We start from the raw sequence: 57,671 nt of genomic DNA, 5'->3' as shown, positions 1-57,671 counted from the left end.
ACCGCCGCGCTCCTGGCCGTCGCCTATGTCGCGGTCATCGCGGCCCGCCTCAGCGTGCCGGCCTGGATGCCGATCTGGCTGTTCGTACTGCTCATGGTGATGCTGCGCAGCTCACTCGCCGGGTTCGGCCACTACGCGATCCACCGGGCGCAGAAGGGCGCCACGAAGGTCCTGGTCAACGCGTTCGACATCAACTACGTCGCACTGTCCTTCGTCACGGCCGACGGGCACGCCCTGCTGCATCACCCGCACACGCAGAGCGAGGTGGACATCAAGAAGAACGTGTTCACCATGATGATGGACATCCCGCGCTGGTACCGGATCCCGATCCACACGCTGCACAAGTTCGGCCATACCGCGACCGGCATGACGATGCGGCTCTTCGAGATCGTCAAGCTCACCCGGCAGGTCGGCGTGGCCGACATGTACGGCTCGCTGCGCGGCGCACTGCCCCACTTCATCGGCGCCTTCGCGATGCGCGCGCTGCTGATCGGCGAGTTTCTGCTGTTCCTGTTCCTGGGCGACATCTGGGCGTGGGTCGCGCAGTTCGTCGCCGTGCTGTGGGTGAGCACCTTCCTGGTGGTCGCGAGCCACGACTTCGAGACCGACGTCGACGACCTGCCCGAGGTGGAGACCGAGGACTGGGCGATCAACCAGCTCAACCAGGCCTACGACCTCAAGATCTCGGGCAACCGGTACGTGGACTGCTTCCTCTCGGCCGGGCTGTCCAGCCACCGCGTGCATCACGTGCTGCCCTACCAGCGCAGCGGCTACGCCAACATCGCGACCGAGGAGCTGATGGCGGAGGAGGCCGCGAAGTTCGGCGTCGAGTGGCTCCCCCGTCGCAGCTTCTTCTTCGACCGCCTGCCCGACCAGGTCAGCACCTTCCTGGGGCAGAAGGCGCGACCCGCCCAGGAGCAGGGCCACGGCTTCCTCCGCGAACACTTCTCGCCACAGGCCCTCAAGACCTCGGGTTCGTACGTCGTCGCGGGCTTCACCGGTATCGGCACCGTCTGATCCGGCTCCCGCCGCCCACATCTTCCAGCTCAAGGAGATCACCATGAACACGCAGGAACAGCGCATCGCCCCGGAACTCCCCGGGACCAGTGTCTGGCGCGGCGCCCCGCCGGCGCCGCCCACCTCGGTCGCGGTGATCGAGTCCCTCGCGACGGGCTCTCCCTCACAGGTCTACGACCAGGCCGAGTCCGCGGACCGCGTCGCCTCCCGGTTCGACGACCCGCGGCAGGCGGAGCGCATCCGCCGGGTGTACGCGAAGACGCAGGTGGCCGAGCGACATCTCGCGCTCGACCCGCTCACCGAGGAGTTCGCGGCGTTCAGCGCGCGCCCCGACACGATCCGCGAGCGGATGGACCTGTTCTTCGAGCACGCCGCGCCGCTCGCGATCGACACCGCCCGCCGCGCGCTGGGCACCGTCGACCCGGCGGACGTGGGCCAGCTGGTGTTCGTCACCAGCACCGGCTTCCTCGCCCCGGGCGTCGATGTCGCCGTGATCCGCGCGCTCGGCCTCTCGCCGGGTACCAGCCGCGTGGTGATCAACTTCATGGGCTGCGCCGCGGCGATGAACGCGCTGCGCGTGTCCACCGACTACGTCCGCGCCCACCCGGACCGCAAGTCGCTGATGATCTGCCTCGAGCTCAGCTCGGTGAACGCCGTCTTCTCCGGCGACCCCAACGACGTGGTGATCTCCAGCCTCTTCGCCGACGGCTGCGGCGCCGCGCTGATCGGCGCGAGCGAGGTCGGGCACCCGCTGCCCGCCGGGAACATCGTCGTGCGCGACACCTTCAGCCACCTGCTCGACGGTGCCGAGGACGGGATCGTCCTCGGGGTCAACGCCGACGGCATCACCTGCGAGCTGGCGGAGTCCCTCCCCCAGTACATCGTCGACGGGGTCGCCCCGGTGATCGACGGGGTGCTGCAGCGCAACGGCCTCGACCGGAACGCCGTCGCACACTGGGCGATCCACCCGGGCGGCCCGAAGATCATCGAGTCCGCCGCGACCGCGCTGGGCCTGCCCGAAGAGGCCTCGCGCCTGAGCTGGGACGTGCTCGCCGGCCACGGGAACATGCTCAGCGTCTCGCTGCTGTTCGTCCTGGAGCGGCTGCTCGCGCGGGTCGCGTCCGACGGGGCCGACGGCGCACCGTCGACCGGGATGGCCTTCTCGTTCGCACCGGGCGTGACCGTGGAGGGGTTCCTGTTCGACGTCGTGACCACCGGCGAATGAGCGCGCCGTGAAGCTCCTGAAATTCCTCATCTCGATCTCCCCGGCGGCGATCGCCGCGGCGGTCGCCGCGGGCCTCGTCGCCGGCGCGGCCAACGCCTACCTGTTGACGCTGATCAACGGGCTGGTCGCGCCGGGCCCGATGCCGACGGTGACGGTCACCCAGTTCGTGGTGACCGCCGTCGTGGTGGTGGTCGCCGGCGTCGCGTCGCAGCTGATCCTGCTGCACCTGGCGCAGGCCGCCGTGTACCGGCTGCGGGCGCGGCTCTCGCAGCGCGTGCTCGCGGCGCCGCTCGAGCACATCGAGCGGCTCGGCGATCACCGCCTGCTGGCGACGCTCACCGAGGACGTGCGCTCTCTGTCGATGGCCGTGTCCGGTATCCCCGGGCTGTGCATCGACCTCGCGACGATCATCGGTGCGCTCACCTACCTGGCCACCGTGTCGGGCGCGCTGTTCGCGGTGTCCGTCGCGGGCACGCTCATCGGCATCGCGTGCGTGGAGACGGTGCTGCGCCGGGTCCGGGAGACCTATCGCCGGGCCCGCGAGCTCGACGACGCCCTGATCGGTTCGTTCCAGGAGGTCACGCACGGCATCAAGGAACTCAAGCTGCACCGCGGCCGCCGCACGGACTTCCTGGACCGGAAGCTGCTCGGCACCGCTGAGGACCTGCGCGGCAAGCACGTCGCCGCCGGAACGCGGTTCGCCGGCGGCCAGGCGCTCGGTCAGGTGCTGCAGCTGGGCACCATGGTGCTGATCCTGTTCGTGCTCGCCAGGGCGCTGGAGCTGCCGCGGGAGACGATGATCGGCTACGTGCTGGTCACGACCTTCCTGTCGATGCCCATGCAGAGCCTCATGCACCGCATCCCCGATCTGCTCCGCGGTGATGTGGCGCTGGCCAAGATCCGCGGCCTCGACCTGTCGCTGGAGACCGCTCGCGACGAGTCGGCCCTCCCGTACGACGGCCGTCCCCTGGCCGAGGGCAGCGTCGAACTGCGCGGCGTGGGATACGAGTACCTGCCCGAGCCCCCGCAGCACGGACCCGGCCAGCACCCGCCGCACGGCGGCCCCGGTGGCCCCGGTGGCCCCGGTGGTCCGCCGCCGCACCCCGGCCCCGGTATGCCGCCGCCGCCAGGAGCGCCCGGCGCGCCGCACGGCTTCCGGCTCGGCCCCATCGACCTGACGCTGCGTCCCGGCCAGGTGACCTTCGTCGTCGGCGGCAACGGCAGCGGCAAGTCGACGCTCGCCAAGTTGCTGTCGGGGCTCTACGCGCCGCGGATCGGCGAGATCCGGATCGGTGGTGAAGTGGTCGGTCCGCACAACACCGAGTGGTTCCGGCAGCACACCACCGCGGTCTTCTCCGACTTCCATCTGTTCGACGACTACCTGGGCCTCGCCGCGGACGACCTCGACGACCGCGTCCGCTGCCTCCTGCACGACCTGGAGCTGGCCCACGCGGTCACGGTGCAGGACGGGAAGCTCTCGACGCTCGCCCTGTCGACGGGGCAGCGCAAGCGGCTCGCTCTGCTCACCGCGCTGCTGGAGGACCGGCCCGTCTACCTGTTCGACGAATGGGCGGCCGACCAGGACCCCCGGTTCCGTGCGGTCTTCTACGACCGCATCGTCCCCGACCTGCGGCAGCGCGGGAAGACGGTGGTGGTCATCACCCACGACGACCGGTACTTCGATCGCGCCGATCAGCTCGTGAAACTCGACTACGGTCAGGTGGTCACGCCGTCGCCGACGGGGATACTGCGCGGAGTAACATGATGCGCGTACTGCTTACGACTGCCATTTGAGGGGTTTGATAGCCATGGCCGATACCGCCCGCACGTCCGTCGCCGGCCTCGAAGTCGCGACGGTCCTCTACGACTTCATCAACAATGAGGCCCTTCCGGGCACGGGCGTAGACCAGGACGCGTTCTGGACCGGTGCCGCGCAGCTGATCGGCGACCTGGTCCCGAAGAACCGGGCGCTGCTCGCCACGCGCGACGAGCTGCAGGCGAAGATCGACGCCTACCACGCCGCCGCTCCCGGCGAGATCACCGACTTCCCCGCGTACAAGCAGTTCCTCGCCGACATCGGCTACCTCGTCCCGGTCCCCGAGGACCGCGAGATCACCACGGCGAACGTGGACACCGAGATCACCTCCACCGCCGGCCCCCAGCTGGTGGTCCCGATCCTCAACGCGCGCTTCGCGATCAACGCCGCGAACGCCCGCTGGGGCTCGCTGTACGACGCCCTCTACGGCACCGACGCCATCTCCGAGGCCGACGGCGCGGAGAAGACGAAGGGCTACAACAAGGTCCGCGGCGACAAGGTCATCGCCTTCGCCAAGAACTTCCTCGACCAGGCCGTGCCGCTCGAGTCGGGCTCCTGGACCGCGGTCTCCTCGCTCGCGATCGCCGACGGTGCGCTGGTCCTCAACGGCGGCGACCTCGCGCTCGCGGACCCGACGGTGTTCGCCGGCTACACCGGCGAGGCGGGCGCACCGTCGGGCGTGCTGCTGCGCCACAACGGCCTGCACCTCGAGATCCAGATCGACGCGTCGTCGCCGATCGGGCAGACCGATCCGGCCGGCATCAAGGACGTCCTCGTCGAGTCCGCGGTGACCACGATCATGGACTTCGAGGACTCGGTCGCGGCCGTCGACGCGGACGACAAGGTCGTCGGGTACCGCAACTGGCTGGGCCTGAACAAGGGTGACCTGGCCGAGGAGGTCACCAAGGGCGGCAAGACCTTCACCCGCACGCTGAACCCGGACCGCAAGTACACCGCCGCCGACGGCTCGGAGCTGGTGCTGCACGGCCGCTCGCTGCTGTTCGTCCGCAACGTGGGCCACCTCATGACCACGGACGCGATCCTGCTGGACGGCCAGGAGATCGGCGAGGGCATCCTCGACGGCATCGTCACCTCGCTCATCGCGATCCACGGCCTGTCCGGCGAGATCCGCAACTCCCGCACCGGCTCGGTGTACATCGTCAAGCCGAAGATGCACGGCCCGGAGGAGGTCGCCTTCGCCGCGGAGATCTTCGCGCGTGTCGAGCAGATCCTGGGCCTGCCCGCGCTCACCCTCAAGGTGGGCATCATGGACGAGGAGCGCCGGACCTCGGTGAACCTCAAGGCCGCGATCGCCGCCGCCAACGACCGCGTGGTGTTCATCAACACCGGCTTCCTGGACCGCACCGGCGACGAGATCCACACGTCGATGGTCGCCGGCCCGTTCGTCCGCAAGGGTCAGCTCAAGGCGCAGACCTGGTACCCGGCGTACGAGGACAGCAATGTCGACATCGGCCTGCACGCTGGCCTGCAGCACAAGGCGCAGGTCGGCAAGGGCATGTGGGCCATGCCCGACCTGATGGCCGCGATGCTCGAGCAGAAGATCGCGCAGCCGAAGGCCGGCGCCACCACCGCGTGGGTGCCCTCGCCCACCGCCGCCACCCTGCACGCCCTGCACTACCATCTGGTGGACGTGTTCGAGGTGCAGAACGAGATCGCCAAGCGCGATCCGGCGTCGGTCGACGACATCCTCTCCATCCCGCTCGCGAAGAACGCGAACTGGTCGGACGAGGAGAAGCGCGAGGAGCTCGACGAGAGCGCGCAGTCGATCCTCGGCTACGTCGTCCGCTGGATCGACGCGGGCGTCGGCTGCTCGAAGGTCCCCGACATCCACGATGTCGCGCTGATGGAGGACCGCGCCACGCTGCGCATCTCCTCGCAGCTGCTCGCGAACTGGGTGCGCCACGGCGTGGTCACCGAGGACGAGGTCGTCGAGGCGTTCAAGCGCATGGCGCCGGTCGTCGACAAGCAGAACGCGGGCGACCCGACCTATCGCCCGCTGGCGCCCGACTTCGACACCAACATCGCCTTCCAGGCGGCGAAGGACCTGGTGCTGCTGGGCGGCACGCAGCCGAACGGCTACACCGAGCCGATCCTGCACGCGCGCCGTCGCGAGTTCAAGGCCGCGAACAGCTGAGCCCCGACACCGCTGGAACCTCCGACGCCGGGCCGGGCGTGATCGAGATCGATCGCGACCGGCCCGGCGCCGTCATCGTCCTCGTCGACGGGACGCCGCAGAGTTACATCGACACCGTCGACCCGACGAACCTGGTCTTCGAGTACGTCCGGAGGATCGGGCACGTCGCCGACCTGGTGCGGCCGGCCGGCGCGCCGATCACCGCCGTGCACCTGGGCGGCGGCGGTTTCACGCTGCCCCGCTACATCGCCGCGACCCGGCCGGGCTCACGGCAGCAGGTTCTCGAGATCGACCGCGCGCTCATCGATGCGGTCCGGGCCGCGGCGCCTCTGCCCAAACGCGAGCAGATCAAGATCCGCTGCGCCGACGCCGCACTCGCCGCCACGGTCCTGCCGCCGGGCATGCTCGGCACCGTCGACCTCCTGGTCCTGGACGTCTTCGCCGGTGCTCGCACCCCGGCAGCACTGACGACCACGGAGTTCTTCGCGTCCCTGACTCCCCTGCTCGCGCCCGGCGGCACCGTCGCGATCAACATCGCCGACGGTCCGCCCCTCCCGTTCGCCCGGTCCGTCGCGGCGACGGTGGCGGCGGTGTTCGGCGAGGTCGCGATCGCGGCCGAGCCGGGCGTGCTCAAGGGGCGCCGGTTCGGGAACCTGGTCGTGGTGGCCGGCACCGTGCCCGACGGCTTGCGCCGCAGGCTCGCCGGTGATCCCTTCCCAGGAACCCTGCTGATGGACGACGAGGTGGCCCGGTTCATGGGCGGCGCGAAGCCCTTCACCAGCGCGAACGCGCAGGAGTCCCCGATGCCGCCGCGCGGCGTCTTCGGGTAGGTTGCTCTCGATGGGATCACATCGTTCTGGAGCAGGCTCCCGCGGCATCGCGCGCTGGTTGATCGCCGCGGTCGTCGCGGTCGTCGTCGTGGCCGCGGTCGCCGGGGCCATGGTCTGGCTGTCCGGGCGTTCGGAGCAGGAGGGCCGCAACGCCGCGTCCACCTGCGTGCGCGGCGATCTCGCGGTGCACGTCGCTGCCGCGCCCGCACTGGTCGAATCCCTGCGCCGCGTGGCGGACGCCTTCAACTCCTCCGGGACCGTGTCGGCGGACTACTGCGCGAAGATCGACGTGGGGGGCATAGACTCGCCGGTCGCCCTCGCAGCACTGTCGGGCACCTGGGACCCGAAGCTGGGCGCGGCACCGTCGCTGTGGATACCGGAGAGCACGGTCTGGACGGCACGCCTGGCGGCGGCGAAGCCCGCGGAGGTGTCCGGGCAGCCGACCTCGATCGCCTCGTCTCCGGTGGTGCTGGCGGTGCGGGGCTCGGCACGCCCGGCCTTCGCCGACATTCGCTGGCTCGACCTGCCCGGCAAGCAGCGCGACCTACGGGTCGCGCTGCCCACGCAGGCCGATTCGGACGGCACCTATCTCGCGGCGCAGTCCGTGGCGGCGGCGGTCGCCCGCACGGGCGGCGCTGCGCTGTCCGACGATGCCGCCAAGAGCCCGGTGGTGGCCGGGTCGCTGTCGCGGTGGGCGGCGGACGCCCCGAAGTCCACCGGCGCGGTCGCCGCGCTCGAGGCGCTGACCAAGCCCGGCGACGCCATCCGCGCCGTGCCCGTCACGGAGCAGCAGCTCGCCGCCTTCGCCCGCGGCCGGAGCGACGCGATGCCGGTGGCCGTGTACCCCGCCGGCCCGACGGCATCGGCCACCTACCCGGCCGCCGTTCTCGACCGCGACGACACCACCGATGCGCACGACCGCGCAGCCGCCGACTTCGTCGCCTATCTCACCGCGGGCGATCACGCGAAGCCGCTGGCGGAGGCCGGTTTCCGGGTGTCAGGACAGCCCACCCCGGAGAAGACCGCTTCGGTCGAGTTCGGCACCGTCGAACCGCTGGCCTCCCCGTCGAACGCCGCGACGATCGCGCTCGCCGACGCCCTGAACCGCCGGTAAGGGCGCGCCCCGAGCGATCGGCTTCGTCCTCGAGACCGACGATCCGCGCTTCGACAGTCGCACCCCCGCCGCGATCGTGGTCGTCGTGGGCGCGGACTCGATGGTCGGGTGACGCGACGACGGTAGTCGATTCACCGCGCCACCACTGCACGGTCCGGCCGAAGTCGCTACGGTTATCGAGGACACAGACGCAGGCGTCGCGGTGAAGCAGGCGGCGAAGACGGTCCGCGGAAGAATCCAACGGAAGGTTGCATCATGGCGCTTCTCGACAAGATCAAGGAACTTCTCGGCAAGAACCCCGACCAGGTCAACACGGTGATCGACAAGGCGGGCACCGCGGCGAAGAGCAAGTTCGCCGGCCACGATGCCCAGATCGACATGGCCACCAACAAGATCAAGGACGTCACCGGTGGCAACACGCCGCCCGCCGGCGACGAGCCCGCGCCCGGTACGCCGCCGCAGGGCTGACTCCAGCGCGTGAGTGCGGTCGGTTTCCCCCGGAATCCGTGGGAAACCGACCGCACTCGGCGGCCCCGGTTCATCGATACCGGTTGGTCGATCGAATACCGTGCGAGGAAGAGGGCCCTACTCCGCGAACGCCTCGATCGGCGGGCAGGAGCAGACCAGGTGACGGTCGCCGTACACGCCGTCGATGCGCCGCACTGACGGCCACACCTTGGCGCGCGCCCCGCCGGACGGCAGGCCCTGCGGGTACACGGCCGTCTCACGCGAGTACGGGTGGTCCCACTCGGTCACGAGGCACTCCGCGGTGTGCGGGGCGCCGCGCAGCGGGTTGTCGTCCACGGGCCACTCCCCCGACGCGACCCGCGAGATCTCCGCCCGGATCGCGATCATCGCGTCACAGAACTCGTCGATCTCGCCGAGCGACTCGCTCTCGGTGGGCTCGACCATGAGCGTGCCCGCGACGGGGAAGCTCATCGTCGGGGCGTGGAAGCCGTAGTCCGCGAGGCGCTTGGCCACGTCGTCGATGGAGACGCCGGTCTCCTTGGTGATGCCGCGCACGTCGAGGATGCACTCGTGCGCCACCCGGCCGTTCTCGCCCGTGTACAGCACGGGGAACGAGTCGTTCAGGCGGGCGGCGATGTAGTTCGCCGAGGCGATCGCGGTCAGCGTGGCCTCCCGCAGCCCGGACGCGCCCATCATGCGGATGTACGCCCAGGTGATCGGCAGGATCGACGCGCTGCCGAAGGGCGCGGCGGAGATGGTCGGGCCGGTGCCCAGCGAGGGCTCCAGCGGGTGCCCCGGAAGGAAGGGCGCGAGGTGGCTGCGGACGCCGATCGGGCCGACGCCGGGGCCGCCGCCGCCGTGCGGGATGCAGAAGGTCTTGTGCAGGTTCAGGTGCGAGACATCGCCGCCGAACTTGCCGGGCCGCGCCAGCCCGACCAGAGCGTTCATGTTGGCACCGTCGACGTAGACCTGACCGCCGGCCTCGTGCACGGCCGCACAGATCTCCCGCACCTCGTGCTCGTACACCCCGTGCGTGGAGGGGTAGGTGATCATGATCGCGGCCAGCTCGTCGGCGTGCTTGGCGATCTTCTCCTTGAGGTCCGCGGTGTCCACGTCGCCCGTGTCGCGCGACGCGACGACCACCACGCGCAGCCCCGCCATCACGGCCGACGCCGCGTTCGTGCCGTGCGCCGAGCTCGGAATCAGGCAGACGGTGCGGTGCGCATCGCCGCGCGAGAGGTGGTAGTTGCGGATCGCCAGCAGGCCGGCGTACTCGCCCTGCGAGCCGGCGTTCGGCTGCAGCGAGACCTTGTCGTAGCCGGTGATCGCGACGAGCCACTCCTCGAGCTGCGCGATGAGCGCGCGGATCCCCTCGGTGTCCGCGGCGGGCGCGAACGGGTGCAGCCGCGAGAACTCGGGCCAGGTGATGGACTCCATCTCGGCCGTCGCGTTGAGCTTCATCGTGCACGAGCCCAGCGGGATCATCGAGCGGTCCAGCGCGATGTCCTTGTCGGCGAGCTTGCGCAGGTAGCGCAGCATCGCCGTCTCGGTGCGGTAGGCGTGGAAGGCCGGGTGCGTCAGGAACTCGGACGTGCGGTTCTCGATGTCCGACGGTGCCGCATCGACCGGCTGCGTGTCGAACGCCGCGAGCACGGCCGCCACGTCGGCGGAGGTGCTCGTCTCGTCGAAGGCGACGGAGACGTGGTCGTCGTCGACGCGCCACAGGTTGTAGCCGGCGGCCTTGGCGGCGGCGAGCACGGCGTCCGCGCGACCGGGCACGTTCACGAGCACGGTGTCGAAGAACGCGTCATGGACGACGGCGGAGCCCAGCGCCGCGGCCAGCGACGAGGCCCGCGCGTGCACGCGCAGCGCAATGGCCTTGAGCCCCTCGGGGCCGTGGTAGGAGGCGTACATCGCGGCGAGCACGGCAAGCAGCACCTGCGCGGTGCAGATGTTGCTCGTGGCCTTCTCGCGGCGGATGTGCTGCTCGCGGGTCTGCAGGGCGAGGCGGTAGGCGAGGTTGCCGTCGGCATCGACGGACACGCCGACGAGCCGGCCGGGGATCTGCCGGGCGTGCTTCTCGTGGACCGCGAGGTAGCCGGCGTGCGGTCCGCCGAAGCCCAGCGGCACGCCGAAGCGCTGCGTGGTGCCGAAGCAGGCGTCGGCGCCCTGCTCGCCGGGCGGCGTCAGCAGGGTCATCGCCAGCAGGTCGGCACCGACGGCGACCAGCGCGCCGCGCTCGTGCGCGGCGTCGATCACGGCCTTCACGTCGGGGATGCGGCCCGAGGCGCCCGGGGTCTGCAGGATGACGCCGAAGAACTCACCGTCGGGCAGGCTCTCCGACAGGTCCACGACGACCACCTCGATGCCCAGCGGCTCCGCCCGGGTCTCGATCACCGCCAGGGTCTGCGGGAACACGTCACGGTCCACCAGGACGCGATTGCTCTTGGACTTCGCCGCCCGGCGCAGCAGCGTCATCGCCTCCGCAGCGGCGGTCGCCTCGTCGAGCATGGAGCTGTTGGCGATCTCCATGCCGGTGAGGTCGGAGACCATGGTCTGGAAGTTGAGCAGCGCCTCGAGGCGGCCCTGGCTGATCTCGGGCTGGTACGGCGTGTACGCGGTGTACCAGGCGGGGTTCTCGATGATGTTGCGCAGCAACACCGGCGGCGTCAGCGTGTCGTAGTAGCCGAGGCCGATCATGGTGCGGTCCACGGTGTTGCGGTCCGCGAGGGCGCGCAGCTCGGCGAGCGTCTCGTGCTCGTCGATCGCCGCGGGCAGGGCGCCGAGGCCGTTGTCGCCCTCCGGGTCGAGGATGGCCGACGGGACCGCGGCGCGGGCCAGATCGTCGAGGCTGTCGACACCGATGACGCGCAGAATCTGGTCGAGCTCACTCGCGTCGGGGCCGATGTGGCGCGCGGGGAAGTTGCTCGCGGATGCGTTGTCGGACACTGGGGACCTCCGGGGCGGTGTGCCCTCTCCCTCAGTCGCCGGCGGCTCCAGAGGCGCCCAACCCGCGTGGTCCTGGTGCCTGAGAGATTGACGGAGAGGTGCTGCTCCTTCGGCGCCCGTTGGGCCCGTGCTCGACGGTGCCCGCTGGGCTCTCCCACGCGGTGTTGCGGCGCACGGCGATTCTAACGCATTTCAACAGAACGTCCGTACGGTGAGGTCGGACGAGAGCGGCGCCCTACCCGGTGGCGCGGGCGCGGTTGCGGCGACGGGAGGCCAGCTCGTCCTCGGGGGCGGCTTCGGCGGCCACGCCGTCGGCACGCTCGCCGGGGAAGTCGGCGATGGTGCCGGTCAGCTCGCGCATCGCGCCGGAGACGGCGATGCCGAACACGCCCTGGCCGTGCTGCAGCAGATCCACGACCTCCTCGGCGCTCGTGCACTCGTAGACGGTGGTGCCGTCGGAGAAGAGGGTGATCCGGGCCAGGTCCTCCACGCCGCGCTGGCGGAGGTGATCGACGGCGACGCGGATGTTCTGCAGGGAGATACCGGTGTCGAGGAGGCGCTTGACGATCTTGAGGACCAGGACGTCCTTGAAGGAGTACAGCCGCTGCGTGCCCGAGCCGCCCGCGCTGCGGATGGACGGCACGACCAGCGACGTGCGGGCCCAGTAGTCGAGCTGGCGGTAGGTGATGCCGGCGATCTGGCAGGCACTGGGGCCGCGGTAGCCGAGCAGCTCATCGGGGATCGTGTCGTTCGGGAACAGGCCGGGCGCGATGTCGTCCAGCGAGCCCTGGGTGCCCACGGCGGAATCCGCCTGCGGCGCGTTCTGCCCCGTGCCGTCCTGATCGGTCACTGCCGTCTCCCTCGTGAGGTCCGTGCGCACTCCTGAGAGTACGCCTGCCGCGTGGAGGCCGTCGGTGTAATTCCCTCGGTGCCATTCGCGGTGTTCGGCGTGAACGCTATGGCGCGAAGGGCGCCGAATCAACGCGACACACCGACACCCTCAAGTTGAAGTTGAGGTCGAGATCGAATCGTGACCAAACCGGTCAGGACTCCCCCGGTGCCTTGAAGTCGTCGGCGGAGATCGAATCGAGGAACTCCTTGAACGCCTCGACCTCCTCGTCGGCGGGCGCCTCCTCCGCGGATTCGCCTGTCTCCGAATCGGTCTCCTCGTCGGGCAGGAGCAGCCCGGCCTCGGCGAGCACCTCCTCCTCGGCGAAGATCGGCACCTCGAGGCGGACCGCCATCGCGACGGAGTCCGACGGGCGGGCGGAAACGGTCTGGTCACCGTCGAGCACCAGATCCGCGAAGAACGTGCCCTCCTGCAGGCCCGTGATGCGCACCTCGGTGACGGAGCGGCCCAGGGTCTCGAGCAGGTCGACGATCAGATCGTGCGTCAGCGGGCGCCGCGGCTCGACACCCTGCAGCTTGATCGCGATCGCCGTGGCCTCACCCTGCCCGATCCAGATGGGCAGGTACCGGGGGCCGGAGACCTCACGCAGAAGCAGCACCGGATCGTTCTGCGGCGGGTCCATCCGGATGCCCGCGACGGTCATCTCGATCATGCCTTCAGCTTACCGGCGCACCGGTCGTCAGCGAACGGCGTCCTTGACCGCGGCCTTGACCAATTGCGTGTGGAAGGTCACCGACAGGGCGGCCAACTCGCGCACCAGCTCGGCGGCGCGCTCCGCGGCCCCCGCGTCGCCTCCCCGGGCGATCGGGTTGGCGATCTGGGCGATGAGGCCGGCCTCGCGGTCGGCGGAGGTCTTGAAGGCGCGCAGGTGCCGCGCCTCGAGCCCGTACTCGGCGAGCGCCTTGGCGGCCTGCACGAGCGCGACCGCGTCCTCGTCGAAGAAGCCCGCCTTACCGGAGGTGAGCAGCGCGGAGCGCTCCAGCTCGCGGAGGAAGGCCTCGTCGGCGCCGGACCGCGCGAGCAGGTCGGCGCGGCTGATCCTGGTCTGCCGGCGCGCGGAGAAGTCGGTGGCGGGCGCCGTCTTCGAGGACACCGCCGCGAGCACCCGGGGCGCACGCGGGGCGGGGCCCTCGACGGCCTCGCCCCGATCGTGCGCGTCCAGCTGCTCCTTGATGATCTTCAGCGGCAGGTAGTAATCGCGCTGCGCGGTGAGCACGTACTTGAGCCGCTCGCAGTCCTTCGGTGAGAACCGCCGGTACCCCGACGGGGACCGGTCCGGCGTGACCAACCCCTCCGACTCGAGGAATCGGATCTTGGAGATGGTCACGTCCGGAAACTCGTCACGAAGACGTTCGAGGACCGCCCCGATCGACATCGCGCTCGGGGCGGATTCCTGACGTGGTGCCGTCACAGAGTTCAGCCGGCCGCCGGGACGAAGAACACCAGCCGGAACTTGCCGATCTGGACCTCGTCACCATTCGCCAGGGGCGAGGCGTCCACCGGCTCGCGGTTGACGTAGGTGCCGTTGAGGCTGCCCACGTCGACGACGGTGAAGCCGCCCTCGACGGAACGGAACTCCGCGTGGCGGCGCGACACGGTCACGTCGTCCAGGAAGATGTCGCTGTCGGGGTGGCGGCCGGCCGAGGTGGTCTCCTGGTCCAGCAGGAAGCGGGAACCCGCGTTCGGGCCGCGCTTGACCACGAGCAGTGCCGCGCCGGCCGGGAGGTTCTCGAGGCCCGAGACGGGCGCATCGTTCTCGGGGCCGCCGGAGGCGTCCATCTCGCGGATGATGTCGGCGCGGAACACCGAAGTGGTCTCAACGGGGGCCGAGTCGTTGCCCTGGTCGTTCTCGCTCACATCGCTCCTTCGTCAGTGATTACTGCACAGGTCTTGTCGTTCACGGAACCGGGTGGACCTGTCGTCCACGGTACCGCGCCCGCCGGCTCGAGGGCGGCCGGATTCAACGGCTCTAAAGCCGTTCTAAGGAAAAACGTCGATCGCGGGACAACCGTCCCGCGGGTGTGTCAGGCCTCGCTCGTGAGCGCCTTGTAGGCGTCCGCGTCGAGCAGCTCGCCGAGCGCGGTCTCCAGGTCCTCAGGGGACGGGGCCTCGATCTCGGCGATCCAGCCCTCGCCGTACGGATCCGAGTTGATCAGGTCGGGGCTGGAGTCCAGCTCGCCGTTGATGGCGACGACGGTGCCGGCCAGCGGTGCGTAGATGTCGGAGACGCTCTTGGTCGACTCCACCTCGGCGAACGAGTCGCCCGAGGCGACCTCGGCATCGTCCTCCGGCAGCTGCACGAACACCACGTCACCCAGCTGGTCCTGCGCGAAGTCGGTGATCCCGATCCGCACCACGGTGTCGCTCTTCTTCAACAGCCACTCGTGATCGGGGGTGTACAGCAGTTCTCCGGGAAAGCTGGCGCTCAACGTGAGAATCCTTTCGCGAGGGCGGCGCGGGTTGCGCAGCGCTTACAACTTAGTGCGCGCCATACGGATCGAGCAACACGCCCCCGGCTAGCGGACGCGGGGCAACCGGCGTACCACGAGGACCGTCTGGCACCAGTAGAGCACCAGGGTCCACCAGTACATGCCCAGGCCCCAGAGCAGGAACGCCCACCCGAGCGGGTGCATGACGGCACCGAGCGCGTTGTCGAAGGTGCCGGCGAGCAGCATCGGCAGCGCGTACATCAGCGCCATGGTCGCGGCCTTACCGAGGTAGAGCGTCGGCAGCGCGGTCAGCCCCCGGCTGCGCAGCAGCGGGACGGTTCCGGCCAGGATCACCTCGCGGCCGATGACGAGCCCGATCACCCACCAGGGCAGGATCTCCCGCACACCGAAGGCGATGGGAATCGCGATCATGTACAGCCGGTCGGCGGCGGGGTCGAGCAGCTCACCGAGCCGCGTCTGCTGGTTGAGCAGCCGCGCCAGCTTGCCGTCGAGCCAGTCGGTGAAGCCCGAGACCATGAGCACCACCAGCGCCCACGCATCGCTGTGCTGCACCAGGAGCAGCCACAGGAACAGCGGCACGCCCAGCAGGCGCAGCACGCTGAGCGCGTTCGGGACGTTGACGGGGCTGCTCGCGCTCCCGCGGTCCGACGGTGCGCCCTCGCCCCCGGGTTCGGTGCTCCCGGACGTGTTCACGTGTGGCTCAGATCATCCCGAACATGTTCGCCATGCCCTTCGTGGCGAACGGGTTGTCGTGGACCATGTAGGTCCAGGTGAGGGTGTTCCGATCGAGATCGGCGCCGACGAGGTCGATGCCGTCCGCGGTGATGTCGGCCTCCCGCAGGGTTTCCCGGGCGCGGCCCAGGGCATCGTCGGGCAGCTTGCGGAACTCCTCGATCACGAGCCGATGGAACTCGTCGAGCGGCGACTGCCGACCCAGCGCGCGCAGGTGGATCGTGGTCTGCACCTCGGAGACGAAGGCCAGATGCTCGGCCCACGTGCGGTCGAGATGGAACAGGAAGGCCTCGCGCGCAGCCTGCTCGAGCACCTCGTCGGACACGCCCGCCTCGCGCAGCTCCCCGAGTCGCTCCGGCTCGAGCTCCGCGAAATCGACCAGCGGCCGGTCGGTGGTCAGCAGGGTGTGGCGACGGGCCATCACCAGGTCGCGCTGCTGGTTGACCAGCTGGTTGTAGCGCCACGTGTTGGCGTGCGTCTCGAGCATCCCGCCCTCCGCGACGCGCTGCGCCGAGTCGAGCATGTCGGCCGCCTTGCCGCGGGGGAACTCCCCGGTGTCCGGGTCGGCGCCACCGGGGGAACGCTTCAGCGGCAGATGTCGCTCGACGATCGGATCCTCGACCGAGGCGAAGATGACCGAGGTGCCCGGATCGCCCTGCCGGCCGGCGCGGCCGCGCAGCTGCTGGTCCAGGCGCTCGGTGTCGTGCAGGCCGGTGCCGACGACGGCGAGGCCGCCGAGCTCCGCGACCTCGTCGTGTTCGGGGCTCTCGTCGCCCGCGTCGTGGCCGCCGAGCTTGATGTCGGTGCCGCGGCCCGCCATCTGGGTGGAGACGGTCACGGCGCCCTTGGTGCCGGCGTCGGCGATGATCCGGGCCTCGTCGGCGTCGTTCTTGGCATTGAGGACCGTCGCGACCACGCCCGAGATCTTGAGCATGTGCGCGAGCTCCTCGGACTCCGCCACGTCGTGCGTGCCGATGAGCACCGGCTGCCCGGTCTCGTGCACCTCACGCACGTATTCGACGATCGCGGCGACCTTGTTGCCCTTGTTGTCGAAGACGCGCATCGGCTGATCGACGCGCACCGTCGGCGTGTTCGGCGGGATCTGCGAGACGCCCAGATCGTAGAACTGGCGCAGCTGCTCGCCCGCGGCGATCGCCGTGCCGGTCATGCCGCACACCAGCGCGTAGCGCTGCAGCAGCGCCTGCACCGTGATCGTGTCGATCACCTCGCCGGAGTCGGTCTGCGAGAGCCCCTCCTTCGCCTCCACCGCGGCCTGCAGACCGTCGGGCCAGCGCTGCAGCTCGGCGACGCGACCGCGCGAGGAGTTGATCAGCTTCACCTGACCGTCGCGCACGATGTAGTGCACGTCCCGCTCGACGAGCGAATAGGCGTGCAGCGCGATGTTCACCTGCGGGAGGGTCGACGCCACATGCGCGTCGGAGTACAGATCGATGCCCCCGAGCTCCGTCTCGACCAACTGCGCGCCCTCCTCGGTGAGGAAGGCCGACTTGCCGTCCGAGTCGATCTCGTAGTGCTTGCCCTGGCGCAGCCGGGCCACGACCTCCATGATCGCCGCCTGCGGCACGTCGCCCTTCACCGAACCCGCGAGGACCAGCGGGATGAGGGCCTCGTCCACGAGCACGGAATCCGCCTCGTCGACGATGGCCACGTCCGGCTTCGGCGAGAGCAGATCCTCGGCGCGGGTCGCGAGCTGATCGCGCAACACGTCGAAGCCGATCTCGTTGACCGAGCCGTAGACGACGTCCCGGGAGTAGGCCTCGCGGCGCTCGGCCCGGGTGGAGGATTCCGCGACATAACCGACCGTGACGTCGAGCAGGTCGAAGAACGGCTTCATCCACTCCGCGTCGCGCCGAGCGAGGTAGTCGTTCGGGGAGATGACGTGGACGCTACGACCGGCGAGCGCCATGCCGGCCGCCGCGACGGCGCCGGCGAGGGTCTTGCCCTCGCCGGTCGCCATCTCGATCACGTCGCCCTCGAGAAGCCGGTCGGCACCCTGCAGCTGGACGTCGAAGGGACGCAGGCCCAGGGCCCGGTCGGCGCCCTCGCGCGCGATCGCGATGAACTTCGCGCGGTCCTCGGACTTCTCGTCGTAGACGTCCAACGCCAGGGCGGCGTCCGGGAACTCCTCGTCGGAGAGGCCCTGCGCCCACTCGTCGAAGTCCGCGGACCGCTCGATCAGCGCGACGGACCGGGACTGGTTCCGCGTACTCTGCGCGCCGAGCACCTTCCACACCTTGCTGCTGAACCTGCCCACGTGACCTCCGCACTCGACGCTCGACCGCTTGCGCAGTCGAGACTACCGGTGCCGGTCCGTCCGGTTCAGAGCGCCGCGAAGTACGCCGTGGAGAACGCCACCGATCCGATGGACACGCGGTACATGTCGCGGTTCACGTTCTCCAGGGTGTCGCGGGCGCTGTGGTAGTTCGGGTCGTAGATGTCCCCGACGGTGCCGCCCCACTGCCGCTGCTGGTCCTCGGTCTTCTTGCCGTCGGCGCCGGTGTCCATGCCGCCGGACGCGATGCCCACCTCCTTGAAGGGCCCGTAGTCCGAGCGGCCGTCGAAGGCCGAGGCCTCGACGTGGACGTTCCGCCACGCGAAGTAGTTCCGGAAGACCTGTTCGATGACGCCGGAGCCGGCCGGGCCCGCGCCGCCCTCGAGCTTGGAGGAACCGTCACCGTCGAAGGTGAAGTAGCCGCCGTTGGGCGAGCCGAGCATGTCGAAGTTGAGGTAGCGCTTGATCTTCGACGCCTCGTCCGGGCTCAGGGAGGTCACGTAGTGCTCGGAACCGACGAGGCCCTCCTCCTCGGCGCCCCACAGGGCGAACCGGACCTTGTTCTTGACGTCGGCGTTCACGCCGAGCTTGACGGCGGTCTCCAGCACGGCTGCCGAGCCCGAGCCGTTGTCGTTGATGCCGGGGCCCTCGGGGACACCGTCGAGGTGCGCACCGACCATCTGGACGTTGCCGGCGTCGCCCTTCGCGGTCTCCGCGAGGACGTTCCAGGTCTTGGCCTTCTCGGTCTTCGCGTCGACGGTCAGGACGAGCTCCTGCCCGTCGACGATCGCCGCGTTCTGCGCGACCCCCACGACGGGGATGGAGGCACCGTCGTCGAGGCCGAGCGTGCCGCCCTTCCAGTCGCCGTCGGCGTTGTTGGTGATGATGAGGGCTTTCGCCCCCGTCGCCGCGGCGGCCTTGTACTTCTCACCGAACTGGCACTTCCCGCGCTGCACCACGGCGATGGACCCGGGCGTGACCTTCTGCAGGTCCTCCGCGGTGCAGCCGAGGTTGCCGGTGACGACGGCCTTGGCGGTGAGGGTGCCGTCGGTGGCGCCCGAGTACTGCAGGGCCGCCGCCTTCACCGGCGCCCCCGCGGACTGGACCTCGACCTTGGTGGCGCTCCAGCTGGCCTGGGTGAACTCCTGCCGGACCGGGTTGTAGCCCGCGTCCCGGAGCACCTTCTCCGCGTACTCGACGCTCTGCTCGTAGCCGGGCGTCCCCAACGCGCGGTTACCGCCGTTGCGGTTCGCGATGTCCTGGAAGGCCTCGAGGTGCTTGACCGCACCGTCGAGGGTCACGGCGTCTGCGAGCGCCTTGGCCTTCTCGGTGGCGCCGGCGTCGTCGGCCGTGCCCGCGGGGGCCTGGCGGGCGCTGCTCGGTGCCGCCTTCGACGTGTTCGCACCGCTCGCGGCGCTCGTCGACGCGGCATCGTCGCCGGAGGTGCCGCACCCGGCGGCCACGAGACTCACGGCGGCCAGTGCGGACACGACCCGGACAGTGGTGGATTTCCTTCGCTTGTGCAACATGACCCCATTACACACACATGGGCGGAGGATTGCGGCGTGAACACGCACACTTATCCGGTCGAGGTCGAGTGGTCGGCGCCGGGCGGGACCGCCGACTACCGCACCTATCCGCGCGAGCACCTGCTCAGCTCCGCGGCGACGACGTCGATCGCCGCGTCCGCCGACCCGCACTTCCTCGGCGATCCCGCGCTGTGGAACCCGGAGCAGCTGCTCGTGGCGGCGGCCGCGAACTGTCACATGCTCTCCTACCTCGCACTGTGCGCGCTGCGCGGCGTCACGATCGTCGAATACACCGACACCGCGGTCGGCACGATGGTCGAAACCTCCGGTGCCGGAGGCCGGTTCACCGAGATCCGGCTCGCTCCGCGGGTGGTGCTGGCGCCCGGCGCCGATGCGGACCTGGCGCTCGCGCTGCACCACGAGGCGGGCGAGCAGTGCTACATCGCCGCCAGCCTGAGCTGCCCCGTGACGCACTCCCCGCGGATCGTGACCGGGTAGCGATACCGTCCCGGGTATGGCCGAGACACGATCCACCGCCAACGACCCCGCCGGGGCCGAGCTCGCACGTCGTCTCGCCGCCGCCGGAATCGCCGTCGAGACCTCTGCGCTGCGCCGCGCGCAGTACGCGTACGACGCGTCCAACTACCGGGTCGAACCCGTCGCGGTGGCGTTCCCGCGCACCGTCGACGATGTGGTCGCGGCGGTCCGCGCGTGCGCGGAGCTCCGGGTCCCCGTCATCGGGCGGGGCGGCGGAACGTCGATGGCGGGTAACGCGATCGGCGCCGGACTCGTGCTCGACTTCTCCCGGCACATGAACCGGATCCACACGATCGACGAGGCCGGCGGCGTCGCCGACGTCGACCCCGGCGTCGTCCTCTCCGTCCTGACCCGCACCGTCGAGGAGCGGACGGGCGGCCGGAGAACCTTCGCGCCGGACCCCTCGTCGCGGACCCGGGCGACGGTGGGTGGCGCGGCCGGCAACGACGCCTGCGGCAACCACTCGGTGCGGTACGGGCGGATGTCCGATCACGTGCTCGAGCTCGACCTGGTCACCGCCGACGGTGCGCGGCTCACCGCGGGCCCCGGCGGGCTGCGCGCGACCGACCCGTCCGACGGGCACGCCGCGACGCGCGCCGAGGCGCTGAACGAGCGGCTCAGGGCCCTCGCCGCCGAGAACCTCGCGCGATTCCGGCTGGAGCTGAGCACGATCCCCCGCCAGGTGTCCGGGTACCACCTCGATCATCTGCTGCCGGAGCGCGGATTCGACGTCGCCCGCGCGCTGGTCGGCTCGGAGGGCACCTGTGTGGTCGTCGTCCGCGCCAGGGTCCGCCTCGTACCGCGCCCGGCGAGCGCGCTGCTGGTCTGCCTGGGCTACCGGGACGTCGTGGAGGCGGCGCGCGACATCGAGACGATCCTCGCCTTCTCCCCCGCGGCGGTGGAGGGCGTCGACGACGCCATCGTCACGACGATGCGCACCCGCCGTGGGGCCGATTCGGTCGCCGCGCTGCCCGAGGGCGCCGCCTGGCTCTACGTGGATCTCGACGGCGACGACTCGGGCACCGTCGCCGCGCGGGCGCAGGAACTCCTCGCCGAGCTGCGCGCAGCAGGGCGGCTGGTGGACGGCCGCACGGTGCCCGACCCGGCCGAGCGGGCGTCGCTCTGGCGGGTCCGGGAGGAGGGCGCCGGGCTGTCCTCGCGCCTGGCGTCGGGGCAGGAGTCGTGGCCGGGATGGGAGGACTCCGCGGTGGCCCCCGAGCGGCTCGCCGACTACCTCGCCGACTTCCGCGATCTGCTCGCCGAGCACGGCCTCGACGGCGTGATGTACGGGCACTTCGGCGCGGGCTGCATGCACATCCGGATCACCTACGACCTGCGCTCGGACGAGGGACGGGCGGTGTTCCGCCGGTTCACCGCCGCCGCCGCGGAACTCGTGGTGCGGCACGGTGGTTCGCTGTCCGGCGAGCACGGCGACGGCCGCGCCCGGTCCGAGTTCCTGCCGGTGATGTACTCGCCGGCGATGCTCGCCGCGTTCACCGCCTTCCGTCGGATCTTCGACCCCACGGGCCTGCTCAACCCGTCGTCGATCACCGATCCGGCGCCGATCGACGCGGACCTCGCGCTGGCGGGCGTGCCGGACCGCGGTTGGCCCACCCGCTTCGCGCTGTCCGACCCGTGGGCGGCGAGCCTGCAGCGGTGCATCGGCGTCGGCAAGTGCCGCTCGGACGCGGGCGGGGTGATGTGCCCGAGCTACCGCGTCACCGGCGACGAGACCGACTCCACCCGCGGGCGCGCGCGGGTGTTGCAGGAGATGGTGCGCGGCGCACCGTCGGTCGATCGGGGCTGGCGGTCGGAGGAGGCGCGCGAAGCCCTGGACCTGTGCCTGTCCTGCAAGGCGTGCTCGACCGACTGCCCGACCGGCGTCGACATGGCGACCTACAAGGCGGAGTTCCTCTCCCACTACTACGCGGGGCGACTGCGGCCGCTCTCGCACTACTCGATGGGTCGGCTTCCGTTGTGGCTGAAGCTGACCGGATTCGCCGCGCCCGTGGTCAACGCGGCGCTGCGCACGCCCTTCGCCCGGGTCGCGCGCAGGCTCGGCGGCGTCGCCCCGGACCGGCGGTTGCCGCGGTTCGCCTCCCGCCGGGAGTGGCGGCGCGCGGTGCGTGCGGCGCTCGCCGCGCGGCCCGTGCCGCCCGACGGTCCGCGCGTGGTCCTGTTCGCCGACACCTTCACGCGGGGCCTGCGCCCCGGGGCCGCCGGCGCGACTGCGCGGGTCCTCGTGGACGCGGGCCGGCGTGTGGACTGCACGGCCGCCGCCTGCTGCGGCCTGACCTGGATCTCCACCGGCCAGCTGGACACCGCGCGCACGCTCCTCGCCCGCGCGGCGGACGCGCTCGACGACGGCACCGACGACCCGATCGTCGTCGTGGAGCCGAGTTGCGCTGCCGCGCTGCGCAAGGACCTGCCGGAGCTCGTTCCCACCGACCGCGCCCGCCGCGTCGCCGCGCGCGTGCACACCGTCGCCTCCTACACCGACGCGATGCTCGCTACCGGATGGCGCCCCGTGCCCGCCGCGCCGCTGCCGGACGAGGTGGTGCTGCAGACGCACTGCCACGAGTACGCCGTCTTCGGCGCCGGTGCCCACCACCGGGTGCTCGCCGCCGCCGGCACGACGCCGCGCGACGCGACCGGATGCTGCGGCGTCGCGGGCAACTTCGGGTTCGAACGCGAGCACTTCGCGGTCAGCATGCAGGTGGCGGAGCAGGCCCTCGCGCCGGCCCTGCGCGCCGCGCCCGACGGTGCCGTCGTCGTCACCGACGGCTTCTCCTGCGCCATGCAGGTCACGCAGCTCGGGCTGTCGGGGCCGGGCTCGCACCTCGCGGAACTGCTCGATCCGGGCCCGCCCGGGGTCAGGTCGCGTCGAGGTGCTCGAGGATCAGCGTCGTGATCGCCTCGGGCGCCTGCTCAGGCGCCCAGTGCGAGACGTCCTCGAGCATTTCGAACCGGTACGGCCCGGTGCAATGCTCGCGCGTCCCGAAGGCCGCGACATCGCCGAACGCGGCGTCCTCGGTGGACCAGACGTAGAGCGCGGGGGTCTCGACGGGGCCGATCGCCGCGGGCGGGCGCCCGGCTCGGTACCAGTTCAGTGCCGCCGTCATCGCGCCCGGTTCCTGCAGGCGCTGCACGTACTCGTCGACGGCGTCGCGGGGCACGTCCCGCCCGAACACCTGCCGCAGCGCCCGGGCGTCGTCGGCGAGCATGGCCTTCTCGGTTGCGGGCGTGTTGCGCCACTCGGTCATGTACCGCGAACGGTTCGCCTGGTCCTCGTCGGTCCGCATGGCCGCAGCCAGGGCCGCCGGGTGCGGCGTGGAGACAACGGTGAGAGAGCGCAACCGGTCCGGATGTTCGGCCGCGGTCCACCAGGCGACGGCGCCGCCCCAGTCGTGGCCCACCAGGTCGAACCGCTCCCAGGCCAGAGCATCGGCGATCGCGATCACGTCGGCGATGAGCGAGGTGATGCCGTACTCCGCGGGGCGCTCGGGCCGCACGTCCGGCGAGTAGCCGCGCTGGTCGGGTGCGACGGCACGGAATCCGCGCTCCCCCAGCGCCGCGACCGAAAAGCGCCATTCGATCGACGCCTCGGGGAATCCGTGCAGGAGGAGCACGGGGCGGCCGTCCTCCGGACCGGCGGCGATGGCGTCGAAGGAGCCCGCGGCGGTGGGAATGCTCAGGTGTTCGGTCACGGATCTCACGCTAGGCCACGCGCGTGTCGGTGGAGCGTGCGACAGTGACGCCATGACCGAACTCAGCACCCTGTCCCCCGCCGAGCGGCACCGCGCCGTCGCCGCGACCTTCGCCGGCGTCGCCGACGCGATCACCGACTGGGACGCTCAGACACCCGTCCCCGAGTGGAAGGCAGGGGAGGTCGTGGGCCACCTCGTCGAGTGGCTTCCCGGCTTCCTCGCGATGACCGGCGTGGAGCTGCCGGGTGCGCCGTCCGACGCGGCGGTGCCCGCCGCGGCCTTCGGACAGCTCACGGAGGCGGTGCAGGCCCTGCTCGACGCACCGGACGCCTCGCGGATCGTGACCACACAGATGTTCGGCGACCGGCCGCTCGACGGGCTGATTGACCAGTTCTACACCGCGGACGTGTTCATGCACACGTGGGATCTGGCCCGCTCCAACGGGATCACCCCCGACCTGGACCCGGCGTTCGCGAAGACCCTGCACGGCGGTTTGGAGTCGATGGGCCCGATGCTGCAGCAGTCGGGTCAGTTCGGTGCTCCGATCCCGGTGCCGGACGGCACTGACGAGGCGACCGCCCTCATGGCCTTCATCGGCCGGGACCCGGCGTTCGGCGCCTGATCAGCGCGCCTGGATCTGCAGGCCGGACACCATAGTGTTCCGGGCGGCACGGTACGCGGGTGCGTCGCCGCGCGAGGTCATCAGCGTCAGGGTCACGGTGTGCACGCCCGCACTGGACGGGACGCCGACCGCGACGAGGGTCGCAGGGTGCGGCTTCGGCTCCGCACTGCTGGTGAAGTCGTAATCGACGGTGGCGCTGGGGAAACCGCACACCGTGCCGGTGCGCACCGACTTCGTCCCGAAGGAGGAGCGGATCGCCCCGACCGCCCGGTCGACCGCCGCCTTCGCGTTCGCGCTGTCGCTCTTGTCGACGGTGACGACGGCAACGGGCGCGAACTCATCCGCGATGAGCGAACGGTTGACCAGCGCGAGCCTAATGTCGCGGCCGGCGGTGTCGAAGCGCTCCCACCCGGCGGGCTTGGGCAGCTGAACGATCGGCTCCGTCGCCGCGCGGGAGGGCACGGTGACGAGCTGCGCGGTGCTCACCGCACAGCCCGGCGCCGCCGAGGCCGCAGGAGCGAGCAGCGTGCCGGCCGTCGCGCTCACCGTGAGCGCGAGGCCCACCGTACCGGCGATCGTCGCGATCTTGAAGCGAGCATTCAGATCAGTCATATACGGACGGTAGCACCCCGCTTCGCGATGATCAATATCGCCCGTTCGGCACCGGTCGCCGGGCAGCGGTCACCTCAGCGCGGGGTGCAGATCACGACAGGGATGTCGCGATCGGTGCGCTTCTGATAGCCGTCGTAGCCGCGGTAGGACTTGACGATCTGCGGCCACAGGTCCGCCTTCTCCTCCGTGGTGGCCGCCTTCGCCGTCCACGGCGTGGTCACCTCGTCGACGGTGATCTCGACGTCCGGGTTCGCAGCCAGGTTCTTGAACCAATCCGGGTTATCGGAGTGCCCGCCCTTGGAGGCCACGACGACGACCCGGTCGGCCGAGAACAGCGGTGCCGTGAGCATCGTCGAGCGACGCCGGCCGGACGAGCGGCCGATCGTGTGCAGCTCCAGCGTCTGCATGCCCAGCACGCGCTTCGGGAACCGCCCGCCGGTGACGGCGAGCAGGGCTCGGTGCCCGTTCTCCAGCCCCCACGCGCCCATCTCGGTGACCTTGTCGGAAAGACTCATGCCGTCATTGTGCCGGGTCGTGCGGCCCGGCGCTCGTGTGTGCTCGAGCGCGTCGTCGCCCATGTCGGGACACACCATCCGGATCGCCGCGCGCCGGTGGCTCGGTCAGGCCTGCCGCAGTCGATGAGCGGCGCCACCGGTCAACCCCGGCGAGACGTGAGGGTGCAGCGCGATCGAGTGGTCGTAGTACTCGTCGGTCATCGGCAGGTACGGGATCGGTTCCTCGGCCCCGACGGTGCCGAGCCGTTCCGCCAGTTCCTCGCCGAGCCGCCGGACACCGTCGGCATCGACGCCGTGCACGTCGGTGACGAGGTGCGGCACGAGCGTCTGCATCCCCGTGTACCAGAACGTGCCGTGCAGAAGTGGCCAGAAGACGTCCTCGACGTCGCCACTGATCCCGCGCGGCGAGATGGAGCCGGGCCTGTCGCCCGCGGTGACGACGGCCAGAGCGCGGCGCCCGGCGAGGCCGCCGTCGCCGTACTTGCGGTTGCGCCCCGTGGCGGGATCGGGCACGTCGTAGGCGAAACCGCGCTCGAAGACCCGATCGATCCAGCCCTTGAGCATCGCGGGCGGGCCGTACCACCACAGCGGGAACTGCAGCACCACGAGGTCAGCGGCGACGAGTCGCCGCTGAGCGTCCCGCACGTCGGCACCGCCCTCCTCGACGAGGACCGGATCGAAGCGCTCGGCGTAGAGGTCCGCGACGTCGACGGACCAGCCGTCCCGCCGCAGCCGTTCGACGCCCGCGTCCCGCAGTGCCGCATTCAGCGACTCCGCCCGCGGATGCGCGTAGACCCAGTGTGCGTGCTTGTGCGCGTCATCGCCCATGTCCGGAGCAACCATCCGGATCGCCGACCGATTCCATCGACCGCGGAAATAGAAGAGTCCCGAGACACCGTGTGTCTCGGGACTTCTCGGTCGGGCTGACAGGATTTGAACCTGCGACCACTTGACCCCCAGTCAAGTGCGCTACCAAGCTGCGCCACAGCCCGTGGCCCGCTCATGCGTGCTGTCAGAGAGTACCCTATGCGTCACTCGGACAAGAAATCGCCAGCACTGCACCCCCGACGGCCCGTGAATCCGCGCTACAGTCGACCGCATGAGGCGTGGACTACTCGTGCTGGCGGCGGTCGTGGCGTCCGTCGCCGTCGCGACGCCCGCTCTCGCGGAACCCGCCATCGATGCGGACCGGTACCGCACCGACGGCGGCGACTACGCCTTCGCCTACCGCTACGACGGCAGCAAGCGCATGTGCACCGTCTCCGCCGATCCCACGACCGTCCGGTGCGGCGTGTCGGCCCCCGCGGGCACGAGGATCACCGTCAAGGGACGCAGCGTACGGCCCGAGGCGATCGAGATCACCGCGCGCGGCTGGCGCTATCTGGAGCGGATGACCTCGCAGGACCGCCCCCGCACCCTGCCCGAGGGGGCGCGGCTGTCCGTGCACAGCGCTTCCTGCACATCGCTGCGCGACGGCGGCCTCGAGTGCTCCATCGACTCCGTCGGGTTCAAGCAGGACGACGGCCGCTTCTCCACGCGGGGCACGAAGACGGGCTAGGCCACCAGCTTCGCGCGCAGCCGCCCGACGACACCGTCGTCCAGGCCCAGGCCGTCGCGCACGTATCCGTCGAACCCGCCGTACTGCGTCGCCGCCTCGGCGAAGGCGGCCTCGAGCGCCTCGGGGAACACGCCGGCGAGTACCCGCGCGGCCGCGCCGATCTCCGGGCCGCGTTCGGCCGCCGCCGCGTTCGCGATCTTGTCGATGGTCGCCGCGGAGTAGTGGTTCGTGAGGAGGTAGTCGGCCATCACGTCGTCCGCGGACATCCCGATCAGTCGCTGCACGATCGCCGCGGCCCAACCCGTCCGGTCCTTGCCCGCGGTGCAGTGGAAGACCTGCGCGCCGGGATCGTCGGAGATCGCTCGCACCAGACCGGCGAACTGGACCCGGGCGTTGGCCTCGGTGACGAACATCCGGTAGACATCGGTCAGCATGCCCCGGGCACCGTCGGCATCCTTGAGCGACTTGGGGTCCAGGGCACCGAGCTCGACCTCGTCGCCGATCACGTTGAACCGGACGTACCGCGCACCGTCGGGCACCACGTCGGGTTTCGGCGTGACCTCGACCGTCATCCGCAGGTCGAACACTCCCGTCAGGCCCGCCGCCGCGAGCCTCCCAGCGTCGATCGACGCGGCGTCGAGGGCATTGGAGCGGTACAGCACCCCTCGCCGCATGCGTCCACCCTCGGCCGCGTATCCGTGCGGTCCTGCAACATCGCGGAAATTGTCCACACACCGAGCGTAATCGAACAGTCGGACCGGGCGGTCAGTGCCGCTCGTACGGGATCTTCTCCCCCGCCGTCACCGCGAAGGGAAGTCGGTTGCCCGCCGGCGGCAGGGGGCAGGTGGCGAAGTCGATGAACGCGCACGGCAGGTTCACCGCGCGGTTCAGGTCGACGGTCACCGGCCCGCCCCGGAGGACCTCGCCCGCGTCCAGCGGGATCGACACGCTGCGGTTCGCGGCATAGGTCGACACCCCCGAGGTCTCGTCGGTGAACAGCACCTGCAGCCCGCCGGCCTTGCCGTTGAAGGCGATCAGGCGGTGCTCGACGCCCCCGTGCTCGAGCACCACCTCGCCCGGGGCCAGGTAGACGTGCTCGAGCCCCTCCGCGACCGCCCCGACGGTGATCGACCGCGGTGCGGCGTAGGGCTCGAACCGACCGGTCAGCACCCACGCGGGGTCCGGTTCGAACGCCGGCACCCCGCGAAAGCCCTGCACGGTCGCGGCGCTCGGGTCGCGCACGCGGATCAGATACCCGTCGCCGCGGTGCACCACCTCGATCTCGACATCGCCGGCGCGCACCAGCTCACCGGCGGCGACGGGGCCCGTTTCGAACCGGCGCGTGCCCTGGACCGCGAGGTCGTCGCCGGGCTCCGCGGTCACGTACGCGGCGACGCCGTCGTGGTGCCAGCGGCCCGGGATCCCCTCGAACCGCTCGGGCTCGCGGCCGAGCCGTTCGAGCCGCGTGATGGAGAGCCAGCCGGTCGGCGCCGCGAGCTCGCGCTCGCGGTGCTCATGCCAGGCGTTCCATGCCTGCGCGTACTCCGGTGTCGCGGTAGTGGCGGTCATCGTTGCTCCTCGGATCGTCGAACTTCCCCTGGGTCCAACGCGACTGGCCCGTACCCTCATCGCATTCCGCGCACCCTGCGCGCAGACCTGGCGTCGCGACTCGCGGCGGTATCCGCAGTGCGAGCGCGATCAGCGCATCGACCGGCACCTCTACCGGCACCTCGACGCGGGCGGCGAGCCGCGCACCGTCGGCCCCGCGGACCAGCAGTTGCCGCATCCGCGCCCCGGCGAGCCGGGCGCCGGGCCACGCGACGTCGGCGAGCTCGGCGTGCGCGGGCACCGCACCGTCGACCTCGCACAGGACGACGGGGCCCGAGCGCACCAGCCGCGCGATCCGCACGACCACCACGGGGTGGCCCGACGGTCCGCCGTCCGCCAGCAGCGACGCCGGGGTGCCGGCTATGAGCACCTCGTCGCCGTCCATGGCGGTGCCGTCGGGCCAGATCGTGGGGTCGAAGGACCGGGCGACGCCGGCGCGGGCGAGTGAGGGCAGAACCTCCATCAGAGTCACGCCTACCGGTCTACGCGGGCCGCGGCGCGGGCGGAAGGTCCGGCGCCGTCAAGGTCGCGCTAAGAGGGTCAGACGCCGTCCTCGGCGCAGGGCAGCACACCCGCCTTGACCGCGGCCTGCACTGCGGCGTAGTCCTTCTCATTCTGATCGGCATAGGCTCCCGCGAACTGCGCGATGGCCTCGTCGAACTCCGTGGACTTGCCGAGGTACGCAGATGCCGCCTCGCCGCCCGGAGACTGGGCGTGCGCCCGGGCGAGCACGACCGCGCAACCCTGGCAGTACTGCGCGAACTGCTGGACGGTGAGCAGTTCCGGCGCGATCGAGCCCTTCATGTCGCGGAACTGGCGCCAGTAGAAGTCGTATCCGCCGATCGTCGGCGTGTAACCGAGGAAGGAATCGGACTGCGCCTGGAGCTGCTGCTGCCCGGCGATCGCGCGCCAGGCCTGCGCCCCGCTCGACGGTGCCCGGGGCGGCATCACCGCGGGTCCGAGCTTGCCGTAGGTCTGCAGGACCGACTGGGTCGCTTCCTTGACCTGGAGGAAGAGCGTCTCAGTGGTGCCGCCCGGGGTGTCCCGGCCGAGGAGCACGATGAAGCAGCGGGTACCGACGCTACCCACGCCGACCACCCGCAGCGCCCAGTCGAGCACCCGGAACTGGCCCAGCAGTGCGGCGGCGTCGGGCCGGAGGGTGTCGAGGTAACTGCCGAAAACGCCGTCGAAGCCCTCGATCAGCTTGGCCGGAGCGGGAACCAGCGTGGGCGGGTCCGCGACGATGTGCAGCTCGCCGTCCTCCCGGGTCGCCGTGATCTTCTCCACCATCCGGGCCGAGGTGCGCTTGCGGGCCTTCTTCGCCGTCTGCTCGATCAGTTCCTGCAGCGGTTTGTCGCCGGCCGCTTGGGCGGTGAGCGCGTCCACGTCGACCGACGCGTAGTAGCGGTCGAGCGCGGTCATCCCCGTCAGCCGGGCGAGCGTCGTCCGGTAGGCGCCGACGGCGCCCACGACGGCGTCGCTCCCCTGCGCCTCGGTCTGCCCGTTGTCGCGCGCCGCGATCATGATGCTGGCCGCGAGGCGTTTGACGTCCCACTCCCACGGAGCATTGCCCGCCTCGTCGAAGTCGTTGACATCGAACAACTGCCGACGCTCCGGCGAGGCGAACAGGCCGAAGTTCGAGATGTGCGCATCGCCGCAGCTCATCACCGTGACCCCGGTGTTCGGCTGATCGGAGAGGTCGTGCGCCATGAGTGCGGCGCCACCGCGGAAGAACGCGAACGGCGAGTGCACCATGCGCGCGATCCGCACCGGGACCAGCTCCTGAATCCGCTTGCTGTTCTGCTCCCGGATGATCGCAACCGGATCGCGATCGTCCGGGGTGAACGCCGACTGCGACGCTCGAGAGACCGTCTTGCGCAGATCCTTGCCATTCGCCGCACGTGCCGTCATGGTCAACGATCGTAGTCGCGTGGAGCCCGGTCGAGGGCGCGGTCCGCGCCGTCCGTCCGCCGACGCTCCACCGAATAAGGACACCCTAAGAATCGAGGCGTACGGTGGAGGACGTGACTCATGCTGAAACCGATAACCGCACCGCACCCGCCCGCCGCCAGCGCCCCGTCCACGAGCTCACGATCGTACGCACCGAGCCCGTCGGGAGCCACCTCGTCCGCGTCCACGCCGAGGGCGAGGCCCTCGCGACCTTCGGCGATCCGGACCTGCCCGGTCTGGCCGCCACCGACTCCTACGTCAAGATCCAATTCGGCGACGCCACCCGCACGTACACCGTCCGCTCCTTCGACCGCGCTGCACGGCGCATCGCGATCGACTTCGTCGTACACGGCGATGAGGGGCTGGCCGGGCCGTGGGCACAGCGCGCGCAGCCCGGCGACACGATGCGCCTGATGGGCCCGGGCGGCGCCTACTCCCCCGACCACGACGCCGCCTGGCACCTGCTCACCGGCGACCTGTCGGCCGTGCCGGCGATCGCGGCGGCGCTGGAGGCCCTGCCGGACGATGCCCGCGGCGCCACGATCATCGAGATCGAGGCCGACGGCGACCGCGTCGATCTGCGCGCGCCCGCGGGCGTGGACGTGCGCTGGACGGTCAATCCCGACGTGGCCGACACCGAGTTCCTCGCCCGGCAGGTCGCCGTCGCCGATTGGCCGACCGACCGGACGAGCGCGCACGTCTTCGCGCACGGCGAGCGCGAATCGATCAAGGCGATCCGCAAGGTCCTGCGCGAGCTCGAAGTGCCGCGCGAGCGCATCTCGATCTCGGGATACTGGGCCCGCGGGCGCGCCGAGGACGCCTTCCAGGCGGAGAAACGCCAGCCCATCGGCCAGATCGACTGATCCGCGGGCTACCCTGGCTCGGTGCCGAGCCCGCTGCATCGTCTGTCATCCGCGATATCCACCCCGCGCCGCCGGGTCGCCGCAGCTGCGGCCCTGCTGGCGATCGCGACGGCGCTCGGATTGGCACTGAACACCTGGCACGGGTTCCTCGACCTCCTCGTCTACCGGCTGGGGGCGCGCACCTGGCTCGACGGCGGCGCCCTGTACGGGCAGCTGCCGCCCATCGGTGACATCGCGCTCCCGTTCACCTACCCGCCGCTCGCCGCGATCGCCTTCGCCCCGCTCGCGATGCTCCCCGAGGGAGCCGCCGGGGCCGTGATGTTCGCGCTGTCGCTGGGCGCCATCGGGCTCACGCTGTGGCTGGTGCTCGCCCGCGTGCGGCCCGCGATGGACCGGGGCACCCGGCTGGCGATCGTGCTCGCCGGGACGGCGCTCGCCGAGTACCTGGAACCCGTGCGCGAGACGCTCGGCTTCGGCCAGGTCAACGCGCTGCTCATGGCCGCGATCGCCGCCGACGTGCTGACCCGGAACCCGCGCTGGCCGCGCGGACTGCTGATCGGCATCGCGATCTCCATCAAGCTGACGCCGGCCGGCTTCCTGCTCCTGTTCCTGCTGCACCGCGACTGGCGCGCGCTCGCGACCAGCATCGCCGGGGCCGCCGGCTCGGTCGCGCTGGCGTGGGCCGTGATGCCCGACGAGTCGCGCCAGTACTGGTTCCACACCCTCAAGGAGACCAGTCGGATCGGACCGCCGTACTTCGCCGGCAACCAGTCGATCAAGGGCCTGGTGTTCCGCCTCGGGTTCGACAAGGGGATCTCGACGGCCCTGTGGCTGGCACTGTCGCTGGTCGCCGTGGCACTGGCCGCCGTGTGGATGCACCGCCTGCTCTCCGACGGCGCGCTGCCCGTCGCCCTGATGGTCAACGCCGCTGCGGTGCTGCTGATCTCGCCGGTGAGCTGGTCGCATCATTGGGTCTGGGTGGCACCGGCACTGCTGCTCGGCGTCCTCGCCATCGCCGACGGTGCGCGGGGGCCCGCGTTGGGCCGAACCGTCGCCCTGGGTGCCGTGTTGTTCTACGTCGGACCGCACTGGCTGCTGCCGAGCCGCTCCGACCGCGAGTTGGCATGGGCGTGGTGGCAACAGATCATCGGCAGCGCGTACGTGCTGTTCACCGTCGCCGTCCTCGCCGCAGGCGTCTGGAGTGTGTGCCGTCACACCGACGACACCCCGGTGACAGTCAGCACAAAAGCACGTCGCGGAGCGGGGATTTCAGACAACACCGGATAATTTGTCTACCCGTGGACCTCAATCCGGTGCCGGGCTTCTCCCCGTCCTCCGCCCAACTGCGGCGACGCGGAATCGCCTTCACCGCGTGCATCGCACTCATCGCGGTCGCGGTGTGGGGCGTGCAAGCCCTCCGGCCGGATGACGCATTCACCTTCACCCTGCGCACGCCGACGGTGGCCGCCGGGATCACCGAGGGCGCGAAGGTCCGGATCCAGGGTGTCGAGGTCGGCACCGTCACCTCCGTCACCGCCCTCGGCAACGCGCAGCAGGGTGTCACCCTGCGGCTCGACGGGCCGCAGGGCCGCAGCCTGACCAACAACGTCGAGGCGGCGTTCTCCGCCGGCAACCTGTTCGGCGTCTCCGAGGTGATCCTCACCCCGCACGACGGCGGCGGGGCCCTGCGCGACGGTGCCCAGCTGGCCCCGACCAAGCAGATCACGGACAGCACCGTCTCGAACATGATCGCGACGATCGGCGATGTCAACAACGACGCGCTGCGGCCGCGGATGGGCCAGATCCTGATGAACGTCGACGCATCCTCGAAGGCGATGCTGCCACTGCTCACAGCGCTGGGAAGCGTGGCGCAGGCGATGCAGGACACCCAGCGGCTCTCGACCGCGTCGACCTTCCCCACCGCGGTGGCGGCGATCAAGGCCGCGGATCCCGCCATCGGCGCGATGATCCCCACCTTCCGCTCGACGCTCGACTTCAAGCCCCTGCACAACGGCGACTCGAAGCGCGTCATGGCGATGCTCGACCAGATCAACAACGAGCGCTACGGACTCACCGCCGCCCTCGAAGCCATCCTCACCCCCGACGCCATCCAGGGCCTCAAGACCGCGTCGCCGATGCTGGTGAGCCTGATGCGGCCGATCCTCGCGGCGTTCCCGGGTGGCAGCGCCACCGGCGTGGGCATCCAGCTCGGAACGCTCATGGACGATGTCCGCAAGGCGATGCCGAACACCCCGAACGGCCCCGTGCTCAATCTGCGCCTGTCCGTGGAACTCCCGGCCATCGCCGCAGTGCTCCCTCCCGGCACCGATGTCCCGCCCGCTCCCGCCAAGCCCGCACCGGCCGCGCCCGCGGCGCCGGCGAAGCCCGCCCCGTCGACGACAACCCCCGCCACTCCCCGCTGACCCCGGCACACAGCCGACCGTCGCCGCCCCAGCTGCAGCGACGGCGGGCCACGTCGTCCCCCACGCGCCACCGTCGTCCCCCGCGCGGCGCCGAACCGCGCCTCCTGCGTTCATTCCCCCATCGGACGCCGCGCTTCTCGTGTGGGCTCCGCCGTCCCCCACGCGACGCCGAATCCCCCACCAGACGCCACTTCCCCCTCCCTGAACGCCGACTCCCCCACGGCGCGCCGTGCGGGCCTGGCCGTCCCCCACTCGGCACCGGCCACGACCTGGACGCGCGGCCACATTGTTCTAAACAGTTGACACATTGTAGCGGTTCGTGATCAACTCCTTGTATCAAACACCCGATACAAGGAGTCAAAATGCGTCGCTCCCTCATCGCCGTCGCGGCGGCCATCACAGTCCCGGCGTCCACCGCAGCATGCAGCACCAACACGACCGTGACGACAGGCGAGAGCGCAACCGCGAGTGGATCACTTCCGGCGTGCGAGGGATCGGCCACGTCGGAGCACGGCCTCGGTGAAGCCGTGCAGGCTTCTGCCGCCCAGCTCTCCACGATCCGGCCGCGCTTCAGCACCGGTCTGGGCACGGTCACGGACAATGCAGGCCGACTCACGGTGTCTCTACGTTTGTGTTCTCCCGGTGCCACACCGGACCAGACCCGGGATGCGGCGACCGCAGTCGCCAAGTCAATCGCCGCGAGTAGCGTACTGAGCTCAGCCGTTGACGAGATCCACGTCGAGAACCCCGATTCGTCGATCCGCCTGGTCACGAAACCCTTTGACGCCGCCCGGTTCAGGTCAGGCGCCAGTCTCGCCGACAGTCGCACGCTGTGGCACACCGATACGCAGGAGCGCTGATCAGGTGGCTCCTCTACTGATCCTCGCCGTCCCCGCATTCCTGGTCGTCACGACCATTGTGATCATCAGGCTCATCGTCACTCTCTCCCGAACGCAAGGTGTACTTCCGCCGACCGACGAATCACGCCGCGCCTCACGGTGGAGTGCGAGTGCCCTGGCAATCTCCTTCGGAGTCGCGATTCTCGCCACGACCTGGGTCTTCGCCACCGATCGACTCGGGCGGGGCGTGCTACTCGCCGGTCCGGTGTTCCTCACGGTCCTCCAGCTCGGTGTCCTGGCCACCACGGTGATCATCGGTACCGCCGTCAGATCGAACAGTGGCACTCGAGTCGCGTCACTGGGCACCCGCCGCGCGTACGACAGCGCACCCCGACTTCTTGCCACGATGACCGGCGCCGGCGCCGTCCTCGCGGTCACGATCGGAGTGATCGCCTGTCGAACAGCCTCTGTCGACAGCGGATCCGGCGAGTTCAGAGCCTTCGAATACACCACTGCCGAGGGAAGTCGAAGCACGTACAGCCCGTTCGCAGGGGCCTTCTATTCAGGACCGCTCGTGCTGACTCTGATGACATCGGTCGTCATCGCCGCTTTGACACTCGTGGGGGCACAGAGATGGGGTGCATTGGACCAGCCCGGAGCTGATCGCGCTCTCCGGATGAGCATCTCCACGCGAGCTGTCGCAGCAACCGCAATGATCACCTCTCTCCTCCTCGTGATCCTCGGACTCTCTCTGAGCCAGGCGGCTTTCCGTGTCGCGTCCGCGCCGGACGATTCCGGCTGGTGGGCGATCGGGCGGGTCTGCTTCCCTGCGGCTGTGCTGGCGGGCGCACTTCTCGGTACATGGGCTCTCGTTGCGTTCTTGCTTCCCACGCTGGGTCGGCGAGGCGCGGCATGACCGGCCCAGCCATCGTGGTGCGCGCGGACGATCCGTTGCCCCCGTACGAGCAGATCCGTCGGCAGATCGCCGGGGTCATCGCATCGGGCGGCCTCCACCCGGGAGACCGGCTGCCCCCGCTGCGGCAGCTGGCCCGGGATCTGGACGTGGCGGTGGGCACCGTCGGGCGGGCGTACCGCGACCTGGAGGCGCAGGGCTGGGTGGAGTCCCGGCGCGGACGCGGGACGCATGTGCTCACGCCGCCCACGGCCACCGTCGCGCCGCCGACGGAGTCCCTGGAGCGCTTGGCCCGGGACTACCTCGCTGCTGCGATGGAGCTGGGCTTCACGCAACAACAGGCGATCGACGCCGTCCACCGCTGACCGTCGTGTCCTAATCGGACAGAATCCGAGAGCGAGCGGAAAGACGAGGTCAGGCCAACGCGCGATCGCGAGTGGGACGGACACGCAGGAGCAGCAGCAGCCCCAGTGCCAGCACCACGATGATGCCGCCGATACCGGCGCGGTCGGTGCCGAAGGCCCACACGAACAGGCCGAACAGTGCCGGGCCGAGGAAGGACGCGGCGCGCCCGGTGGTCTGGTAGAGCCCGAACATCTGTCCCTCCCGCCCGGGCACCGTCATCCGCGCCAGCATCGACCGGGCGGAGGACTGCGCCGGGCCCACGAACACAGTGAGCATCAGGCCGAAGATCCAGAACATCGTCTCACCGCGGACGAACAACAGCACCGTCCCCGCGACCAGCATGCCGACGAGGCACGCGACGATCACCGGCTTCGGGCCGATCCGGTCGTCGAACCGCCCGGCGATCACCGCGCCGAGCGCGGCCACCACGTTCGCCGCCACACCGAAGAGCAGCACCGTCGACGCGCTCATCCCGTAGACGGAGTGCGCGAGCACCGCGCCGAAGGTGAAGGTCGCCGCAAGACCGTCGCGGAACACCGCCGACGACACCAGGAACCACACCACGTTGCGGTCCTCGCGCCACAGCGATCCGATCGTCGCGAAGAGCTCGCGGTACGCGCCCACGATCCCCCGACGGTGCGCCGTCCCGTCGGGCGGGAGTTCGGGGACGACGAACAGGACCGGCAGTGCGCACACGCCGAACCAGACCGCCGCGAACACCGCCACCAGTCGGATGTTCAGCCCGCCCTCGGTGGAAAGGTCGAGGAAGCCGCGCGTCGGGCCATCACCGGCGATGAAGCCGAAGTTGCAGAGCAGCAACAGCACGATGCCGCCGAAATACCCACAGGCCCAGCCGATTCCGGAGACGCGTCCGATGGTCTCGGGGGTCGAAACCTGCCGCAGCATCGCGTAGTAGGGCACGTTCGCCAGCTCGAAGGCGACGGTGCCCACGGCCAGCAGAAGCAGGCCCAGCCACAGGTACTGGTTCTCGTCGCGCACGAAGAAGCAGCCGGCGGTGCACACCGTGACCACGGCGCTCCACACCGCGAGCGAGAATCTCCGCCGTCCCGCCGCATCGGACCGACCGCCGAGCACGGGCGCGAGCACCGCCACGAACAGGCCGGCCGCGGCCATCGCCCACGACAACCAGCTGGTGGCGCTGATCGGCCCCGGCAGATCCTTCCCGACCGTGCCGGTGAGGTACACGGTGAAGATGAACGTGGTCATCACCGCGTTGAACGCGGCGCTCCCCCAGTCCCAGGTGCACCACGCCACCACCTGGCGGCGCGGCACGGGTGCGGTCGGTACCTCCACCCCGGCGGTCACGGTGCTACTTCTTCGCGCGCTTCTCGCGCACCCGGACGTTCACCCGCACGGGCGACCCCTCGAAGCCGAACTCCTCCCGGAGGCGACGCTCGAGGAACCGGCGGTACCCCGCCTCGAGGAAGCCCGAGCTGAACAGCACGAAGGTCGGCGGGCGGGTGGCCGCCTGCGTCGCGAACAGCACCTTGGGCAGCTTGCCGCCGCGCAGGGGCGGCGGGGTCGCGGCCATGACCTCGCGCAGCCAGTTGTTCAGGCGGCCCGTCGGGATGCGCTTGTCCCACGATTCCAGCGAGGTCTCGATCGCCGGGACCAGCTTCTGCAGCGCGCGGCCGGTCTGCGCGGAGATGTTGACGCGCAGCGCCCACGGGATCTGCACGAGTTCCCGGTCGATCTCCTTCTCCAGCTGGTAGCGCCGGTCCTCGTCGACCAGGTCCCACTTGTTGTAGGCGATCACCAGCGCGCGGCCGGACTCGATCACCATCGACAGCACCCGCAGGTCCTGCTCGGTGATCGGCTGCGAGGCGTCGATGAGCACGATCGCGACCTCGGCGGCCTCGATCGCGCCCTTGGTGCGCAGCGACGCGTAGAACTCGTGGCCGCTGGCCTGGTTGACCTTCTTGCGCAGGCCCGCGGTGTCGATGACCTTCCACGTCTTGCCGCCGAGCTCGACGAGCGAGTCCACGGGGTCGACGGTGGTGCCCGCGACGTTGTCGACGACCGAGCGGTTCTCGCCCGTGAGCTTGTTGAGCAGCGAGCTCTTGCCCACGTTCGGCTTGCCGATCAACGCGATGCGGCGCGGTCCGGTGCCACCGGTGCCCTCGCGGGGCGTCTCGGGCAGGGCCTCGAGGATCACGTCGAGCAGGTCACCGGTACCGCGGCCGTGCGCCGCGGAGATCGTGTGCGGCTCACCGAGACCCATCGACCACAGCGATGCGGCCTCGGCCTCGGTGCGCTGATCGTCGACCTTGTTCGCGGCGAGGATGACCGGGGTCTTCGACCGGCGCAGCACGCGGGCGACAGCCTCATCGGTCGCGGTGGCGCCGACGGTCGCGTCCACGACCACGACGACCGCGTCGGCGGTGCGCATCGCGACCTCGGCCTGCTGCGCGATCGACTGCTGCATGCCCTTGGCGTCGGGCTCCCACCCGCCGGTGTCCTGCACGAGGAACCGGCGGCCGGCCCAGTTGGCCTCGTAGCTGATCCGGTCGCGGGTGACGCCGGGGATGTCCTCGACCACCGCCTCACGGCGGCCCAGGATGCGGTTCACCAGCGTCGACTTGCCGACGTTCGGGCGGCCCACGATCGCGACCGTCGGCAGCTTCGCCGCCGCCTCGGCGGCCTCCGCCTCGAGATCGGCGAAATCGCCCTCGTAGTCGGCGAAGTCGCCCTCGTCGTCCCAGGTGCCGTCGGCGGCATCAGAGCCGGCGTACTCGAACTCGTTGTCACTCATCGCGTGACCTCCTTCTCGCGGGAGGCGGCCAGCGCGCGGTCGGCCAACTCGGCCACCGCCGCGACGGTCTCCTCCAGGTTCATGTCCGACGAGTCCAGTTCGATCGCGTCCTCGGCCGGCCGCAGGGGCGAGACCTTCCGCGTCGAGTCCAGCCCGTCGCGGCGCTGCACCGAGGCGAGCACCGCCTCGTAGTCGCTGGGCAGGCCCAGCTCCAGGTTCTGCGCGTGGCGGCGCTGCGCGCGCGCCTCCGCGGATGCGGTCAGGTAGATCTTCACCGGTGCGTCGGGGAAGACGACGGTGCCGATGTCGCGCCCCTCCACCACGATCGGCGTCTCGTCGTCCGCCGCGATCGCCCGCTGGTAGTCCACCAACTGCTCCCGCACCTCGGGCACGGCGGAGACCGCGGAGACCGCCGCGGTCACGTCGTCCTCGCGGATCCGGCGCGTGACCGAGATCTCGTCGAGCTCGACCTGCTCGGACAGCGGGTCGCAGCCCATCGCGAGCGGCAGGTCGGCGGTGCCGGCGGCGATGGCCGCCGGATCCGTCAGATCGAGCTCCTGGTCCAGGGCCCACACCGTCGCGGCGCGGTACATGGCGCCGGTGTCCAGGTACCGCGCGCCGAGGTTCTCGGCGATGCGGCGGGCCACCGTCGACTTGCCCGTCCCGGACGGGCCGTCCATCGCGATCACGAGCGTCACAATCCCACCGCCTTGTACAGCGAACCCACTTCGTCCCGGCCGAGCACGCGCAGCGAGCCCGGGCGCTGATCGCCGAGCGCGACCGACCCCACGTGCGTGCGCACCAGCCGCTCGACGGGATGCCCGACCTCCGCGAGGAGTCGCCGGACGATGTGCTTGCGCCCCTCGTGCAGCACGATGCGCACCATCGACCGGCCCTCGGAGGCCTCGAGCACGGAGAACTTGTCCGCCCGCACCGGGCCGTCCTCGAGCTCCACGCCGCTCCGCAGCTTGCTCCCGAGGCTGCGCGGCACCTCGCCGTGCACCCACGCCAGGTAGGTCTTGGGCACCTCGTACGACGGGTGCATGAGGCGGTGCGCCAGCTCACCGTCGTTGGTGACGAGCAGCAGGCCCTCGGTGTCGGCGTCGAGCCGGCCGACGTGGAAGAGTCGCTGCCCCGCGGCGACGCGCTCGGCGACGATGTCGCCCACGCAGGGGCGGCCCATGTCGTCGCTCATCGTCGACTGCCAGCCGCGCGGCTTGTTAAGCACCAGGTGCACGAGGTTCTCGTTCACCAGCACGCGCACCCCGTCGACACGGACCACCGCGACGTTCGGGTCGACGCGGCGCCCCTGTTCGATCACGATCTCGCCGTCGACCTCGACGCGGCCATCGGCGATCATGTCCTCGGCGACGCGCCGCGACGCGACGCCGGCCTGCGCGAGCACCTTCTGCAGCCGGATCTGCTCGCCCGGTGCCGCGAGCGCGGCGGTCGGGTCCGACGGTGCGTAGTCCTCCGGGTCCGGCACGGGGACGTTCTGCGTGCGTGCGGGTTTCGCGTTCGAGAGGCGGGGTACGCCACCCTGGCGCCCGGCCTGCTTCTGGGCCCTCTTGGCACCCTGTTTCGGTGCGCTGGTTCGGTTTCTGTCCGGTGTGCCATCACGGCGAGCGGGTCTGTTCATGATCGTTCCATGATCGCAGGTCGCGGCCGAAATCGGTATTCGTCAGCGCGGCGCGGCGCGCAGCTCACTCAGCGAGCGGTTGCGGCGGCCCATGAACAGCACCGTCGCTCCGACGGACGTGAGCACGATGGTCCAGACCAGACCGGCCCTCGGCGGGAAGAACAGCGGATCGCCGCCCTCCTTCGCGCCGGTCAGGTCGTCGAGACCGCTCATCATCATCGAGGGGAAGATCCAGAGCAGGATCGACAGCACCGCGGCGAGCCCGAGCAGCCCGCTCGCGATCGCACGCCCGCGCAGGCCGAAGACGGGGCGCAGCGTCGCGACGATCACCAGGATCAGCGCGACGATCGCGAGCCCGGCGGTGACATAGCCCCACGGGATCACGCCGTCGGTGCTCGCACCGGCCCCGTGATCGCCGGTGTCCACGGTCCGGCCGGTGCCCGTGAACCCGACCGGCACGCCCACTCTGCCCACACTGAGCCCGAACCACGGCGCCGTCGCCGCCCAGACGGTGAACACGGCCACGAGCCCGGTGAGAACGAGCGGCCACCAGCGGCGCACCGTCGGACCTGCGGCGCCGAGCGGGAAGGCCTCCCGGAGGACGGCGGAGAGATCAGGCATCGGGATCGAATCCGATCACGTCGGCGCTCCTGCGGCCGAGTTTGGCGAACCGCGGCTCCTCGTCGAGGTGCGAGCTGAGGTCCTCGATCACGTCGACCTCGGGGAGCAGGGGCGCGAGCGGCGGCAGCTCGTCGAGCGAGGTCAGGCCGAGCCGCTCGAGGAACATGTCGGTGGTCACGTAGGTCGTGGCGCCGGCGATCGCTCCGGCCTCGGCGATGAGACCGCGGGCCGCGAGGGTGCGCATGACGCCGTCGACGTTCACCCCGCGCACCGCGCCGACCTGGGAGCGGGTCACGGGTTGCTTGTAGGCGATCACCGCGAGGGTCTCCAGCGCGGCGCGGGTGAGCTTGGAGCGCACCCCGTCGAGCAGCAGGCGCTCGACATAGGGCGCGTACTCCGCCCGGCTGTAGAGGCGCCACCCCTCGGCGGACTCGCGCAGCTCCATCCCGGAACGGCGCTCGGTGAGTTCCCCGGCCCATGCGCGCAGGTCGGCGGTGATCCGCTCCTCCGGCTCCTCCAGGGCGGCACCCAGCTGCTCGGCGGTCGCGGGGGCGTCCACGACGAGGAGGAGCGCCTCGAGCGCCGATCGCAGCTCGTCGGGCTCCATGCCCTCGACCAGGGCGAAGCCCTCGGCCTCCTCGGTCATCACGGCTCCTCGTTCCAGTTGTCGTCGGGGGTCTCGTCGTACTCGTCGCGGGTCCCGCCCACCACGGTGCCATCGTTCTCGCCGGACCAGCGGACCTTGAGGTCGCCCAGGGCCTCGGGCTGATCGAACAGCACCGCCCGCTCGCGGTAGAGCTCGAGCAGGGCGAGGAACCGGGCGATGACGGCGATACCCGAGTCGCAGTCGGCGACGAGCTCCGCGAAACCCGCCCAGTGGTCCGGTCGCTCGCGCAGGCGCGCCGCGATGAGCTTGGCCTGCTCGGGGACCGACACCTTCGGCACGTGCAGGTGCCCGAGGCCCACCGTCGGCTTCACCTTGGGCGTGAACGCGGACACCGCGACCAGGGCGAACTGCTCCGCCGTGACTCCCAGCCGGACGGGCGGCACGAGCTCCTCGAACCGGGGCTCGAGGCCCACGGCCCGGGGGTAACGACGGTTCGCCTTCGCCTCCAGCTGGGCCATCAGCTCGGCGACCTGCTTGTACGCGCGGTACTGCAGCAGCCGCGCGAACAACAGGTCGCGGGCCTCGAGCAGCGCGAGGTCCTCGGCGTCCTCGACCTCGCCCGCGGGCAGCAGACGCGCGGCCTTGAGGTCGAGGAGCGTCGCCGCGACGACGAGGAACTCCGTCGTCTGGTCCAGGTCCGCCTGTGCGCCGAGCTGCTTGGTGTACGCGATGAACTCGTCCGTGACCACGTGCAGCGCCACCTCGGTGACGTCCAGTCGGTGCCCGCCGATCAGCTGCAGCAGCAGGTCGAAGGGGCCCTCGAAGTTCGCGAGCTTCACCGTGAAGCCCGACGGCGCCTCCGGCTCCCCGTCCGCAGGGGCGGCGCCGTCGGGCACGGGATCGGGAGCGTCGGGCGCGGCCGACTCCGCCAGTGCCTCGATCGGCTCGGCGTCGATCGGCTGCGTGTCGGTGGGGCTCACTTCTCCTGCGCGATCACCTCGCGCGCGAGGGCGCGATAGGCATTGGCGCCGGACGACTTCGGCGCCCAGGAGGTGATCGGCTCCCCCGCGACGGAGGTCTCCGGGAAGCGGACCGTGCGCGAGATCACCGAGTGGTACACCGCGTCGCCGAACACCTCGACGACGCGGGCCATCACGTCGCGCGAGTGCAAGGTGCGGGCGTCGAACATCGTGACCACGATCCCCGCCAGGTCGAGCCGCGGGTTGAGGCGGTCCTTGACCTTGTCGACGGTGTCGGTCAGCAGCGCGAGACCGCGCAGTGCGAAGTACTCGCATTCCATGGGGATCAGGACCTGCTCGGCGGCGGCGAGCGCATTCACCGTCAGCAGCCCCAGCGAGGGCTGACAGTCGATGAGGATGTAGTCGTAGCGGTCCAGCACCGGGTACAGCGCCCGGCCGAGAGTCTGCTCGCGGCCCACCTCGTTGACCAGCTGGATCTCCGCCGCCGAGAGATCGATGTTCGACGGCAGCAGGTCGAGCCCGTCGACCCGGGTGCGCAGCAGCACGTCGTCGGCGGAGACGCGCGACTCCATGAGCAGGTTGTGCACCGTGAGCTCGAGCTCGTGGTGCGCCACACCGAGGCCCGCGGACAGCGCGCCCTGCGGGTCGAGGTCGACGAGCAGCACCCGGCGGCCGTACGCCGCGAGCGAGGCACCGAGGTTGATCGTGGTCGTCGTCTTGCCGACGCCGCCCTTCTGGTTGCACACCGCGATGACGCGCGCGGGGCCGTGGCTCGTCTTCGGCGTGGGCTCCGGGAACTCGACGTACGGCCGACCGGTGGCGTCGAGGCTGTCGTCGTGCGGATCCCGAGCCGCAGGATGGTGCGCGAGATCGCCCAGGTCCAGGCCAGGGTTCTCCGCGTCCGGCGCTGCCGCCAATGTCCACCTCCAGATACGTCCCCACCCACCCTAATGCGCGCGGTGCACGCGCTGCCGCAGCGGCACGCGGGTCAGCCCCGCAGCTGCGTCGGTGCGCTGGGATCGAACGGCGCGGTCCCCGGGTTCGACGGTGCGCCCCGGCCCACTTCCCGACGGTGCCGCAGCCAGTCGATCAGCCAGCCCAACAGGCCGGTCACGAGGATCGGAAATATCAGTCCGATGATGAGCAGCGCAATCCAGCCGTGCTCGGTTTGGACGCCATTGACATACGCCGCGGCATGCGCGACCAAGCCTGCAACCTGCCCGAATAGGAACCCGGCGACTAGCGACCACAGCCACGCCAGTCCTCGGCGGCGGCCGAGCCCCCAGGCCAGCGGAGTCAGCAATGTCAAGCCCGCCGAAACCCAGTTGGACAGCACGAGCAGGAAAGAATAATCGGACCAGACCCAGATGGCCGCTGCGAGAATCACGACACCACCGGCCGAGAGACGGCGGACTACCGTATTCGCGGTGGCAACGAGGTAAATCGCCGTAATCAGCAGTCCCACCGCCGACCAGGGGAGCCCCACAGGAAGCGCAGCCCAGAACCGCGCGCCTCGCACCCCCTCCAAACCGAGGAACACAATCGCCGATAGGGCGATCACCGCGGCGCTGACCAACCAGTTCCCACGTGGCAGCAGGGCACGCGACGACGCGCGACCACCGGCCCGATCAGCGTCGGTACGCTTCCGGGCGATCTCCTCGAGCAGCGGAAGCGACACCGCATCGGCCGTATCAGGAGCGACCGCACGCAACTCGTCATCGAGAATCCCGACGGCGCTCGCGAACGCCTTCTCCAGCCCGGCGAAGGTGCGCTTGGACACCTCCGTGGCACGGACCCGGTCTCGGTCCTCGGTGAGCAGCTGCCCGGCGGGCGCGCCGGTGCGCGCTCCGATCATCCGCACCAGCGCATCTCGTAGGCCATCGAGTTCGAGCTCCGCGCGCGCCGCGACTCCACTGTCCAACGCGTCCCGGGCACGGAGGGCCGCCTGGCACGCGGCGTCGACCGGGTCCACCGGGACGGGCGACGGCTGGGTCGGTAGGGCAGGCCGGATCGTCGGCATCGCGTACGGGACCGGCGCGGCCTGCAGGGTCACATCGGAATGCGGTGCGAGGAGCGCGGTCTGCAGTGCGGCAGCGAACTCGCGACTCGATCCGAACCGCTGCGCCGCATCCTTCGCCATTCCGCGGGCCAGCACATCGTCGACGGAAGCCGGCAGACCGCCCCGTCGGGAACTGAGCGGCGGCACTGGCGAGCTCAGATGACCCGAGATCACCTGCACCGCGTTCGTGCCCGCGAACGGGGGTACCCCCGCCAGCAGGTGATACGCCGTGGCGGCCAGTGAGTACTGATCCGAACGGGTATCGACGGCGTCCGCCCGCAGTTGCTCTGGCGACGCGTAGTTCAGCGTCCCCACCGTCACGCCCGTCCCCGTCAGGTCGGACGCCTCCGCCCCCATCCGCGCGATACCGAAGTCGGTGAGCATCACGTGACCGGCCGCGCTGACGAGGATGTTCGCGGGCTTCACGTCCCGGTGCACGAGCCCACGGGCCCCGGCGAAATCGAGGGCGTCGGCCACCGTCGAGATGATCCTGGCGACCTCCGGCACCGGAATCGGGCCCGCCGCGGCGAGCTTCGCGACGTCCGTCCCGTCGATCAGCTGCATGCTGATCCACAACCGACCGTCGTCCTCCCCCTGGTCGTGCACCGGAACGATCGCCGGATGCGCAAGCGAAGCAGCCAGCTCGGCCTCCCGCTGGAATCGCGCCCGGTACTGCGCATCGCCACTGACCTGCGCCCCGAGAACCTTGATCGCATCCGACCGCGGCAACCGCGGATGCCGCCCGACGTACACCTCGCCCATGCCGCCCGCACCGAGCCGCCGCTCGATGACATACCCCGCGAACGTCGTCCCCGGTTCGATCACACCAACCTCCCCTGCTGTGTGGTGAAACAGTAGCGCGCAGCTGCTCGAACGCAGGGCGTTCATTGACCACTCCCCGGGGAGGATATGCATCGAACGCATACCCTGAACCAATCGATGCAGTTCAGAAGGTATGCATCGGGCGCATCACTCCGCGACCGACCCCACCTCGCACGCGGCCGCGCCGAGCTGTTCCGGCGTTCAGCCCAAAGCCCGCGGATGCGCGGATGCGTACACCTCGCGCAGCGCCTGCACCGTCACCAGCGTGTAGACCTGCGTCGTCGTCACCGAGGCGTGGCCCAAAAGCTCCTGCACCACGCGCACGTCGGCGCCGCCCTCCAGCAGGTGCGTGGCGAACGAGTGGCGGAGGGTGTGCGGGGACACGTGCACCGTCGAAGTATCGATCCCCGCGCGCTCCGCCGCCGCGGACAGCACCTGCCACGCCGACTGCCGGGACAGTCTCCCGCCGCGCACGTTGAGGAAGAGCGCCGGATTCGACCGCTTCACCAGCGCCGGCCGCCCCCGAACCAGGTACGCGTCCAATGCCGCCAGCGCCGGCCGGCCGATCGGCACCACCCGTTGCTTGCCGCCCTTGCCGAGCAGGACCACGGACCGCGACTCCGCATCGATGTCGTCGACGTCCAGCGCCGTGACCTCGGAGATCCGTGCCCCGCACGAGTACAGCAACTCCAGCATCGCCCGATCCCGCAACCGCGAAGGCGTATCGGACTCGGCGTCTCCGCCCGCCGCCTCGAGCAGCGCGATCACCTGCTCGACGGGCAGCGCCTTGGGCAGCCGCTTCGCGGGCGCGGGCGGGCGCACCTCGCGGGCGACATCGGCCGCGGTCATGCCCTCGGCGGCCGCGAACCGGTGCAGCCCCCGCACCGCGATGAGCGAGCGGGCGGCGGAGCTCGCCGCCAGCGGCGGATGGTCGTCGGAACCGGAGCGCAGGGCCACGAGGAACCCGCTGACCTGGGCCTCGGTCACGGCACCGAGGTCGTCGACACCGAGCCCGAACAGGTACTCGCGGTAGCGCGCGAGATCCCGGCGGTAGCTGCTGAGCGTGTTCGCGGCGGCGCCGCGCTCGACCGTGAGGTGATCGACGTACGCGCGCAACTGGTCCTCGAGCGGACCGGTGAGCCGCGCGACCGCCACCCCTACGCCCCGCCCTCCACAGGCCGACCCTTGCGGGCCGCGAGCGCCGTCGGACGCCCGGGCCAGGGCGCATCGGAGCAGCGCAGCGGCGTGTCGTCGTCGGTGACCATGGTGGCGGCCAGGATCGCGCTCACCGAGGTGGAGTTGACGATCTCGCCGGAGAGCACCATCCGAACGGCGTCGGGCATGGCGATCCACTCGACCGTCATGTCGAGCTCCTCGTCCTCCTGCTCGGCCATCTCGCAGTACCGCAGGTCCGTGGCGAGGAAGACGCGCACCATCTCGTCCGTGAAACCGGGCGACGGTGCCAGATCGACGAGGACGTGCCAGTCGCGGGCACCGAGTCCCGTCTCCTCCGCGAGCTCGCGCTGCGCGGCGCAGACCGGCTCCTCCTCACCCGTGTGATCGAGCAGGCCGGCGGGGATCTCCAGCAGCCGCCGCCCCATCGGGTGGCGGTACTGATTGACCATGGCGATCGCGCCGTCGTCGTTCATCGCGACGACCGCCACGGCACCGTCGTGCTCGACGACATCACGCATCGCCGTGCCGCCGCCCGGCATCGTCACCTCGTCGCGACGGACAGCGAAGATCGGACCCTCGTACACCGTCTCGCTGCTGAGCGCCTGGAAGTCGTGCGGCTGCACGGAACCGAGCGATTCGAGCTGCTCAGTCATCTTCTCGGCCGTCGGAACTGTCATCCTTCGACGGTACCTCTTCCACGGCGGTGCGGACGCCGACCGGGAGTTCCAGCTCGGCCCGGTACTTCAGGGCCGCGCCGACGAACGCGGCGAACAGCGGATGCGGGCGCGTGGGGCGCGACTTCAGCTCGGGATGCGCCTGCGTGCCGACGAGGAACGGATGCGTCTCCTTCGGGTACTCGACGAATTCGACGAGGTGCCCATCGGGTGAGACGCCCGAGAACTTCAGGCCCGACTCGGCGACCTTGTCGCGGTAGGCGTTGTTGACCTCGAACCGGTGCCGGTGGCGCTCCGAGACCTCGGTCGCGCCGTACGCGTTCGCCACGATCGAGCCGCGCTCGAGCGAGGCCGGGTAGGCACCCAGACGCATGGTGCCGCCCAGGTCCGCCTCGCCGGCGACGGCCTGCTCCTGGTCGGCCATCGTCGAGATGACCGGGTACCGCGTGTCGTCGTCGAACTCGGTGGAGCTGGCACCGTCGAGGCCCACCGACCGGGCGGCCTCGATCACGATGCACTGCAGGCCCAGGCACAGGCCGAGCAGTGGCACCCCGCGCTTGCGGGCGTAGCGGATGGCGCCGAGCTTGCCCTCGATACCGCGGATGCCGAAGCCGCCGGGGATCAGGATGCCGTCCATGTCGCGCAGGGCGGCCGATGCACCGGCGTCGGTCTCGCAGTCGTCGGAGGGCACCCAGGAGATCTGGACCTTGGCCCAGTTGGCGAAGCCACCGGCGCGCAGCGCCTCGGTGACCGACAGGTAGGCGTCCGGCAGGTCGATGTACTTGCCGACGAGCGCGATGTTCACGGTCTCGCGCGGCTCGTGGACGCGCTTGAGCAGATCGCCCCACACGGTCCAGTCCACGTCGCGGAAGGGCAGGCCCAGCTTGCGCACGACATAGGCGTCGAGCTGGTTGCGGTGCAACACCTTCGGCACGTCGTAGATCGACCCGGCGTCGGGGCACGAGATGACGCCGTCGATGTCGACATCGCACATCAGCGCGATCTTGTTGCGCTGCCCCTCCGGCACATCGCGGTCGCAGCGCAGGATCAGCGCATCGGGCGTGATGCCGATGCTGCGCAGGGCCGCGACGGAGTGCTGGGTGGGCTTGGTCTTGAGCTCGCCGGACGCGGCGAGGTACGGGACCAGCGAGACGTGCAGGAAGAAGACGTTGTCGCGGCCCACGTCGTGGCGCACCTGGCGGGCGGCCTCGAGGAAGGGCTGCGACTCGATATCGCCGACGGTGCCGCCGATCTCGGTGATCACGACATCCGGGACGATGCCCTCGGCGTCGGGGGCCTGCATCGCGAGGATGCGCGCCTTGATCTCGTCGGTGATGTGCGGGATCACCTGCACGGTGTCACCGAGGTACTCGCCGCGGCGCTCCTTGGCGATCACGGTGGAGTACACCTGGCCGGTGGTGACGTTCGCGATGCCCGACAGATCGCGGTCGAGGAACCGCTCGTAGTGGCCCACATCGAGATCGGTCTCGGCACCGTCCTCGGTGACGAAGACCTCACCGTGCTGGAACGGGTTCATGGTGCCCGGGTCCACGTTGAGATAGGGATCGAGCTTCTGCATGGTCACACGCAGACCACGCGCGGTGAGGAGCTGCCCCAGACTGGAGGCCGTCAGGCCCTTACCCAGCGAGGACGCAACGCCCCCGGAGACGAAAATGTGCTTGGTGGCGACACGCGCGCCAACGCGAGGAGAGGGCAACGAGACTCCCGTATTCGAGCGGATGGACCTGCTTCATCTACGGGACTCCAATCTATCACCTGCCGTCAGCGAACACCCGATCCGTAGGCGCGGACATCGCCGCGCGTCGCCTGAACGAGGGCGAGCACCGTCGACACCTGCCCGACGGCGGTGTCGGCGTCGTCGACCGTGGCGAGCCGCGCGGAGAGCTCCTTGTCCTGGCGTACGACGACGATCGGGCCGCTGCCCTGCGATGATCCGGTCCGGCCGGCGAGCACGGCACCGTCGCCGTGTCGGGACAGTCCGGCCGCGAGCCGGCCGATCGCCTGCCCCTGTCCGGCCCGATCCCCCGGAACTGTTCCGCCCGTCACGATCACCACGGCGCGCGCGCCGGGCACCGTCGGACCCGCGAAATCGACGAAGCCGGCCTGCTTGAGGGCGGCCAGCGCGTCGGCCCGTCCGTTCGACGGGGGCCGGACGCTCCCCTTCGACAGGAGCACGGCGCCCAGCAGGTCGCCGGCGCGGGCGCGCGGGTCCACCAGTGACGGGTCGACGGTGACGCCGTTCGGGGCCGCGTTGTCGACGACGCCCCGCAGCCGCTCGGCCTTGTCCTCGGCGTAGAGATCGTCGGTCAGCTTGAGGGTGCCTGCGACGGTGCCGCCGGCCTGCGTGATCCGTCGGGTGATCTGCGCGAGGTCCCCGGTATCGGCCGCGGGCGCGGTCACGAGGAGCACCGGGACGCCGGTCAACCCCCGCCCCAGGGCCGACGGTGCCGCGGCGTCCGCGAAGTCGTCGGCCGCGCGGGTGCGGTCGGTGAGCGCCGCGTTGCGTTGCTCGAGCTGGGAGACCTGCGCACGCAGGTCCGTGAGATCACGGTCCGTGGTGAACCGGGAGAGGACTCCCCCGCCCAGCGCGACGCCGACGGCGAAGGCGAGCAGCACCGCCGCCCAGACCAGCGCCGGGCGGCGGGCGCCGGGCGAACGGAGTCGGCGCGACGGGCCGGGCACCTAGAGGGCCCGGAACTGGCCCTGGACCCAGAGCGCGAAACGGTTCCACTGATCGATGGCCCACTGCAGCAGGTCGTGGCCCTGGTTGGAGACCAGCACCGCGACGACCACGGCGACCAGCGCGGCGAGGATGAACAGCGCGATCGCACCGCCGTGCCCGCGGCTGCGGTACAGGGTGGCGACGGCCTTGCCGTCCACGAGCTTGGTGCCCACCTTGAGGCGGGTGAGGAAGGTCGACGGGTTCGACTCGCGGCGGCCGGCGTCGAAGAACTCCTCCAGCGACGCCGAATGGCCGACGGAGACGATGAGGGACGCGCCGTGGTGATCGGCGATGATCAGCGCGAGGTCGGCCGCGGAGCAGGTGGCCGGGAAGGTCATCGCGCCGATGCCGAGGTCCTGGATCCGCTCGAGGCCGGGCGCGTGGCCGTCGGGCGCGGCGGGCAGCACGACCTGCGCGCCGGAGCGCAGCGTGTTCGTGGTGATCATCTCGGGGTCACCGACGATGAGGTCCGGCCGGTACCCGGCCTTGACGAGGGCGTCGGCGCCGCGGTTCACGCCGATCAGCACCGGCGCGTACTCCTTGATGAAGGGCTTGAGGCGCTTGAGGTCCTCGACGTGGTCGGCACCGTCGGAGACCACGAGCACGTGGCGGTCGCTGAGGTTGACCTCGACGTCGGGGATGCCGACACCGTCGATGAGCAGGGGCGACTCGACGCGGATGAACTCGACCGTGTTGCCGGCGAAGGCCTCGAGGTGATCGACCACACCGGAGCGCGCGGCGAGCATCCGCGAGGTGACGTCCGTGTCGGTGAGCTCCTCGCCCTCGGCCAGCTCCCGCTCGCCCGCGTAGACGCGGCCCTCGTGCACGCGGACCTTGGCGCCGTCCTTGATGCGGGAGAACACCTCCTTGCCGGCGTCGTCGACGAGCTCGATCCCGGCGGCCGCGAGCACCTCGGGGCCGAGGTTCGGGTAGCGGCCGGAGATGAACGGCGACGCGTTGACCACCGCCGCGACCCCCGCCTCGACCATGAGGTCGGCGGTGGTGCGGTCGAGGTCCAGCTCGTCGCACACCACGATGTCGCCGCGGCCGATCCGGCCGAGCAGACGGGTGGTGTTCTTGTCGACCCGGGCGGTGCCGGTGACGCCGGGCAGGTTCGACGTAGTGCGGGACAGCAGGCCAGTGAGCTTCATGCCGCACATACTGCCCCGCCAGTCACAGAAGTCACGGGAGGCGCGCCGACAACACTGGAAACTTTGATCTACTTCGGACGCAGCGGTTACTTGCTCGCGTGCACTCCCGACTGCGCGACCTTGTCCGAGTCGGCCGCCTCGAGCAGTTCCTCCGCGTGGGCGCGGCCGGTATCGGAGTCCCCCAGGCCGGCGAGCATCCGGGCCAGCTCGGCGATCCGCTCGTCGCGCGACAGCGCGGTCAGAGTGGAGGTGACCGAGCCCTTGCCGGTCTGCTTGCCCACGGTGAGGTGGGTGTCCGCGAAGGCGGCGACCTGCGGCAGGTGCGTCACGACGATGACCTGGTGCCGCTGCGCGAGCGCCGCGAGCCGCCGACCGATCTCGACCGCGGCCTTGCCGCCCACGCCGGCGTCGACCTCGTCGAAGACCATCGTCAGCCCGGACTCGGTCGCGGCCAGCACGACCTCGAGCGCGAGCATCACGCGGGAGAGCTCGCCGCCCGAGGCGGACTTGCCGATCGGCAGCGGGTTCGCGCCGTCGTGAGCGACGAGCCGGAACTCGACGACGTCCGTGCCGTGCGCTCCGGCGCGGCGGGGCGCACCGTCGACCACGACACCGGTCCCGTCGGCCTCGGGCGAGAGGGCGTCGGGCGCCACGTCGACGGTGATCGACGCGCCGCCCATGGCCAGCTTGCGCAGCTCGCCCGTGACCTTCTTGCCGAGCGACCCCGCGGCCTTGACGCGGGCCGCGGTGAGCGCGAGCGCCGCCGCGGCGAGGTCCACCTCGAGGGCGGTGACGCGGGACTGCAGCGCCGCAAGACCTTCCGCGGAGGTGTCGATCCCCTCGAGTCGCCGGCGCGCCTCATCGGCCCAGGCGATGACGCCGTCGATGTCGGGAGCGTACTTGCGGGTCAGGGTCTTGAGCTCGGACTGGCGCAGCAGCAGCGACTCGAGCTCCGACGGGTCGCTGGGCAGGTCCGAGAGGTACCCGCCGAGCTCGGTGGCCACGTCGCCGGCGACGGTCGCGGCCTCCTCCACCCGTTCGGCGAGCGCGCGCAACGCGGCGTCGTCGGACCCGGACAGTGCCGCGCGGACGGTGCCGAGCAGATCGAGCACCGCCCCGGCGCCCTCACCGTCGGCGCCGTAGCCCGATCCCGTCAGCGCGGCGTAGGAGGTGTCCGCGGCCTCACGGAGCGAGTCCAGATCGGACAGTCGCTTGATCTTCTCGGTGGTGTCCACGTCCTCGCCGGGAACCGGCTCCACGCCGTCGATCTCGGCGAGCGATGCGGTGAGATGGTCCTGCTCCAGTGCGAGCTCGCGGGACCGGGTGGTCCGGTCGGCGAGCTCGGCGCGCGCGGCGAGCCACGCCTCGCGCACCCCCTGGTACGTTCGCAGCGCCTTGCTCGCGGGCGCGCCCGCGAAGGCGTCGAGCAGGTCGCGCTGCCGCTCGGGGCGCAGCAACCGCAGCTGGTCGTTCTGGCCGTGCACGGTCAGCAGGGGTCCGGCGAACTCGGACAGGGTGCCCACCGGCACGCTCCGGCCGCCCAGGTACGCGCGGGACCTGCCGTCCGCGGCGACGCTGCGCACCGCGATCACGGCATCGTCGTCGAGCTCGCCCCCGGCATCGTCGACGACCTCGCGCACGGCGTCAGCGGAGCTGGCCCCGGACAGGGAGAAACGCCCCTCGACCACGGCCTTGTCGGCCCCGGCGCGGATCCGACCGGGGTCGGCGCGGGCGCCGGCGAGCAGGTGCAGGCTGGTGACCACCATGGTCTTGCCGGCACCCGTCTCGCCGGTCAGCACCGTCAGGCCCGACGCGAACTCCGCGGCGGCCTGCTCGATCACGCCGAGCGAGTTGATCCGGATCTCCTCGAGCACGTCCCTATCCCCCGATCCCGGCGTCGCGGCGCCGCCCCGTGCCGTCAGTGCCCTCTCGGCGGCCGCGCCAGCCGCTGATCGGCAGTTGGAACTTGTGGACCAGGCGGTCCGTGAAGGGCGCCGCCCCCAGCTTGATGAACCGCACCGGCTCCGCGCCGCGCCGGATCTCGATGCGCCCCCGCTCGGGCACCTCCATCGTGCGGCGCCCGTCGCAGAAGGCGATCGCCTCGGACCGGCTGCCCTCGACCTCGACGGCGATGGTGGACCGCGGGCTCGTGACCATGGGCCGCGCGAACAGGGCGTGCGCATTGCTCGGTACGATGAGCAGGGCCTCCAGGTCGGGCCACATCACGGGGCCACCCGCGGAGAAGGCGTAGGCCGTGGACCCCGTGGGGGTCGCCACCAGCAACCCGTCGCAGGCGAAGCGGGAGACAGGGCGCCCGTCGACCTCGGTGACCAGCTCCAGCAGGCCCTGCCGCGACCGGTTCTCCACGGAGACCTCGTTGAGCGCCCAGCCCTGCGTGACCAGTTCGTCGCCGTCGTGGATCGCGATGTCGAGCGTCATCCGGGGTTGCACCGTGTACCGGCGGTGCACGAGATCGTCGATCGTCTCCGGCACGGTGTCGAGCTCGGACTCGGCGAGGAAGCCCACGTGGCCCAGGTTGATGCCGATGATGGGCACGTTCGCGCGGCGCGCGAGCTCGGCGCCGCGGAGGAATCCGCCGTCGCCGCCGAGGACGACCACGACCTCGCAGCCGACCGCGGCGTCGTCCGCCGCCTCCTGCACGTCGCTCTCGAGCTTCATGTGCACGCCGGCCGCGTCGAGGCGGCGGCGGATGTCATCGACGGTGCGGTCCACGTCGCTGCGCAGCGTGTGCACCACCACCAGGAACGTGCGGTCGCTCATTGCGGTCCCTCCGTCACTGCCGTCATGATCATCTCGTCCACATCGTCCGGGAGGCCGACGGGGCCCTCCTCGCGCCGCAGGTGCAGGAAGTACTCGACATTCCCCGACGGACCCGGCAGCGGACTGAAGGTCACGGCCCGAGTGGCCAGCCCGGAGGCCGCTGCGGCCTCCGCGACGCCGCGGACCGCGCTCGCGCGCAGGCGCGGGTCCCGCACCACCCCACCGGTTCCCAGGTTCCCCTTGCCCACCTCGAACTGCGGCTTGACCATCGGCAGCAGGTCGCCGCCGACGGCGGTGCAGCGCGCGAGCGCGGGCAGCACGAGGCCGAGCGAGATGAACGACAGGTCGCCCACCACGAGGTCGACGGGGCCGCCGACCTGCTCGGGCTCGAGGAACCGGACGTTGGTGCGGTCGAGGACGGTCACGCGTGCGTCGTCGCGCAGGCGCCAGACCAGTTCGCCGTAGCCGACGTCGACCGCGTACACGCGCTCCGCGCCGCGGTGAAGGAGGACGTCGGTGAAGCCGCCGGTCGACGCGCCGGCGTCGAGGCACCGTCGGCCCTCGACTGCGACGTCCGGGAACGCGGCGAGCGCCCCGAGTAGCTTGTGGGCCCCGCGCGAGGCCCATTCGATCTCCCCCGCGACCGCAGTGACGTGCACCGGGTCAGCGGGGTCGATCTGGTTGGCGGCCTTGCGGGCCACCTGCTTGTTGACGGTGACCCGCCCGGCCTCGATGAGTTCCCGCGCGTGCTCGCGGGACCGGGCCATGCCGCGGCGGACCAGCTCGGCGTCGAGCCGCACTCTGCGCGCCATCGCGTCAGGCCCGATCCACGGTGTCCAGGGCGTCGACCAGCAGGCGGTGCGCCTGTTCGAACAGGGCGGCCTGCCGCCCGAGGGTCGCCAGCTCGCCGACCCCCGCGACCGCGCCGGGGTCGACGACCGGGGCCGCGTCGAGTTCGTCGACGCGGTGCATGAGGTCCTCGACGGCGATCCGCACATCGGCGGGCTCGTCCCCGCGAAACACAGCTGCGTCCACGGTGACCACGCTATCGGATGACCAGACGCAGGCCCGCGCGACGCTCCTCCGAGAGCTCCCGCGCCGCCGCGACCGCCGGGTACGCGGCCTGCGCCGGGTCGGCGCCCGGCGCTCCGGTGACGATCAGTTCGTCCCCGTCGACGGTGGCCGTCCACCCCTCACGCGGCCCGGGCACGGACGCCGCCCGCGCGGCGCGGAGCCCCGCGAGCGTCGCCGCGAGGTAGGTGGGCTGGTGCAGGTCCGGCGCGCGGATGACGTCCGCCACGCCGTTCACGCCGGTGAGCACGAGGTAGGTGTCGACGCCGAGCGCGTTACCGCCCTCGATGTCCGTGTCGAGGCGGTCGCCGACGACGAGCGGCGTCCGTGCGCCGGTGGCCTCGACGGCGTCCGTGAGGATCCGTGTGCCGGGCTTGCCCGCGACCTGCGGGACGCGGTCGGTGGCGTTCATGACGGCGGCGACCATCGAGCCGTTGCCCACGAGCAGACCGCGCTCGGTGGGGAGCGTGGCGTCGGTGTTGGTGGCCACCCAGACCGCGCCGGCGCGGATCGCCAGCGCCGCCTCGGAGAGCAGTGCCCATCCCGTCTCGGGGTTGTGGCCTTGGATCACGGCGCGCGCGTCCTCGGCCCGCTCGACGGGGACGAGCCCGCGCGCCTCGACCTCGGCGTGCAGCGCGGGGGCGCCGACGACCAGCACATCGGTACCGGCGGGCACGAGGGACGCGAGCAGGCCGGCGCCCGCCTGGGCGCTGGTCACGACGGCAGCGTCGGGGGCCTGGAAGCCCAGGTCCCGTAGGTGCCGCGCCACGTCCGACGGTGCGCGACTGGCATTGTTGGTCACGTAGGTGACCGGAAGCCCGTCGAGCGCCTCCGCGGCGCCGGGGATCCCCACGGCGCCGGCGTAGACGGTGCCGTCGAGGTCGACGAGGAGACGGTCGTACGCGGAGACCAGGCTGTTCGTCATTCGCGGGCGTCGTCTCCGGCGACCGCGTCGTCGCCGGCGACCGCGGCATCCGTCTCGTCGAGGTCCTCTGCGGACAGCTCGGCGACGCGCTCCTCGGCGTCGGTGAACTCCTCCTCGTCGGCCGCCGCCGCGTTGAGGAACCAGGTCAATGCGTCCGCGCGACGATCCGCGTTCAGCAGGGCCTCGGCGTAGGCGTAGAACAGGCGGGCGGCGTGGAATCCGCGGCGGGACGGATCGAGGTCCTCGGCCTGCAGGGTCACGACGGCCTTGTCGTAGTCGCCCATGTCCATCCGTGCGCCGGCCTCGACGATCCGCAGTTCGGTCCGGTCGTCGCCGGTGAGCGTGGCCGCCTCGTCACCGCGCGCGGTCTCGATGGCCTTCTCGGGACGGCCGAGGCCGCGCTCACTGTCGGCGATCATGGGCAGCAGGTTGAGCGTCCCGCCCATCCGCTTCGCCGCACGCAGCTCGCTGAGGGCCTCCGACCACTCGCCGTTCATGTAGGCCGCGATGCCGCAGGCCTCGCGCACCGCGGCGATCCGGCCGGCACGCTCGCGCGCCGCCCGCGCATGGGCCAGCGCCGCGGCGGGATCGGAATCGAGCAGCCGCCCGGCCATCACCAGGTGTGAGGACACGAGCTGCGCATTGTTCTTGTCGAGGCTGAGCATGTCGCGGCGGATCGCCGGATCGAGCTCTCTCGGGTCGACGTCGTTCGGGATCGACGGCTCACCGGCACGTGTCCGCGGCCGCTCCGAGCGCTGGTCATCGCGCTGGAAGCCACCTCCCGGACGACCGCCGCCGCCACCGGGACGCGAGCCGTTGCGGGGGCCCGATCCGCTGGAACGCCGGTCGCCGCCGAAGCTCCGCCCACCACGGGAATCGCCACCACGCGAATCTACGCCGCGGTTGCCACCGAACTCGCGCCGTTCTCCACCACGGCGATCGCCGCCACGCGAGTCACCGCCGCGGCTGCCGCCGAAGCTGCGCCGATCGCCACCACGCGAATCTCCGCCACGGTTGCCACCGAAGTCCCGGCTGCCCCGGGAGTCACCGCCACGGTTGCCGCCGTGCTCGCGACGCTGACCGCCACGCGAGTCACCGCCACGGTTGCCACCGAAGTCCCGGCCACGGCCGTCACGGCGATCGCCCCCACGGGAGTCACCGCTACGGCCCTGATACCCGCTGCGCTGGCCGCCCGAACGCTCGCCGCTTCCACGCCGGTCATCGTTGGTGCCCCGGCCGGCGCCTCGATCGTTGCCTCGCCCGGTGCCACGTGACGAATCTCCGCCGTTGCCACGGTCCGCCCGATCGGCGGGATTGGTGAATCCGGCACGCTGCCGGCGGTCGCCGCTCGAATCGGCCACGGTGCACCCACTTCCCGTCGCCTCCGCGGCGACTCACGCTATTACTGTACTTGGACATGACGAAGGCCCCTGGGGAGTGGAACACTCACTGAGCGTTCGACACGATCCCCAAGGGCCTTCATCCTGTATCTAATTTTAGTCCGGCGGTGTCCTACTCTCCCACACCCTCACGAGTGCAGTACCATCGGCGCTGAAGGGCTTAGCTTCCGGGTTCGGAATGGAGCCGGGCGTTTCCCCTTCGCTATGGC

55 protein-coding genes, 1 tRNA gene, 1 rRNA gene and 1 riboswitch (1 of these 58 running past the window's edge) are annotated in these 57,671 nt (G+C 70.9%); of the genes, 17 read left to right on the top strand and 40 right to left on the bottom strand.

Going from position 1 to position 57,671, the window contains the following annotated elements; all coding sequences use genetic code 11:
• The 7 genes from HF999_RS10100 to HF999_RS10070 form a co-directional block, all read left to right on the top strand.
• A protein-coding gene (locus HF999_RS10100; protein ID WP_168545831.1) for a fatty acid desaturase crosses the window boundary here: on the top strand, positions 1-1,017 show its 3' portion. The gene continues 414 nt to the left of window position 1, outside the view; 1,017 of the gene's 1,431 nt are visible here — the last part of the coding sequence; its start codon lies off the left edge, out of view; the stop codon is at positions 1,015-1,017.
• Between the two features lie 43 nt (positions 1,018-1,060).
• The gene (locus HF999_RS10095) at positions 1,061-2,242 is read left to right on the top strand and encodes a type III polyketide synthase (protein ID WP_168545745.1); all 1,182 of its coding nucleotides are present in this window, start codon (positions 1,061-1,063) and stop codon (positions 2,240-2,242) included.
• Positions 2,243-2,249: 7 nt separating this feature from the next.
• Positions 2,250-4,007 carry an ATP-binding cassette domain-containing protein gene (locus tag HF999_RS10090; RefSeq protein WP_168545744.1) on the top strand — a complete coding sequence of 586 codons (1,758 nt, stop codon included), beginning with the start codon at positions 2,250-2,252 and terminating at the stop codon, positions 4,005-4,007.
• A 43-nt stretch (positions 4,008-4,050) separates the two neighbouring features.
• On the top strand, positions 4,051-6,213 hold the full coding sequence (locus HF999_RS10085) for a malate synthase G (RefSeq protein ID WP_168545743.1): 2,163 nt from the start codon (positions 4,051-4,053) through the stop codon (positions 6,211-6,213).
• A 38-nt stretch (positions 6,214-6,251) separates the two neighbouring features.
• Complete coding sequence (locus HF999_RS10080; RefSeq protein WP_312854087.1) at positions 6,252-7,043, top strand: spermidine synthase; 792 nt, start codon at positions 6,252-6,254, stop codon at positions 7,041-7,043.
• A gap of 10 nt (positions 7,044-7,053) precedes the next feature.
• On the top strand, positions 7,054-8,157 hold the full coding sequence (locus HF999_RS10075; RefSeq protein ID WP_168545742.1) for a type 2 periplasmic-binding domain-containing protein: 1,104 nt from the start codon (positions 7,054-7,056) through the stop codon (positions 8,155-8,157).
• A 255-nt stretch (positions 8,158-8,412) separates the two neighbouring features.
• Positions 8,413-8,625 (top strand): antitoxin, encoded by a 213-nt coding sequence (locus HF999_RS10070; RefSeq protein ID WP_168545741.1) that lies wholly within the window; start codon positions 8,413-8,415, stop codon positions 8,623-8,625.
• Between the two features lie 117 nt (positions 8,626-8,742).
• Here HF999_RS10070 and gcvP read toward each other — a convergent pair whose 3' ends face one another.
• The 9 genes from gcvP to HF999_RS10025 all read right to left on the bottom strand — a co-directional run bounded on the left by gcvP (position 8,743) and on the right by HF999_RS10025 (position 19,449).
• Complete coding sequence (gene gcvP, locus HF999_RS10065; RefSeq protein WP_168545740.1) at positions 8,743-11,574, bottom strand: aminomethyl-transferring glycine dehydrogenase; 2,832 nt, start codon at positions 11,572-11,574, stop codon at positions 8,743-8,745.
• Positions 11,575-11,631: 57 nt separating this feature from the next.
• A riboswitch (glycine riboswitch) is annotated at positions 11,632-11,741 on the bottom strand.
• Positions 11,742-11,809: 68 nt separating this feature from the next.
• Positions 11,810-12,373: a MerR family transcriptional regulator gene (locus HF999_RS10060; protein ID WP_244881024.1), complete on the bottom strand. Its 564-nt coding sequence runs from the start codon at positions 12,371-12,373 to the stop codon at positions 11,810-11,812.
• Positions 12,374-12,617: 244 nt separating this feature from the next.
• Positions 12,618-13,136 (bottom strand): bifunctional nuclease family protein, encoded by a 519-nt coding sequence (locus tag HF999_RS10055; RefSeq protein ID WP_068569815.1) that lies wholly within the window; start codon positions 13,134-13,136, stop codon positions 12,618-12,620.
• 27 nt (positions 13,137-13,163) lie between these two features.
• A complete protein-coding gene (gene ftsR / locus HF999_RS10050; protein WP_446697299.1) occupies positions 13,164-13,895 on the bottom strand; it encodes a transcriptional regulator FtsR in 732 nt (243 codons plus the stop codon).
• Positions 13,896-13,900: 5 nt separating this feature from the next.
• The gene (gene odhI, locus HF999_RS10045) at positions 13,901-14,341 is read right to left on the bottom strand and encodes an oxoglutarate dehydrogenase inhibitor Odhl (protein ID WP_168545739.1); all 441 of its coding nucleotides are present in this window, start codon (positions 14,339-14,341) and stop codon (positions 13,901-13,903) included.
• A gap of 167 nt (positions 14,342-14,508) precedes the next feature.
• Positions 14,509-14,913, bottom strand: a complete 405-nt coding sequence (gene gcvH, locus HF999_RS10040) for a glycine cleavage system protein GcvH (RefSeq protein ID WP_168545738.1) — start codon at positions 14,911-14,913, stop codon at positions 14,509-14,511.
• Positions 14,914-15,000: 87 nt separating this feature from the next.
• A complete protein-coding gene (locus HF999_RS10035) occupies positions 15,001-15,627 on the bottom strand; it encodes a CDP-alcohol phosphatidyltransferase family protein (protein ID WP_168545737.1) in 627 nt (208 codons plus the stop codon).
• A gap of 7 nt (positions 15,628-15,634) precedes the next feature.
• Positions 15,635-17,941, bottom strand: coding sequence for an accessory Sec system translocase SecA2 (gene secA2, locus HF999_RS10030; protein ID WP_168545736.1), 2,307 nt, complete (start codon positions 17,939-17,941; stop codon positions 15,635-15,637).
• Between the two features lie 65 nt (positions 17,942-18,006).
• On the bottom strand, positions 18,007-19,449 hold the full coding sequence (locus HF999_RS10025) for a M28 family peptidase (RefSeq protein WP_312854086.1): 1,443 nt from the start codon (positions 19,447-19,449) through the stop codon (positions 18,007-18,009).
• 75 nt (positions 19,450-19,524) lie between these two features.
• Between HF999_RS10025 and HF999_RS22485 the strand changes: the two genes are divergently transcribed.
• Both HF999_RS22485 and HF999_RS10015 read left to right on the top strand, forming a co-directional pair.
• Positions 19,525-19,986 carry an OsmC family protein gene (locus HF999_RS22485; protein ID WP_168545734.1) on the top strand — a complete coding sequence of 154 codons (462 nt, stop codon included), beginning with the start codon at positions 19,525-19,527 and terminating at the stop codon, positions 19,984-19,986.
• Positions 19,987-20,002: 16 nt separating this feature from the next.
• On the top strand, positions 20,003-22,936 hold the full coding sequence (locus HF999_RS10015; RefSeq protein ID WP_168545733.1) for an FAD-binding and (Fe-S)-binding domain-containing protein: 2,934 nt from the start codon (positions 20,003-20,005) through the stop codon (positions 22,934-22,936).
• Here the strand turns inward: HF999_RS10015 and HF999_RS10010 are convergent.
• A complete protein-coding gene (locus HF999_RS10010) occupies positions 22,899-23,732 on the bottom strand; it encodes an alpha/beta fold hydrolase (protein ID WP_168545732.1) in 834 nt (277 codons plus the stop codon). The genes HF999_RS10015 and HF999_RS10010 overlap by 38 nt on opposite strands.
• 52 nt (positions 23,733-23,784) lie before the next feature.
• Here HF999_RS10010 and HF999_RS10005 point away from each other — a divergent pair, with 52 nt between their 5' ends.
• Positions 23,785-24,354 carry a maleylpyruvate isomerase N-terminal domain-containing protein gene (locus HF999_RS10005; protein WP_168545731.1) on the top strand — a complete coding sequence of 190 codons (570 nt, stop codon included), beginning with the start codon at positions 23,785-23,787 and terminating at the stop codon, positions 24,352-24,354.
• Here HF999_RS10005 and HF999_RS10000 read toward each other — a convergent pair whose 3' ends face one another.
• From HF999_RS10000 to HF999_RS09985, 4 genes are all read right to left on the bottom strand, one after another.
• Positions 24,355-24,966: an LpqN/LpqT family lipoprotein gene (locus HF999_RS10000; protein ID WP_168545730.1), complete on the bottom strand. Its 612-nt coding sequence runs from the start codon at positions 24,964-24,966 to the stop codon at positions 24,355-24,357.
• Between the two features lie 74 nt (positions 24,967-25,040).
• On the bottom strand, positions 25,041-25,481 hold the full coding sequence (locus tag HF999_RS09995) for a nitroreductase/quinone reductase family protein (protein ID WP_168545729.1): 441 nt from the start codon (positions 25,479-25,481) through the stop codon (positions 25,041-25,043).
• 105 nt (positions 25,482-25,586) lie between these two features.
• Positions 25,587-26,324 (bottom strand): NAD(P)H-dependent oxidoreductase, encoded by a 738-nt coding sequence (locus tag HF999_RS09990; protein ID WP_246207569.1) that lies wholly within the window; start codon positions 26,322-26,324, stop codon positions 25,587-25,589.
• 75 nt (positions 26,325-26,399) lie between these two features.
• Positions 26,400-26,473: transfer RNA gene (locus HF999_RS09985), tRNA-Pro, on the bottom strand.
• Between the two features lie 107 nt (positions 26,474-26,580).
• Between HF999_RS09985 and HF999_RS09980 the strand changes: the two genes are divergently transcribed.
• A complete protein-coding gene (locus HF999_RS09980) occupies positions 26,581-27,039 on the top strand; it encodes a hypothetical protein (protein WP_168545728.1) in 459 nt (152 codons plus the stop codon).
• On the opposite strand, the gene HF999_RS09975 is transcribed toward HF999_RS09980, so the two are convergent.
• From HF999_RS09975 to HF999_RS09960, 4 genes are all read right to left on the bottom strand, one after another.
• Positions 27,036-27,770: a tyrosine-protein phosphatase gene (locus tag HF999_RS09975; RefSeq protein WP_168545727.1), complete on the bottom strand. Its 735-nt coding sequence runs from the start codon at positions 27,768-27,770 to the stop codon at positions 27,036-27,038. The genes HF999_RS09980 and HF999_RS09975 overlap by 4 nt on opposite strands.
• 34 nt (positions 27,771-27,804) lie before the next feature.
• Entirely contained in the window at positions 27,805-28,608 is an 804-nt protein-coding gene (locus HF999_RS09970; RefSeq protein ID WP_168545726.1) for a DUF1684 domain-containing protein, read from the bottom strand.
• Positions 28,553-29,119, bottom strand: coding sequence for a hypothetical protein (locus HF999_RS09965; protein ID WP_168545725.1), 567 nt, complete (start codon positions 29,117-29,119; stop codon positions 28,553-28,555). Before HF999_RS09965 ends, HF999_RS09970 begins: the two co-directional genes overlap by 56 nt.
• 68 nt (positions 29,120-29,187) lie before the next feature.
• Positions 29,188-30,558, bottom strand: a complete 1,371-nt coding sequence (locus HF999_RS09960; protein WP_168545724.1) for a DUF2252 domain-containing protein — start codon at positions 30,556-30,558, stop codon at positions 29,188-29,190.
• Between the two features lie 113 nt (positions 30,559-30,671).
• On the opposite strand from HF999_RS09960, the gene HF999_RS09955 reads away from it, so the two are divergent.
• The 6 genes from HF999_RS09955 to HF999_RS09930 all read left to right on the top strand — a co-directional run bounded on the left by HF999_RS09955 (position 30,672) and on the right by HF999_RS09930 (position 36,000).
• A complete protein-coding gene (locus HF999_RS09955) occupies positions 30,672-31,460 on the top strand; it encodes a siderophore-interacting protein (RefSeq protein ID WP_168545723.1) in 789 nt (262 codons plus the stop codon).
• A 21-nt stretch (positions 31,461-31,481) separates the two neighbouring features.
• Positions 31,482-32,747, top strand: coding sequence for a glycosyltransferase 87 family protein (locus HF999_RS09950; protein WP_312854085.1), 1,266 nt, complete (start codon positions 31,482-31,484; stop codon positions 32,745-32,747).
• Positions 32,748-32,758: 11 nt separating this feature from the next.
• Complete coding sequence (locus HF999_RS09945; RefSeq protein WP_168545722.1) at positions 32,759-33,883, top strand: MlaD family protein; 1,125 nt, start codon at positions 32,759-32,761, stop codon at positions 33,881-33,883.
• 362 nt (positions 33,884-34,245) lie between these two features.
• Positions 34,246-34,743 (top strand): hypothetical protein, encoded by a 498-nt coding sequence (locus HF999_RS09940; protein WP_168545721.1) that lies wholly within the window; start codon positions 34,246-34,248, stop codon positions 34,741-34,743.
• Between the two features lie 4 nt (positions 34,744-34,747).
• Positions 34,748-35,638, top strand: a complete 891-nt coding sequence (locus tag HF999_RS09935; protein ID WP_168545720.1) for a hypothetical protein — start codon at positions 34,748-34,750, stop codon at positions 35,636-35,638.
• Positions 35,635-36,000 carry a GntR family transcriptional regulator gene (locus HF999_RS09930; RefSeq protein ID WP_168545719.1) on the top strand — a complete coding sequence of 122 codons (366 nt, stop codon included), beginning with the start codon at positions 35,635-35,637 and terminating at the stop codon, positions 35,998-36,000. The genes HF999_RS09935 and HF999_RS09930 overlap by 4 nt, the downstream gene beginning before the upstream one ends.
• 49 nt (positions 36,001-36,049) lie before the next feature.
• Here the strand turns inward: HF999_RS09930 and HF999_RS09925 are convergent, their stop codons facing one another.
• The 22 genes from HF999_RS09925 to rrf form a co-directional block, all read right to left on the bottom strand.
• A complete protein-coding gene (locus HF999_RS09925) occupies positions 36,050-37,366 on the bottom strand; it encodes an MFS transporter (RefSeq protein WP_312854084.1) in 1,317 nt (438 codons plus the stop codon).
• Positions 37,367-37,370: 4 nt separating this feature from the next.
• Positions 37,371-38,813 (bottom strand): ribosome biogenesis GTPase Der, encoded by a 1,443-nt coding sequence (gene der, locus HF999_RS09920; protein ID WP_168545718.1) that lies wholly within the window; start codon positions 38,811-38,813, stop codon positions 37,371-37,373.
• On the bottom strand, positions 38,810-39,514 hold the full coding sequence (gene cmk / locus HF999_RS09915) for a (d)CMP kinase (protein ID WP_312854094.1): 705 nt from the start codon (positions 39,512-39,514) through the stop codon (positions 38,810-38,812). Before cmk ends, der begins: the two co-directional genes overlap by 4 nt.
• On the bottom strand, positions 39,508-40,452 hold the full coding sequence (locus HF999_RS09910; protein WP_168545717.1) for a pseudouridine synthase: 945 nt from the start codon (positions 40,450-40,452) through the stop codon (positions 39,508-39,510). Before HF999_RS09910 ends, cmk begins: the two co-directional genes overlap by 7 nt.
• 42 nt (positions 40,453-40,494) lie before the next feature.
• Positions 40,495-41,073 carry a hypothetical protein gene (locus tag HF999_RS09905; protein WP_168545716.1) on the bottom strand — a complete coding sequence of 193 codons (579 nt, stop codon included), beginning with the start codon at positions 41,071-41,073 and terminating at the stop codon, positions 40,495-40,497.
• On the bottom strand, positions 41,066-41,719 hold the full coding sequence (gene scpB, locus HF999_RS09900) for an SMC-Scp complex subunit ScpB (protein ID WP_168545715.1): 654 nt from the start codon (positions 41,717-41,719) through the stop codon (positions 41,066-41,068). Before scpB ends, HF999_RS09905 begins: the two co-directional genes overlap by 8 nt.
• The gene (locus tag HF999_RS09895; protein ID WP_168545824.1) at positions 41,719-42,612 is read right to left on the bottom strand and encodes a segregation and condensation protein A; all 894 of its coding nucleotides are present in this window, start codon (positions 42,610-42,612) and stop codon (positions 41,719-41,721) included. Before HF999_RS09895 ends, scpB begins: the two co-directional genes overlap by 1 nt.
• 44 nt (positions 42,613-42,656) lie before the next feature.
• On the bottom strand, positions 42,657-43,538 hold the full coding sequence (locus HF999_RS09890) for a ParA family protein (protein ID WP_246207582.1): 882 nt from the start codon (positions 43,536-43,538) through the stop codon (positions 42,657-42,659).
• A 110-nt stretch (positions 43,539-43,648) separates the two neighbouring features.
• Entirely contained in the window at positions 43,649-45,607 is a 1,959-nt protein-coding gene (locus HF999_RS09885) for a serine/threonine-protein kinase (RefSeq protein WP_168545714.1), read from the bottom strand.
• A gap of 135 nt (positions 45,608-45,742) precedes the next feature.
• Positions 45,743-46,696, bottom strand: a complete 954-nt coding sequence (gene xerD, locus HF999_RS09880; RefSeq protein ID WP_168545713.1) for a site-specific tyrosine recombinase XerD — start codon at positions 46,694-46,696, stop codon at positions 45,743-45,745.
• A 2-nt stretch (positions 46,697-46,698) separates the two neighbouring features.
• On the bottom strand, positions 46,699-47,370 hold the full coding sequence (locus HF999_RS09875) for an NUDIX domain-containing protein (RefSeq protein ID WP_168545822.1): 672 nt from the start codon (positions 47,368-47,370) through the stop codon (positions 46,699-46,701).
• A complete protein-coding gene (pyrG, locus tag HF999_RS09870; RefSeq protein ID WP_168545712.1) occupies positions 47,363-49,108 on the bottom strand; it encodes a CTP synthase in 1,746 nt (581 codons plus the stop codon). Before pyrG ends, HF999_RS09875 begins: the two co-directional genes overlap by 8 nt.
• A 65-nt stretch (positions 49,109-49,173) precedes the next feature.
• Entirely contained in the window at positions 49,174-50,094 is a 921-nt protein-coding gene (locus HF999_RS09865; RefSeq protein ID WP_168545711.1) for a copper transporter, read from the bottom strand.
• Positions 50,095-51,285 carry a putative cytokinetic ring protein SteA gene (steA, locus tag HF999_RS09860; protein ID WP_168545710.1) on the bottom strand — a complete coding sequence of 397 codons (1,191 nt, stop codon included), beginning with the start codon at positions 51,283-51,285 and terminating at the stop codon, positions 50,095-50,097. It lies immediately after the preceding gene.
• An 86-nt stretch (positions 51,286-51,371) separates the two neighbouring features.
• Positions 51,372-53,159 (bottom strand): DNA repair protein RecN, encoded by a 1,788-nt coding sequence (recN, locus tag HF999_RS09855; protein ID WP_168545709.1) that lies wholly within the window; start codon positions 53,157-53,159, stop codon positions 51,372-51,374.
• Between the two features lie 4 nt (positions 53,160-53,163).
• Positions 53,164-54,066, bottom strand: coding sequence for an NAD kinase (locus HF999_RS09850; protein ID WP_168545708.1), 903 nt, complete (start codon positions 54,064-54,066; stop codon positions 53,164-53,166).
• The gene (locus tag HF999_RS09845) at positions 54,063-54,878 is read right to left on the bottom strand and encodes a TlyA family RNA methyltransferase (RefSeq protein ID WP_168545707.1); all 816 of its coding nucleotides are present in this window, start codon (positions 54,876-54,878) and stop codon (positions 54,063-54,065) included. Before HF999_RS09845 ends, HF999_RS09850 begins: the two co-directional genes overlap by 4 nt.
• Positions 54,879-54,882: 4 nt before the next feature.
• The gene (locus HF999_RS09840) at positions 54,883-55,101 is read right to left on the bottom strand and encodes a hypothetical protein (RefSeq protein ID WP_210733676.1); all 219 of its coding nucleotides are present in this window, start codon (positions 55,099-55,101) and stop codon (positions 54,883-54,885) included.
• 10 nt (positions 55,102-55,111) lie between these two features.
• Positions 55,112-56,062 carry an HAD hydrolase-like protein gene (locus tag HF999_RS09835; RefSeq protein WP_168545705.1) on the bottom strand — a complete coding sequence of 317 codons (951 nt, stop codon included), beginning with the start codon at positions 56,060-56,062 and terminating at the stop codon, positions 55,112-55,114.
• Positions 56,059-56,727 carry a hypothetical protein gene (locus tag HF999_RS09830; RefSeq protein WP_312854083.1) on the bottom strand — a complete coding sequence of 223 codons (669 nt, stop codon included), beginning with the start codon at positions 56,725-56,727 and terminating at the stop codon, positions 56,059-56,061. The genes HF999_RS09835 and HF999_RS09830 overlap by 4 nt, the downstream gene beginning before the upstream one ends.
• 227 nt (positions 56,728-56,954) lie before the next feature.
• The gene (locus HF999_RS22480) at positions 56,955-57,332 is read right to left on the bottom strand and encodes a hypothetical protein (protein ID WP_246207615.1); all 378 of its coding nucleotides are present in this window, start codon (positions 57,330-57,332) and stop codon (positions 56,955-56,957) included.
• A 229-nt stretch (positions 57,333-57,561) separates the two neighbouring features.
• Positions 57,562-57,671: ribosomal RNA gene (gene rrf, locus HF999_RS09825) — 5S ribosomal RNA — on the bottom strand; the annotation flags it as partial.

The sequence above is a fragment of the Tsukamurella spumae genome (assembly GCF_012396015.1).
GTDB classification, from domain to species: Bacteria; Actinomycetota; Actinomycetes; order Mycobacteriales; family Mycobacteriaceae; genus Tsukamurella; species Tsukamurella spumae.
This window is presented reverse-complemented; position numbering and strand designations above follow the sequence as displayed.

What these genes read in the sequence shown, in the direction of transcription:
- HF999_RS10095 (WP_168545745.1), top strand. Translation starts at nt 1,061, where the DNA reads ATGAACACGCAGGAACAGCGCATCGCCCCGGAACTCCCCGGGACCAGT.
- HF999_RS10085 (WP_168545743.1), top strand. Translation starts at nt 4,051, where the DNA reads ATGGCCGATACCGCCCGCACGTCCGTCGCCGGCCTCGAAGTCGCGACG.
- HF999_RS10075 (WP_168545742.1), top strand. Translation starts at nt 7,054, where the DNA reads ATGGGATCACATCGTTCTGGAGCAGGCTCCCGCGGCATCGCGCGCTGG.
- HF999_RS10070 (WP_168545741.1), top strand. Translation starts at nt 8,413, where the DNA reads ATGGCGCTTCTCGACAAGATCAAGGAACTTCTCGGCAAGAACCCCGAC.
- HF999_RS10055 (WP_068569815.1), bottom strand. Translation starts at nt 13,136, where the DNA reads ATGATCGAGATGACCGTCGCGGGCATCCGGATGGACCCGCCGCAGAAC.
- HF999_RS10015 (WP_168545733.1), top strand. Translation starts at nt 20,003, where the DNA reads ATGGCCGAGACACGATCCACCGCCAACGACCCCGCCGGGGCCGAGCTC.
- HF999_RS10005 (WP_168545731.1), top strand. Translation starts at nt 23,785, where the DNA reads ATGACCGAACTCAGCACCCTGTCCCCCGCCGAGCGGCACCGCGCCGTC.
- HF999_RS10000 (WP_168545730.1), bottom strand. Translation starts at nt 24,966, where the DNA reads ATGACTGATCTGAATGCTCGCTTCAAGATCGCGACGATCGCCGGTACG.
- HF999_RS09995 (WP_168545729.1), bottom strand. Translation starts at nt 25,481, where the DNA reads ATGAGTCTTTCCGACAAGGTCACCGAGATGGGCGCGTGGGGGCTGGAG.
- HF999_RS09990 (WP_246207569.1), bottom strand. Translation starts at nt 26,324, where the DNA reads ATGGTTGCTCCGGACATGGGCGATGACGCGCACAAGCACGCACACTGG.
- HF999_RS09980 (WP_168545728.1), top strand. Translation starts at nt 26,581, where the DNA reads ATGAGGCGTGGACTACTCGTGCTGGCGGCGGTCGTGGCGTCCGTCGCC.
- HF999_RS09970 (WP_168545726.1), bottom strand. Translation starts at nt 28,608, where the DNA reads ATGACCGCCACTACCGCGACACCGGAGTACGCGCAGGCATGGAACGCC.
- HF999_RS09960 (WP_168545724.1), bottom strand. Translation starts at nt 30,558, where the DNA reads ATGACGGCACGTGCGGCGAATGGCAAGGATCTGCGCAAGACGGTCTCT.
- HF999_RS09940 (WP_168545721.1), top strand. Translation starts at nt 34,246, where the DNA reads ATGCGTCGCTCCCTCATCGCCGTCGCGGCGGCCATCACAGTCCCGGCG.
- HF999_RS09930 (WP_168545719.1), top strand. Translation starts at nt 35,635, where the DNA reads ATGACCGGCCCAGCCATCGTGGTGCGCGCGGACGATCCGTTGCCCCCG.
- der (WP_168545718.1), bottom strand. Translation starts at nt 38,813, where the DNA reads ATGAGTGACAACGAGTTCGAGTACGCCGGCTCTGATGCCGCCGACGGC.
- HF999_RS09910 (WP_168545717.1), bottom strand. Translation starts at nt 40,452, where the DNA reads ATGAACAGACCCGCTCGCCGTGATGGCACACCGGACAGAAACCGAACC.
- HF999_RS09905 (WP_168545716.1), bottom strand. Translation starts at nt 41,073, where the DNA reads ATGCCTGATCTCTCCGCCGTCCTCCGGGAGGCCTTCCCGCTCGGCGCC.
- scpB (WP_168545715.1), bottom strand. Translation starts at nt 41,719, where the DNA reads ATGACCGAGGAGGCCGAGGGCTTCGCCCTGGTCGAGGGCATGGAGCCC.
- HF999_RS09885 (WP_168545714.1), bottom strand. Translation starts at nt 45,607, where the DNA reads ATGAACGCCCTGCGTTCGAGCAGCTGCGCGCTACTGTTTCACCACACA.
- HF999_RS09875 (WP_168545822.1), bottom strand. Translation starts at nt 47,370, where the DNA reads ATGACTGAGCAGCTCGAATCGCTCGGTTCCGTGCAGCCGCACGACTTC.
- steA (WP_168545710.1), bottom strand. Translation starts at nt 51,285, where the DNA reads ATGAAGCTCACTGGCCTGCTGTCCCGCACTACGTCGAACCTGCCCGGC.
- HF999_RS09850 (WP_168545708.1), bottom strand. Translation starts at nt 54,066, where the DNA reads ATGAGCGACCGCACGTTCCTGGTGGTGGTGCACACGCTGCGCAGCGAC.
- HF999_RS09845 (WP_168545707.1), bottom strand. Translation starts at nt 54,878, where the DNA reads ATGGCGCGCAGAGTGCGGCTCGACGCCGAGCTGGTCCGCCGCGGCATG.
- HF999_RS09835 (WP_168545705.1), bottom strand. Translation starts at nt 56,062, where the DNA reads ATGACGAACAGCCTGGTCTCCGCGTACGACCGTCTCCTCGTCGACCTC.
- HF999_RS09830 (WP_312854083.1), bottom strand. Translation starts at nt 56,727, where the DNA reads ATGCTCAGCCTCGACAAGAACAATGCGCAGCTCGTGTCCTCACACCTG.